Below are 57,671 nucleotides of genomic sequence, written 5' to 3' on the forward strand. Positions count from 1 at the left end.
GATTGCACATTGGAAAGAGATGCTAGATCAGCCTGGTCACAAGATCAGCCGTCCACGTCAGTTATACACTGGTGATGCAGAACGTAGCTTTGTTGCTAAAGACAAACGCGGTTAATAACCCAATTAGTCGTTGAACTTTAGATAAAATACTAAAAGGCACTCATTGAGTGCCTTTTTTATTGGCTAGCATAGCCATACACACCTCGGTGGAGTGAGTTCAGACGCATTTGAAGCAGCCTCAAAATGAGGCTGTAAAATGTCTAGGGTTCTGGGACCAGTCCAATACTGAGCTACATATAACCCTATGAAGTTGGGCTATATTGACAAAACATTGACCGAATTAATCGCATTACTGTATGTAAAAATACTAATGCCAACCAATTTCCCTTAGTTAAATATCACTTATCTTGCTTCCACTCAGCAAATGAGCTACCAAGAGGAGATGTTGGCTTATCCCAATATGCAGGTGTTTTTGAATATTCTAAAACTGGCTTGAGGTGGGTAATAACACCATAAGGTGTTTCTGTTTTTATTGAGCTTTTACTTTGATTACCACCAGAAACAACTTTATGGATTATCTGCATTATTTTCTCTATATCTTTATTCTGCTCGCGTTGCTTCTGATCTTGGAACCACATGCAGGTGCGCGCCAAAGATACTCTTACGCGCTGTGCTCCACCGATGAATGCGCGATCATGCAGCGCTTTCAGTATACCTATAGATCCCATTAGGCCAGTACCATAATCAGTTAAGAAGCCATAAGGGAAAAGGATTGGCTGTTCTGCCGTTCCGTGGTCAAAGGCAGAGCCAGCTGCCGCTTGTCCAATATTCTCCCAGCCAGCACGATAACCCCAAGGGCCAACTTCCCCAAATGCAGAGCTAGTTACAATAATCAAGTTAGGGTTAAGTGATAAAAGTTTTTCTTCCGTTAAGCCAAACTTTTCCTGCAATCGCCCTGGAGCATAACCATTAACAAACACATCCGCTGCAGAAATCAATTGATGTAATTTATCCAACTCACTTGCGTTATTAAGGTTGAGGTAGGCATTACATTTACCAAAACCAGTATCGAGATAGTTTGACATAATTCTCTCGGCGCTTGGATTGGCAATATGTAAAACTTCAGCTCCTTGCTCAGCCAAAAAAGTCGACATCGAAGGGCCGGCAATGATATGGCTTAGATCTAATACTTTGATATCACTAAGTGGACGCTCACTTGGCAAGAAAGGGACTTTTTTACCTTCATTTAGTGCCGAGACTTGAAAAGGAGGTAGTTGCTCCAGTGCTTTCCCCTGAGGATGTGCTCTAAACTCTTCTCGAGTTCTAACTTTGTTACCACTCAACCCCTGAGCATTGAATATTTCTTCCCATTCATCAGCTGTTTTCGTCATATAGGCCGCTTCAATTGCTGCTTTATTTGGTGGGCAATTGAGTACATTCAGGGTCTCATCATGTAAATGGTTTAAGGCTGTAATGGTTTCAAAAAAGCCATCTTTAGTCTTATGAGTTAGTGATTCAAATCGTTTAAATGCATCTAGCTGCAGTGGCTGATCATTAATATGAATAAAGTTAGGACGGTACAGCATCTCCATGGCCCGTTGATGGTCAACAGTAATGGACTGCACCTCTCCTGTTTTATGCTTCCAAATATTAGCGACAAGTAAGCCATTCATCATTAGCAACGATGAAAAACTGTCGGAAACATTATATGGAGATAGCTCATCACTTTCTGGATGATAATTAATGTCTCTCACGCTAATCAAAGGGTCAATTTCAATAGCGGCGTATTGTTTTAAGTCATTAAGTGCTTTTAACATGGTCATTCCTATAGGGGGTATTTATCTTGCAAGCAAGCTTATATAGGACTAGATTTAAGATAAATGTCTTAAAAAGGAGAATAGTTTTGCTTGGTGGCAATAATGGATTTGACCTAAACTCACTGATGATTTTTAAACATGTCGTTGAACTCAGTTCAATGTCAAAAGCGGCTGAAAAACTTGGAATTAACGCTTCAACAGTCACCAGAAAGCTAACCGAGCTAGAAACGTTTTACGGTGTAAAATTACTTATTCGTACAACCAGAACACTGACATTGACTCAGGAAGGTAAGACATTCTATGAGTCATGCCTCAATGTTGAAGATATTTTGCGATGCTCTGAAGGTGAAATAACACATAATCAAACTGAGCCCACGGGAATTCTAAAAATAGTTTCACCAGTCGACTTTGGCAATTTGGTGCTGATGGACCCTTTGTGTGAATTTGGAAAAAAATACCCAAAAGTAGATCTTGAGATAGAGTTTTCTAATCGACAAGTCGATGTGATTGAGGAGGGTGTTGATATATGGCTTTCTGTTGGCGAAACATTGGCTACCCATTTGATTGCTAAGCGCCTTATCAATATAAATAGGGGCTTAATGGCCTCTCCCTCTTACCTTCAAAAGTATGGCACAATTGCTTCAATTAGTGATATAAACCCGCCTCATAAACAGATTAAAAATACCAGTCCCTTTTCGTACCTGTACAGTAATATATTAAGTGATCTACCAGCACAAGTCTCGGTTAATAGTACTTATGCAGTGCTCAAAGCATGTATGGCAGGGCTGGGGTTAGCCTTTATATCTAAGCCATTAGCAGATAAGTACACTAAAGATGGCGAGCTAGTAAGGTTACTTGAAGATAAATTAGACTATTCAGTGACAATACAAGTGCTTTATGCGGAAAGAAACCTTAAGCCACTGAGAACCCAAGTTTTCTTGGATTTTATAGCTAATTACTTTACCAATAAATAGTAATGACTCCCTAAGGAAAAGTAGAGTTACTTATCTACTTGAACCTTAGGAGTAGCATTTGATTGAATCAATAATAGTGTTAGAAATAGTAGTTGAACTCTATGCCTCTTACAGCGTCAGAGTAACCCTGTTCAGCATTCCATTCACTACTGTACTGAATATCGAAATGCTTATTGATTTGATAAGTTAGACGAAGCTCGTTATGAAATATATTAGACTCCCCATTATAATAAGTATCAACGTAGCTATCTTTACCACCGATGCTGCTACGCCATTCAGGGTTATACATGAATGTTAACTTGTCTACTAGCTGAACCTCGGCATAGACCCCAACTTCAGCATAAGCTCCAGGCAAAGTGTAACCTTCAACATAACCCGCTGCTGGAGTCATTTCGCCGGTTTCAGGGTTAGGAACCGCACCTATATAGCCATTCTCTATAGTCAAGCCTAAACCAATATATGGCACAATCTTGATACGATCATTTTGATATAACCAGCTTGCGTTCGCTGAAGCGTCTAATGCTTGCGAATTCACATCATAGTTAGCATCGAAATATGACCCGAGACCAGAGCCTTTATCATTATTAAACATACGAATCCTAACGCTATCAATTGAGTTATCAGCTATACCTTGATCTTTGTCTACCCAACCAAGTGAATCACCCGCAACCCCTTTAATTTCGATAATGCTTTTACTGATACTATCAGCGCTTTCTGAGTTGTATTGTACTTTAACTTTAGCGCCGTAATTATCGAAACCAATACCAGTGGCAAGCGTTGATGATTGTGCTACATCAGCGGCAAATGCTGAAGAAGAAACTAAAGATGCTAAAAGGATTAATCTAGTTGTATTGTTTTTCATTGAATTACTCTCTCATTAAATTTGTCAGTATTGTTAGAACGAGACGAATTGTATTAGAGAGAATAATGGTGATAAACACCTTAGATTAACGAATACTGTTGCACTGGTGCAATAATAAAATGTAGAGCTATTTAGGTAAAAGAGGAAACCTAATTGGCGAAGAAATAATAGAGCCTAAAGAGGTCAGGCTAAACAACCCTATTGACTTGTTTAGCCTTGCATCATAGCGAAACTCAGTTGTTAAAATTAAAATCGATAGTTAATACTAGAAATGAATTGATGTTTATCACTATTTTTTTTCCCATACTCCATCGCTATAGACCAATCATGATTGAAAATATAGTTTGCACCTAAGATACCCATCCACTTATCAGTATTACTCTGATGAACTTTATAATTAATAAAAGCATCCGTACCGGGGATCCCTTGTTCTCCTGTAAGTATAAGATCGCTATCTAGGTATCCAGCACCGACAAAAACAGAAATAGATTGCAAACCTGATAACACAAACTGTTTGCCGAATCTGGGTGATGCATTAAAGATATGGCCTTCCGCATCGGTCTTTTGCATATCGGCATAGGTGTAAGATAGAGGAAGTACAAAAAAGTAATCGTCCCAACCTGCAGCAAAAATAGTACCTAAGGTATAACTTGTTCCTTCTAAATGAGCCACGACGGGTACAGTGAGCGCTTTATCCGAAAGGGCATTACACACCGGCTTGTTAACTAACTTGCTGCAATCTACATTTGATTGCTCAAGAAAGCCATTTCCATCTATGGTGAACTGAATGTCAGCTTCCCCTTTAATTTTGCCTACACTGGCAAAAACATTCATAAACGGAAATAGCCATGCATCCAATTTCAACTGTGGTGAGCGAGTACTGTTGGTATTATCATGGAAACTAACAAAGTCTATTGGATAACGTTGCGAACCATTGAAACCAACTTCGAGCTCATTGATATCCATAGCTTGAAAGGTATCGGTGTAAATTACGCTTATACCGTATGGCCGTGGAAGATCATACCCCTTATTGACAACATTCTGTGCGAAAAAGGGCAATGCTCTGTTCCACTCTTTTGCTATCACTTCTTCATCTTCAACTGGCTTATTTGCAAAAAAAGTTGCACCTAGCCCCGTGTCTGTTAAATCGTGATTGATTGAAGATTGGAATAAACTTGCGCTCCCTAAAATAATCGCACCATCTTTAGAAAGAACATAAAAAGGCAGTTGATTGTTGATACGTGTTTTGCTGGTTGAAGCAACTGTTTCATCGATTTGAAAATGCATTTCAGCACTCATAACCGTTTCAAACGACCCAGAGAGAAACTCGTCGATGTCAGCTCGCGAGTTAAATAGCACCAATGCTTCATAGTTGCTGTATCCTAGTCCTAATCCGAAATTAAAGCGCTGGATATCAACATAGATGATTGACCCGTCCTCATTATCGAATAGTGCGCCAATGCCCGTACCGCCACCAACAATAGATAAGCCATAATTACTCATATTTATCGTTACATAAGCTGTTGCATTGGCTAGTTGATTAGGTAATTCAGGGTATGCTTCGGTCAACTCTTTGATAAGAGCTTTTGAGTTTGTTTGGATCTCATTCCTTACTTTCTCGATATCATTATGCGATATAGAAGTACTACAGGCTTGCAGTAACAAGGCGCAAATAGTAACAATGAGTTTATACTGGGGCATATGATGTACTCTTATTGTTTCTAACCCCCTAAATTGTAACTTAAATAAAGCAATCGTGTACTTTCAATTCAACCTAAATGGCAAACCTTTTTAACTTCAGAGTGCATTCTACTCCTTAAACTAGTACTTACCTTACGGCATAAAAAAGAGTAAGAATTAACTTGATTGCTCTTACCACTGTAATCAAAGTGTTTAATGCATAACCTAGCTAAGACTCCTTCACCTAAAGTATAAAATCGGCAATTAATTTGTATCTATTCATAGATAGCTCAGACGGAGCAATTATGAGTTTTACTCTGTTCTCCACTGCCTACTCAATGATGTCCGAACCTTTTTACTATGTAATCAGCACAGCTTATCGTTCTTGCTCTACACTAAAAAGAAAAGGAGACTTTATGAGCAATCGCATAATCATTCTGTTCATCCCTATTTGTCTATTTTTGGGTTGCGGTTCAACCCATACACTAGGTAAGCGTGTCACTAAAGACAATTACCAGTTAGCGCAGGTGGCTAATTTCGACAATACTGATAGCCAAGTTGAGCCGTATCGTTTTTTTGGCGATGAGCACAACCGCTATTTGGAGTTTTTAGAGTCACAAGCTGAAAAAAATAACATCATCGTTACCCCTTACCTTGAAACAAGCAGCTTTAACATATTAGTGCTTTCTGGCGGCGGCGAAAATGGCGCTTTTGGTACTGGTGTGCTCAATGGGCTTAATGACCAAAAATTATTGCCCGACTTTACCATGGTCACAGGAGTCAGTGCGGGTTCACTAATTGCACCTTTTGCCTTTATAGGCGGGGATTATTATCACAAGTTAAAACAGGTTATGCTTGGCTTAACAGACAAAGACCTTCTCGGTAATGTTAGCCTTTTAAGAGGGGTGTTTGGCAACTCTTATTCAGAAGAAAATCGACTTTATAAAAAGGTACAACAAATATATGACGCCGATTTAATTTCAAAAGTAGCCAAACAGCACCAAAAAGGTAAGAGGCTATTAATTGGCACTACACATTTTGATTCTGGTCGACCAATGATCTGGAACCTTGGCTTTATAGCAAACTCAAATGCACCTAATAAATTAGAGTTAATCCACAGTATTTTGACCGCAAGTGCTTCAATTCCTGTGGTGTTTGAACCTCGATTTATCGAGGTTCAACATGCTGGCGAAACATTTGAAGAGATGCATGTTGATGGTGGACTGACCAATCAACTGTTTTTCAATAGTTATGGATTCGACTTTAACAAGCTTGGCCGTTTACTTGGCAGAACTGAAAACCCTAATATTTACATCATTAGAAATGGCCTATTGAGAAATAAGTTTAAGCAGGTCGAAGACAGTTCGACAGCACTCGCTTCTAGAAGTATTGATAGCATGACAATTATGCAGGCCCGTGGCGATATTTATCGTGAAACCTTCATCAATAAATCGATGGGTGACTTTATCTATCTTTGTTATATCGATGACTTCACTTACGAAGCTGTTAGTGATGATTTTTTTGATCATAAGTATATGGAAGCGCTCTACAACTATGGCTATAGTAAATCCAAAAATGGAAATGCTTGGAGTAAGCATTAAATCATTAGCTTTTACTCATTTTAAATTTAGCAAACAACAAAAAATTGGCAAATAGCTGATTTCGAAAATAGTCTACCCACCGCATTCTCAAGGGCAATAAAGGTTATATTTTATACTGGTGTAAATACAGCCATAGTTCAACCCGTAGCTCGCTTCAGAAACAGCTGTATATGCGTTAGCCATGAGCACTAGAAATGCTCAGCATTAGTATTAAAAAGATTATTGTTAAGGTGCAATAGTGTTTGCATTTTTCAAGTATTTATCGACGTTACAGCTATAAATATAATCAGTGCCGAATCTACTGATTATTTATAGGAACACACTATGCTTAACGCACTCGATAACTTAAAAAAGATGGTTAATATTGATATAGATCCATCTATCACTTACCAAGATATTAATTACCAAGGACCTAAAAAATACAATTTGGTCAATTTTGATATTAGCGATGCTTACTCATCATTAATCATGATGCAAGGATTACTCGTTGCCAACATTTGGAAAATGAAAACAGGTCAAGGACAACATATTGAAATTGACCACGAAAGAGCAATGGAGCAGATGTATCGTCCTTTCTTCATTCATATTAATGGACAGCCGCAAAATATATCAGGCTTAGGTCGCCACACTTCCCTCACCCACAAAACAAAAGATGGTCGCTTCATTGAGACCATGAATACTTTTAATCGCCTACATGAGAAAACACTAGAAGTACTCGACTGTTCGCCGGCAAAAGATAAAGTCGATGCAGCTTATGCCAGTAAAACGGCAACGCAGTGGGAAGAACAACTCAATGCAGAAGGGCTCAGTTGTTGTATACACCGTAGCTTTGAAGAGTTTAAAGCGACCAAGCAGGGCCAATACTTGGAGTCTGTAACTCCTTTTGAAGTTACATCACTAGGCACCGGAACTATCGTGCCATTCAAACCATCTGCACGACCATTAAGTGATATCAAAATTGTTGATCTAAGCCACGTATTAGCTGGACCTTCCATGTCTAATTTATTAGCAGAACAAGGCGCCAATGTTATCCATGTATCCAACCCCGGTGCAGAACGAGTACCGCTAAATGTGTTAGATACCGGACATGGTAAAAGAAACGTCGAACTAAGCCTAAATACTGAGTCAGGCTTAGCTAAATTAAAAGAATTAGTCCAAGACGCTGATATTTTTGTAAATGGTTATGCACCTAATAGACTGGCAGATAAATTCGGCCTTAGCTTTGAAACTTTAACAACACTAAACCCTAATCTGATCATTGTCACTGAAAACATGTACGGTGGCGGGCCATGGGGTAATAGACCTGGTTGGGAGAACCTAGGCCAAGCCGTTACAGGTATGATGATGGAGATAGGTACAGAGGAAAGTCCTTTACCTTTCCCCTATGGAGCTCTCAATGATTACAGCACCGGAATAATGGGCGCAATAGGCGTGCTTAAAGCACTGCATATAAGAGCGACAACAGGCGGTAGCCAACATGTTAGTGTCGCACTGGCACGCACCGCAATGTGGTTTCAACAGCAACCTAAAACCAAGCAAGTTAAAAATCTGGAAGCGTTTAAACAATACTTAGGAGGGATATTGAATGGTGGTCATAAAAGTGAGCACTCGATTGAAACGCCCTCTCCATTTGGAGTTATAACGCATTTAAAACCTGTTCTGGAATATTCTGAAACCAAAGCATATTGGGATAGACCAGCCTCACCTTTGGGAAGTTCACTACCGACTTGGGAAGATTAAGCAATGCAATCCATCTAGCTCTGAATTATGCTACCTACTGTTAACAATCATTAACGAATCGAGACAAAACGTAACGACTCACTATGTTGACAGCAAACCGTATGATTTTCTGGATATTAAAATAATCAAAGCCACGAACTTTAATCGGTCGTGGTTTTTTACATCAGCTTTACCAAGGTAATAATAGGTACTATCTATAATTAAACTCATAGCTCAATCTATCAGCTAATCACTAGACGTTCGTTCTAGTTAAAGCTTTATTATTGCTTTGAAGCAAAAGAGATTCACGATATCAAGAGTTTATCACCATACCAGTTCCCAATACAATGAATGCTACTTAATGACAAGCATCAATTATCCATATGCAGTGACCTCACCCGGTTACTATTTACAACTCAAGAGTAAAAAATGATTAAAAGTCGCTCTCTCAACCTAAGCTACTACACCAATAAAATCGTTGCAGTGACAATGATTACTTTCTTATTCAGTGCATTCTGCATGGTGATAAGTGATATTCATGCACCATTTACCACTCATTCGTACTTAAAAAGGCACGTGGTATCAATTTCATCACAAGTCGCAGGTACAATAGACAGTGTACGAGTAAAAAATGGGGACATTGTAAATAAAGGCACTCCTTTATTTAGTGTCGATAAGACTGAGTTAATCGAAAATAGGGATATAGCTTATGCCAACTTAGTGATTAGTGAACAACACATAGCGAATCTTAAAATCGAAGTTGAAATTGCGAAAGATAAAGTGGCACAGCAAAACGAGATCGTGGCTAATAGTTTTAAACATTATAAAAGATATGAAAAACTAATGCTTAATAACAGTATCGGTCAAGAACAATATGATAATGCTAAATTAGAATATAGGGATGAACTAAAAGAGCTAGAACAAAACAAATTAGATCTAAACTCTAAAGAAATAAAACTCGGAGAAAATGGGGAAAATGGCGGTCTAATGTTAGCAATTTCTATTTTGAATCGTTCCGATAACAAGATAAAAAAATCAATAACTTTTTCCCCAATATCAGGACGCGTGACAAATCTAAAATTGGATATAGGCCAGACAATTGATAAAGGTACAGCACAAATAGCTATTGCATCAAACAGCCCAGAAGAACTGATCGCTAACTTCAATGAAAAGTCTTTGGGGATTTTAAGTCGTGCCCGCGTGCTCGTAGTATTTGATGCTATGCCAGGTCAAGTATTCCATGGCGTGGTTGATTCTGTTGATTCAGCAGTATCAAGTGCAACCCAAAAAACAGATGATGCAGGTAAAGAAGCTTACATTGAAAAAGATGATCGTTGGATAAGAAAAAGTCAGCAAATTCGCAGCACTATCATTTTTGAGCAACAGTTTGATAACTTAGTGTCAGGCTCTAAGGCAACTGTAATGGTCATACCTGAAGGGACGCTATTTTGGAAATACTTCTCAACAAGTGTGATGCAGCTAATGGCAATGTTCCGTTATATCTACTAACAAAAGTGACTAAGATGAATGACACACTAATGAATAAAGTCATAATGAACAGAGCTATAACTCGAGTGAGCATATTCTATACTTTGTCAATTGTACTGGGAGAGTGTCTACAGCTCTCTCAAGTTGTATTATGTGTATTACTCGCTCCAGCTATTATTAGTGGTTCTAGCTTTAATTTTAGGGTGATCTTTAAATTTATTACTAGATTACTTGTATTTTTACTGCTGGGGCTGCTCGTAGGTGAGATCTTTATTTCAAATCAATTCTTTATGCTAATGCTAAGCACTATCTCATTGTTCGGTTTAATTTCTATCGTTAAAAAACCATCAGCTTTAATAACTTATAGCACCCCGATATTTCTGTATTGCTATGCCATAATAAATTTGACTCACGGTATAACAGTTGAATCTTCAGTAATGGTTGTATTACAAGCCATCTTTTATATGGTTCCCTTAGGTTGGCTTTGCTTTAAGTTGTTTCCATCGTATAACGAAGCAAGAATACCCGTCATAGAGACAACTGAAGAAAACATATCCGTAGCACACGCAATAGGGATCGTATCACTTATCTCAATAGGTTTACTCATGTTCATAACTATTGACATAATCGATGCCATTTTTTGCCTTTCTGTTGTGATAAATGCATCATTAAGAAGCGGATTGAAGCAAGGTAGAGCGGTCGTAAAAAGCATCATTCCAGTTCAAATATCAGGTTGCATTATTGCATTAGCATTCCATTGGTTGCTTCTAGGGCATCAAAACAGAGTTCTACTATTTGTGGTGTTGCTTTTTACCTTTATCTTCACTATTTATTATTTCTCTTTTAACACAGAGCTTAGACATAAAGAGATCCCTAATTTTGAAGTGAGCTTACTGAATGCAGTCCTAATTCCATTAACTCTCTATACTGGTTCAAACGGGTTTATGTTAGAACCATTCATTCGCCGTTGTGTAGATATGACTTCTGTGTGGTTTATTCTAACACTGCTACTTACCTGTTTAGCATACTGCCTCGCAAAAAGGCATCATCAAGTAATGTCATTAAACTTATAAACCTATCAAGGGTTTCAATATCTAGAAAGGCCAAATTCTCTATTATTTCATAATGAATCTTTAACCTCTCGATTGATTAGATTTGTATCATGGCCGAATAGCCTAGTTTACTAATCATTTTTTCATAAAATCCAAGTGTAGATGCTACTGTGGCCGTTAATGGCTAACGATTGCCTCTGGAGAGTACACTATTAAACCCACATTAGTTTTCGTATGGAAAACTCAAATGATAGTAGCTTGAATATGCTTTACCCCTAAGTGATAAAACGCAAGAGTAAGTTAGCTTATTGCTCTAATAACCAAAAGTCAGCGAGTGCGCAATGACTCCGTGACACATACAATGTAAGAACACTATCGCTTAAAATTTGAATATTAAAAACAACATTCATGTACTAATTTTCGGGTTTTTATCTACACCTTTTGTTAGAATCGCCTGTTATTTTATGGCTACGTTATTCGTTGCCATACTTTGTTTACCATTAAGCATCACGCAAAGTATTCAAGTTTTACTATTTAAAGGCAGGCTATGACCGTTCTTCTAATGACCCCTCCCATGACTCAGCTTAATACGCCTTATCCGGCAACGGCGTATTTAACGGGTTTTTTACGCTCCCAAGGCTATGAGGCGGTGCAGCGAGATCCTGCTATTGAGCTTTTCTTAGAGATGATGACAGCCCCCGCGCTGGAGATTATTCGTCAGCACGTAGAAGAGAACTTTGAGCACTTTGAAGACGACGAACTGCCTGATGCGATATTTAATTTTTTAGCCGAGTTTGACCGCTACCACCTTACTGTTGAGAGTGCGATTCGGTTTTTGCAGGGAAAAGATCCAAGCCTTGCGATGCGAATTAACTCGCGCCGTTTTCTACCCGAAGGCCCAGCATTCGATACCATTACACAAATGGAAGCGGTATCTGGTGATGTATTGCAAGCAGCCTTTGGTAACTTAGGGGTACAAGATAAAGCTAAATATCTAGCCACCTTATTTATTAACGATCTGTCCAGTGTTATCACTCAAGGCGTTGATCCCTATTTTGAAGTGAGCCGCTACGGCGAGCAATTAGCGGCGGCAAACCCAAGTTTCGATAACCTCTACGAGACCTTAATGGGTGAGCCGAGCTTTAGCTCTGAAATATTGGAACAATTAGTTGAGCATTATTTGGAAGAAACTCAACCTAGCGTAGTGGCGCTTACAGTGCCCTTCCCCGGCAATATGTTGGGTGCGCTGCGTATTGCGCAAACCTGTAAAGCCATCAATCCCGATATTCCTATTGTGGTTGGCGGTGGTTTTATTAATACCGAGCTACGCGCCCTTAAAGATCCCCGCGTGTTCGAGTTTATTGATTTTATCTGTCTCGATGACGGTGAACGCCCTTTCATAACCTTGCTGGAGTATTTTCAAGGCCAGCGCGAAGTGGACGATCTTGTACGCACCTATTTCCTCGCCGAAGATGAAAACGGTGAGGCTTATGTCCATTTCAATGAAAATGACCAGCTGCAAGATATCCCACAAACAGAGGTTGGCGCGCCGATATATGATGGCTTGCCATTAGACGATTACCTGTCTTTATGCGAAATGCTTAACCCGATGCACCGTATATGGAGTGATGGTCGTTGGAATAAGCTCACCATTGCCCATGGTTGTTACTGGCGTAAATGTAGTTTCTGCGATGTTAGCCTCGATTATATCGACCGTTTTGACTCAGCGAGTGCGGATGTTCTAGTCGATAGAATTGAGCTGCTTATTGAAGAGACTGGCGAGACAGGTTTCCACTTTGTTGATGAGGCGCTGCCGCCAAAGTTATTATTTACTTTTGCTAAACGACTCATCGAACGTGGCGTAGTAATCAGTTGGTGGGGCAATATCCGTTTTGAACGCACCTTTAGCGAAGCACGTTGCCAATTGTTAGCTGATTCGGGCTGTATTGCGGTCAGTGGAGGTCTAGAAGTCGCATCAGATAGGCTATTAAAGCTGATGAAAAAAGGCGTTAGCGTTGAACGCGTCGCTCAGGTGACGAAAGCCTTCAGCGATGCTGGTATTTTAGTGCACGCCTACCTGATGTATGGCTTCCCCACTCAAACAGAGCAAGAAACCGTTGACTCGCTAGAAATGGTTAGACAGATGATGCAGCAAGGCTGCTTTCAATCCGCCTACTGGCACCGCTTTGTCGCGACCATACATAGCCCAATTGGTTTAAACCCTGAAAGTTTTGGTATTACCCTAGCTGAGAGACCAGAGATTTTATTTGCTGAAAATGATGTCGATTTTACCGACCCAACCGGAACTAATCACGAGATGCTTGGCGAAGGCCTAAGAAAAGCTATCTATAATTATATGCACGGTATTGGTTTTGATCAGCCAATGAGCTTCTGGTTTAATCAAGATGTAAAACCGACCAGCATGAGAAAAGACTTTGTTTCAAGAGCGGTAAGTAACCTCATCACCAGTAATGATGGCTGAGCAGTCGTTACATAAACCAAAACACTAACCATCATCAGGGCCACCTTCTTTATATACATCAGAACGTGGCCTAATTTGATTTCCCCAAAAGCACTTTTTGATATCACTGACTACTAATGTAGCGGCTTATCTTTGTTTTTCACGTCCACTTAGTCTTAGGTACTTTTTATCACGCGCTTATCAACAAGCCCTATTCTTATAACTTGACAATAACAGTCTCTTTTAGTGAATTTTGAGTGCTAGCTTGTTGTTATGAAATGAAATATTAGAAATAATATCAACTCTATGTTTAAGGGAAACCAAATACCTTGGTATCTGTTGGACACAATGACACTTTTTCTAAACGGAATTTCTACAATGAAAAAAGCACTACTGCTCTTAGTCGCAATATCTTCACTAACAGCTTGTACTGACGGTACAACTGGCAAAGCTTGCCTAGGAAAAAACAATGATTCGTTAGTTGAAGGCATGCAAGATCAATGTAAAGCAGGTGATGCGGTTGCAACAAAACACCCAGCCTATTTCTGTGACTTCAATTATGCCATTGCATATAACGACTATAACTCAGCAATGTGTATCTACAACGGCGAGCAAAAAGCAGAACGAACAGCGGATTAACTATATTAGGTGTTTAGTCATTAGATTAAGCACCTCTAATTTCAATCCGTATAAGACTTAACTTCTTCACTTCTCTAAGCTTTCACATCATCTAGTTCATCACTTTTATCGAGCATTCTTTTTTTGCTAAGTTTTGCTGCCACTGTTGCCCACTTAAAAATCATATTGGTGTCATTCTTCAAAAGTTTCCTTGAGCTCCTGTATCGATTGTTAAAAACCGCAACAAATAAACTTTTTCGCTACATTAGTTACAAAAACAACCAACTCAAACTTCACGAGTAAACATAACCACCTGTATTTAAAGCAATATTCACATTGGCACATATAATGCTTTGTAAGGGGTAATGAAACAACTTAAATGGGTTTAAAGACATGGAAGCACTTAATAACAACAAAATTATCCTACCAATTATGCTTGCCGCGCTACTTTCTGCATGTGGTGCAGAAGAAGAGGTAAAGGAAGAAGAAAAATATGCCGTTCCAGTAGAAACTGCAACCGTTATTCAAGGCGATGTATCCTCTTTTTATAGCACTACCGCGACACTTGAAGCACCAGAAGAAGCAAAAGTCGTTACCCGTGTTGCCGGTCTTATCCAATCTATTAGTGTAGAGGAAGGCGATCGCGTCACTAAGGGTCAATTACTTGCGGTAATCGATTCGAAAAGACAGAAATTTGATTTAGACCGTTCACAGGCGGAAGTTGAAATTATTGAGCAAGAACTTAACCGTCTCAAAAAAATCAGCAATAAAGAGTTCTTCAGTGCAGACTCGATGGCTAAACTCGAATACAACCTGCAAGCAGCCATGGCTAAACGCGACTTGGCAGCTTTGTACGTACAAGAAAGCATGATCCGCTCACCGATTGACGGCGTAGTCGCGACCCGCTTTGTTAAGTCTGGCAACATGGCAAAAGAGTTTGATGAGCTATTTTATATCGTTAATCAAGATGAGCTATACGGCATTGTACATCTGCCTGAGCAACAATTGCAGCACCTTCGTTTAGGCCAAGATGCACAGATATTTGCCAACAAACACACTAAAGACACCACTCACGCTACCGTTCTTCGCATTAGCCCTATTGTTGATGCTCAAAGCGGCACCTTTAAAGTGACGCTGTCAGTACCCAATCGAAAAGCCACGCTTAAAGCCGGTATGTTCACTCGTGTAGAACTGCGTTATGACACCCACAATGACGTGATTACCGTTCCTTATAACGCGCTAGTTAATCAAGACAATGAGTTTGCACTGTACGTCATCGATGGTAGCAACGCCAACCGTCGTACTGTGACTTTGGGCTACCGTGAGGCTGATACTGTTGAAGTGGTTGCAGGTATAGAGCCTGGCGAACAAATCGTTATCCGTGGTCATCAAAATCTTAAAGATCAGTCACTGGTTGAAGTGATTGGTTCTTTAGATATTGCATCAGCTAAATAGACTCGGAGCGCGCTATGTCGATAATAAAAACCTCGGTAAACCGTCCTGTCACAGTGTGGATGTTTATGTTTGCCGTGATTCTCTTTGGTATGGTTGGTTTCTCACGTCTCGCGGTGAAACTACTGCCTGATTTAAGTTATCCAACCATTACTATTCGTACTCAATATGTGGGTGCCGCGCCAGTTGAAGTGGAGCAGTTAGTCTCAAAACCCATCGAAGAAGCGGCGGGGATTGTCAAAGGCTTACGTAAAATAAACTCTATCTCTCGTTCAGGGATGTCTGATGTGGTACTCGAATTTGAGTGGGGCACAGACATGGATATGGCAAGTCTCGATGTCAGAGAAAAACTCGATACCATCGAACTGCCACTGGATGTAAAAAAACCGCTATTACTGCGCTTTAATCCAAACCTTGACCCCATAGTTCGCCTCGCGCTTTCAGTTCCAAACGTTGATGGTGATGTGGCTAAATCTGCGAGCGATAGCGAGCTCAAGCAGATGCGTACCTATGCGGAAGAGGAGCTTAAAAGACAGCTTGAATCATTATCAGGTGTCGCCGCAGTACGGCTATCTGGCGGGTTACAGCAAGAGGTCCATATTCAACTTAATCAGCAAAAGCTAACACAGCTTAACTTAAGTGCTGATCTCATTCGTAGCCGTATTGCAGAAGAGAACATTAACCTCTCCGCCGGTAAAGTTATTCAAGGCGATAAAGAGTATTTAGTTAGAACTCTAAACCAATTCAACTCGCTTGATGAATTAGGTCAGATTGTTATTTATCGCGATGCGCAGACCTTAGTCAGACTCTTTGAAGTCGCTGAGATAGTTGATGCCCATAAAGAGCGCAACGATATTACTCGTATTGGTGATAGAGAATCAATTGAGCTCGCCATTTACAAAGAGGGTGACGCCAATACAGTAGCCGTAGCACGCAAAGTCACAGATGAGATAAATAAACTAAACAAAAATAGCCCTAAAGCTGAGCTGCAGGTCATTTACGACCAATCTGAATTTATCGAAAGCGCAGTGAATGAAGTCACCTCGGCAGCGCTTATCGGTAGCTTGCTGTCTATGTTAGTTATCTACCTATTTTTACGAGATATTATACCTACACTGATTATTTCAATTTCTATTCCTTTCTCCGTCATTGCCACCTTTAACATGATGTATTTTGCTGATATCAGCTTAAATATTATGTCGCTTGGCGGAATTGCACTCGCAGTCGGCTTGCTGGTTGATAATGCCATTGTGGTACTGGAAAATATCGACCGCTGTAAGTCACTGGGCATGAATAAACTTGATGCGGCTGTAACGGGTACGAAAGAGGTATCAGGTGCAATTTTCGCATCGACACTCACTACCCTTGCGGTATTTGTGCCTTTAGTATTTGTTGATGGTGTTGCCGGTGCGCTTTTCTCTGACCAAGCTCTGACCGTCACCTTTGCGCTATTGGCATCACTGTTTGTTGCGCTGACCACCATTCCAATGCTTGCATCACGTGAGGGTTTTAAAGCGCTACCGCCGCTTATGGCCAAAACTGAGAAACAAAAGCCACAAACCAAGCTTGATAAGCTTAAGCATTACAGCGCTACCGTGTTCTCGTTCCCATTTGTATTGCTATTTAACTATCTGCCAAGCGCACTGTTAACACTAGCACTGATTATTGGCCGCAGCCTTTCTTGGCTTGTAGGGCTGGTTATGCGTCCATTAAGTAGTGCCTTTAATTGGGTCTATGGTGTGCTTGAAAGTGGTTATCATCGCTTATTGGCTGGCGCGCTTAAATTCAGGGTGTTGACCTTATCCATTGCTATTGCCATTACTGCTGGCGCGGCCCTATTGGTACCAAGACTCGGTATGGAGCTTATACCGCCGATGAATCAGGGCGAGTTCTATGTCGAAGTGTTGCTTCCACCAGGGACTGAAGTATCAGAAACCGATAAAGTACTGCGCACACTGGCACTGTCTATTAAAGACCGAGCAGATGTTAAGCATGCTTATAGTCAAGCCGGAAGCGGCGGACTGATGACATCAGACACCTCTCGAGGCGGCGAGAACTGGGGACGTCTGCAAGTCGTATTGGCAGATCACGACGCGTTTGAAGCTGTCACTCAGAAACTTCGCACCACAGCAATGCGGATCCCGGAGCTTGAAGCTAAAATTCAGCACCCTGAGCTATTTAGCTTTAAAACTCCATTGGAGATAGAGCTGGTTGGTTACGATTTGGCGCAGCTTAAATCCACTGCAGATAATCTAGTGGACGCACTATCTGATTCTGACCGATTTGCAGACATCAACACCAGCCTAAGAGATGGACAGCCTGAACTGAGTATTCGATTTGACCATCAACGCCTCGCGGCTTTAGGCATGGACGCACCATCTGTGGCAAACCGGATTGCACAACGAATTGGCGGCACGATTGCCAGTCAATATACGGTTCGTGACCGTAAGATTGATATTCTAGTGCGCAGCGAACTTGATGAGCGTAACCAAATTAGTGATATCGATTCGATGATCATTAATCCAAACAGTAGTCACCCTATTTCACTCAGTGCTGTCGCAGATGTCAGCCTTAAACTTGGCCCATCGGCGATTAATAGAATTAGTCAGCAGCGAGTCGCGATTGTCTCTGCTAACTTAGCCTATGGTGACTTGAATGACGCAGTATTGACCGCCCGTGAAATTCTCGCTAACCAAACGCTGCCGACTTCTATTCAGGCCCGTTTTGGTGGCCAAAATGAAGAGATGGAGCATTCATTCCAGTCATTACAAATAGCCTTAGTGCTGGCTGTATTTTTGGTTTACCTCGTCATGGCTAGCCAGTTTGAGTCTTTGTTACACCCGCTACTCATTCTTATCGCGGTACCAATGGCGGTAGGTGGCAGTATTTTAGGACTTTACATTACCCAAACACATTTAAGTGTGGTGGTATTTATTGGACTGATTATGCTAGCGGGTATTGTGGTTAACAATGCAATTGTACTCGTCGATAGGATTAATCAGCTACGTCAATCGGGGCAAGATAAGCTAACCGCGATCACCAACGCCGCCGAGTCACGCCTGCGCCCTATCATCATGACCACGATGACAACTGCTTTGGGCCTGTCTCCTATGGCACTGGGATTAGGTGATGGCAGTGAAGTGCGTGCTCCGATGGCCATAACTGTTATTTTTGGCCTATCGCTATCGACACTGCTTACGCTAGTGGTGATCCCTGTGCTCTACGCGCTGTTTGACCGCAAAGATTATGCAAATAATGAAGTAGAGCAAGAAAGTGCTAATGAGCCCGCTATCGAAGGGGGTCAAGCATGAATATCACCCGCCTAGCTATCGCACGGCCAGTCACCACGGCGATGTTCTTTGTCGCTATATTACTGTTCGGTCTCGCTTCTAGTCGCTTGTTGCCGTTAGAGATGTTTCCTGGCATCGATATTCCGCAAGTGATTGTAGAAGTGCCTTATAAAGGCTCAACTCCTTCAGAGGTTGAGCGCGATATAACCAGTGTATTAGAGGAAACATTGGCCACTATGGGTGGCATTGAAGAGCTGCGTTCAAGCTCTTCGCAAAATGGCGCCGAGATAGAGCTCAGAATGAAGTGGGGAGAAAATGTAGCTACTAAAAGCCTAGAAGCACGCGAAAAAGTAGACTCTGTACGTCATCTGCTTCCCAAAGATGTTGAAAGGGTGTTTATCAGACAGTTCAGCACCGCCGATATGCCGGTTCTCAATTTACGAATATCGAGTGATAGAGAGTTATCAGGCGCTTTTGACTTACTTGATAAGCAGCTCAAAAGACCACTTGAACGCGTTGAAGGTGTATCACAAGTTACCCTTTACGGTGTTGAGCAAAAACAGATAGAGATCCGCATTAATGCAGACAAACTGGCGGCCAGTAATATCTCGATTAGAGAGCTGACACGCCGTATGCAACAAGAAAACTTTGTCATTAGTGCCGGTGTGTTAAAGACAGATTCCCGAGTCTATCAAGTCTCGCCTAAAGGTGAATTTAGGAATCTCGATGAAATAAACTCGCTAGTACTGACCCCAGGAATTACCCTCGGTGATATAGCAACAGTGAGTTTCTCGTTACCTGAGCGTTTAGATGGTCGCCACCTAGACCAAAACTATGCAGTAGGACTCGATGTATTTAAAGAGTCCGGCGCAAACCTAGTTGATGTCTCTGCGCGGGTGTTGAAAGTGATTGAAAACGCCAAGCAAGATCCCCAGTTCCAAGGCGTTAAGCTGTTTGTGATGGAAGACCAAGCGTATGGAGTTACCTCATCACTGCGCGACTTGCTAACCGCGGGTTTGATTGGTGCCCTGCTCTCTTTTGTGGTGCTGTATCTGTTCTTGCGTAACCTTAAGATGACCTTGGTGATCGTGTCATCAGTGCCGATTGCGATCTGTATGACGCTGGCTGCGATGTATCTACTCGGTTACAGCTTGAACATCCTTTCTATGATGGGGTTATTACTCGCTGTAGGAATGCTGATTGATAACGCTGTGGTCGTCACCGAAAGTGTACTGCAAGAAAAGCAGCTGCAAAAATCAGATCCTACCGCCAAGAAAACTAAAGCTAGTGATAACAGTTCGATACTAAACGGTGTTGATAAAGTGTCGTTAGCGGTACTAGCAGGTACCTTAACCACCGCTATCGTATTCTTACCCAATATTTTTGGGGTGAAGGTTGAGCTCACTATTTTCCTTGAGCATGTCGCAATTGCTATCTGTATTTCACTGGCAGCATCACTATTAGTGGCCAAGACGCTATTACCACTGATGCTCAGTAAAATGGAGTTTAACCTGCCGGAAAAAGTGCACGAAAGTAAGTTACAACAGCGTTATCTTAATAGTCTTAACTGGATACTATCGAGACCAAAAACCTCCGGTGTTATCGCATTAATTTTGCTTGGCTCTACCGCATTGCCCCTATCAATGGTGAAACAAGATCAATCTGATGGCGAAGGCAACAACCGCCTTTACATCAATTACCAGGTTGAGGGGCGCCATAGCCTAGATGTCACCGAGAAGATGATCGATAAAATGGAGGATTATCTGTACGCCAACCAAGACAAATTCTACATCGACTCGGTTTATAGCTACTTTTCTGCAGACAGAGGTCAATCGACCTTACTGCTAAAAGAAGATATAGAGATTGATATGAAAGCCTTGAAAAAGATGATCCGAGAAGGTTTTCCAAAATTTGCTATCGCAAAACCGCAGTTTGGTTGGGGTGGAGAAAACAACGGCATTCGCATCTCGTTGACTGGCCGTTCTACCTCCGAGCTCATTCATATCAGCGAACAAGTGATCCCATTGCTTAGTGCTGTTAAAGGGCTAACCGATGTCCGTTCAGAGCTTAGCGGCGCTCAACAAGAGGTGGTGATCAGAATTGACCGTGAAATGGCGGCAAGACTGGATCTTAAATTGAATGAAGTGGCATCAAGCATCTCTATGGCACTTAGAGGCTCTCAACTGCGCTCATTCCGTCATGATCCAAATGGAGAACTTCGGATAGAGATGGCCTACGAGCAGCAGTGGCGCTTGTCACTGGAAAAACTGAAACAACTGCCGATCATCCGTATCGATAATCGTGTTTATACGCTAGACAGTCTGGCTAATATCAAGATCCAGCCTCGATTTGACACGATTCGCCATTACGACAGACAAACCGCGTTATCGATTGGCGCCAATCTCGATGACCTCACCACCGAAGAAGCGCAAGAGAAGATCACCCAGGTCATGGAGACGATTAACTTTCCTGCAGGCTACGGCTATTCGTTACGCGGAGGATTCCAAAAACAAGATGAAGATGAGGCAGTCATGGCAACTAACATGATTCTAGCTATCGCAATGATCTATATTGTGATGGCAGCATTATTTGAGTCACTGCTGCTACCAACTGCAATTATCACCTCAATCCTATTTTCGATTACCGGGGTATTTTGGGCACTGCTATTTACCGGCACCCCAATGTCGATAATGGCAATGATAGGGATTTTGATTTTGATGGGGATTGTGGTCAACAACGGCATCGTATTAGTCGACCAAATAAACCAGCTTAATCCTGAGCTCGATAAGCTGTCAGAAACCATCAGTCGAGTGTGTAATACCCGACTACGTCCTGTATTAATGACGGTGGGCACCACAGTATTAGGTTTGGTACCTCTGGCGATGGGTGATACTCAGCTCGGTGGCGGCGGCCCTTCATACTCGCCGATGGCAATTGCCATTATTGGGGGGCTGACATTCTCTACCGTAACCAGTTTATATCTGGTACCACTTTGTTATCAGGCGCTATATAGAATGCGTCATCAATCAGCCATTCGCCTTGGCCAAGCAGATCGATTCTCACGTCGCATGTTGCCTTGGATGAACTAGCGAAATAGTAAACTCAGAACTTAAAAACCGAGTCATAAATTGGCTCGGTTTTTTATATTAATTCAAATATAAAATAGAAAGACATCACTTCTGCTATTACACGCCTCTATTTGTATAGAAGCTTAAGCAAAAACACCTATAAAAGTAACGATGGAGAATCTCATCATTAACAAATTCATGTCTCTGCAATACATACCGCACAGTTGTTCCTACCTCCATTTTTAGCCATATAAAGTGCTTTATCCGCGTACTTAAGCAAATCAGTAGCATTGAGTTTGTCGCCTTTCAATGCAGCCACACCGATACTGACCGTCAGGTTATTCATCTTGCTGTGTTGCCCATCTAGCAAGTTTAAATGCTCAACATTAGCGCGAATTCTCTCAGCAATGTCTAAACCTGCATTTATATCTGTTTCTGGCAACAATATCGCGAACTCTTCACCACCATATCTAGCGGCAATGCCTGCTTTCCTTAGCAGTGAAGTATCGATGGTATAAGCTACTTTCTTTAGAACAATATCACCAGTGTCATGACCATATAAGTCGTTATAATGCTTGAACAGATCGATATCTATCATTAAGAGTGACAAGCTTTGCTGGTTTTCCTTAGCCCTAGCAATGTTTTCGCCAATGTATCTATCAAAAGCATGACGATTATATAGCTGCGTTAGAAAGTCTGTTTCAGCTTGCTTAAATAACTGCTTGTTAGCCAACTCCAGTTCAAGAGTACGCTTATACACTTTAGCTTCTAATTCATGATTAAGTTGCTCAAGCTCCTGCCTAGCCAAATTTTGTTTTGTGGTGTCAATTGAAACAATCATCAAGTGATCAATACCATCTCCACTTTCACTTAACGGTGAAATAGTGGAGTGAAACCAGACTTCATTTCCATCCATGTCGACCACTGCAGCTTCCTGCTCAATGATCTTACCTGAATCACGAGCATTGATAATATTTTTCAACATCTCGTCGCGAAAACATTTCGGATAAAAAGAAAAAGGGTATGGTTTACCGTAATAGCTAGTAACATCAGTAATACCAAGGCTATTGATACCTGCAGCACTCATATACTGCAAATTAAAATCAAGGTCGATAATTTTTGTACAGATTGGCGAGTTAGTGATCCAAGCATGGCTCTGCTCTTTAGAAAACAAAAGTCGCTCTTCTTTGATACTAAATTTAGACAATGACATTAACTTGCGCCCTCTTTAGTGGACTAGCCTGAGGTGTAGTAAATGACGAACCAATTAGGTTCAACGTCAAAACCTCTAGCAGCCAGTCTTTTTTACTAACGAAGTGAGCAAGTAGGTTCGACTCAATCCGTGAGTATGTGATTCCTGATAGCTGTTAAAGTTCTATTTCAAGCCTTTAAAATAAATGATAACCAGCCAACATATTGTAGACGTTGAGCTCAATTCTGCTAGTTTGCTGATTGCCCCCAAAATACCTCTCGCCTTTCACTTATCTCTCCAGTAATAAACACAGCACACATAGCGCACCTTCAGCGGCAATAACAAAGAAACACAAAAAAGCCACACTAAACACACCTAAAATCACCACAATCATTACAAACAACACTCTTAACGACTAATAAAACAGCTAACAAATCAGTTACTTTGAGTGTCACAAATTGATACAAGCAAAGCATGCTATAGATCACAAAACTCACATAAATAGTCCTTATAATCACGCTCGTTAATAGTGAGTTATGCCAAAAATAAACCTATTAACAGTTTAAGAAGCGAGCAATCACTTCTTGGGGTCTAAACAAATATAAGAGAATGGATATGTTAAACAAAAAAGTTTTAGCAGTAGTTATCGCAGCATCACTTGGTCTAACGGCTTGTGGCTCAGACGATGATGACAACAAAGTCAGTGAGGTTCAGGTTGATCTTCGAATTCTTGAAACTTCAGATCTGCACACTAACATTATGGATTTTAACTACTACAGTGGTAAAGAAGATCCAACAATCGGTCTAGCAAGAGCAGCTAGCTTGATCAGCCAGGCCCGCGCAGAAAAAGCAAACTCAGTACTGGTCGACAACGGTGATCTACTTCAAGGCAGCCCAATGGGCGATTACATCGCTAGCGCTGGCCTAAACGATACTCATCCTGCTTATAAAGCGATGAACACCCTAGACTACGCTGTTGGTAATATTGGTAACCATGAATTCAACTACGGCTTAGAATTCCTAGAGAAAGCCATTGCCGGTGCAGATTTCCCCTACATTAACGCTAACGTTATCTGTGCCAACAAAGATGGTTGTTGGAATGAAGTCGAATTTGCGGACAACATGTTCACCCCTTATCTCATTACCGACAAAGTAGTTGTCGACAGTAATGGTAATGAGCACACCATTAAGATCGGTTATATCGGTTTTGTTCCACCACAAATTCTACAGTGGGATAAAGCAAACTTAGATGGTGAAGTTGAGGTGCTTGGTATTACTCAGGCTGCGAGAAAATTCATCCCACAAATGAAAGCTGAAGGCGCTGATGTAATTATCGCCATCCCGCATTCAGGTATTGGCTCTAGCGATAACCCAGGTGATGCTTGGGCAGAAAACGCAACTTATGCTTTGACTCATGTAGAAGACATTGACGCTATCATGTTTGGTCACAGCCACTCTATCTTCCCTGATGCTAAGTACGCTGATTTACCTAACACTGACGTTGAAAAGGGTCTATTGAACGGCGTACCTGCTGTTATGCCTGGTCGCTGGGGTGACAACTTAGGTATTGTTGACCTTAAACTTCGCAAAGAAGACGGTAAATGGAATGTTTACCATGAAGAGTCGCAAACTGAAGCGCGCCCTGTTTACGATACAGCAAACAAAGAAGAGTTGGTTACTGGCGAGCAATCAATCCGCGACGCTGTTGAACTTGAACACCAAGGAACTTTAGAGTTTGTAAACCAGCCTATTGGTGTAGCAACAGCTGACATGTACAGCTTCTTAACTCTGGTTCAAGATGATCCTACGGTACAGATTGTTTCTGATGCACAGATTGCTAAAGTGACTCAGCAAATTCAAGCTGGTACTGATGAAGATCTGAAGAAACTACCAGTATTGTCAGCATCTGCACCTTTTAAAGCCGGTGGGCGTTATGAAGAAGGTGATGCTAGCCAATTTGTTATGGTTGAAGCAGGTGAACTGACATACAGTAACGCTGCTGACCTATACTTGTATCCAAACACTATGGTTGCAGTAAAAGCGACCGGTGCTGAGCTACAAGACTGGCTAGAGTGTAGTGCAAATCAATTTAACCAAATTGATCCAACCAGCACTGCGCCACAGAGCCTAATCAACCGTTCAGGTCATCCAACCTATAATTTCGATGTTATCGATGGTCTAACTTACAAAGTTGATGTCACTCAGCCGTCTAAGTATGACCGCAACTGCGCCGTTGTTAATGCTGATGCAAACCGAATTGTTGACCTAGCTTACACCGATGCCGACGGCAAAGTATTTACTGGTGCTGAACTTAGCGAGAAAGAGTTCGTTGTTGCATCAAATAACTACCGTGCCTTTGGTGGTGCATTTGCGGGAACAGGTCCGGATCATGTAGTACTTGAACTTCCTGATGAGAACCGCGAAGCACTATCTCAGTACATTACTGCAGAGTCACAGCCTGACGGTTCAGGTGGATACAACAGCGCTGTTGATCCTTCAGCAGACTACAACTGGGATTTCAAAACCATCACCACTAACGTAACACTTGATGTTCGCTTTGAAACCCAAGACAGCGAACTTGCTGATAGTTTCATTGAAGCAAATCAACAACGCACAATGGTTAAACTTGCTAAAGATGACAGCACAGTTGCAGGTTTTGCAATCTACAGCATCGACTTAACGACAGAGCCCGCTACAAAGTAATCGCTCGCAACTAAGTTTTAATCCACTAAAAAGGCTCCTAAATGGAGCCTTTTCTATTGCACTATATCGATTAACTAACTGGAAAAAGCCATTGGTAAACCCAACGAGCGCCATAAAAACCGGCGGGTAACCCAGCTACAATACCTAGCATTAAGCCAAAGAATTTAAGTCTTTTCCGATTAAGTCGAGACAACATCTCGATATCGTCATCGAAATCAATCTGATCCTGTTGATGGGTCACTTGATTAGTATCCATATTGGTTTCAACTCCCTGCCTTTAACTCTAGATATCCCTACCGCCGAATTATGGCTGGCAATTACCATTAACGCCAATGATTACTTGCTACAAAATGTTTACCCTAAACCAACAAAACAAAAATGACCTTGCTTACATCCTAGTAAACACAAAAAAGCAGACAAAAAACTGCAGATAACAGCATCTTTACAAAGAATATTTCGATGCTCTCTATCCATTACGTTCGTCTGTATCGAAATGACATTGTTTAGCAAAATTTTTAAGGTGAATATTCTGCTTAGCTAAAGCATTAGCCGCCTCTTTTGCCATTTCATCGGTTTTAAGCTGGGCCTTAGCGCTTCTTAGGGATGCGAAAGAATCAAACATAAAAGTAATCGTTAAAGTCTGGTTTACATTGTTGAAATTCACTTTATGAGTCAACCATTCAAACCCAACAACTTGCCCTTTTAACCGCTCACACACTTCAGTCAATACGATCCGGATAGTATTCTCTATTTTTTTGTCACTTTTTCTCACTACAACCTCAATCAGTTCACTGAATTAACCTTGATTTATAACGATCAATTTAGCGATAAACCCTTTTACCGAATCGGCCTTGTCGAAACTAAACGCTAACCCATAGTGAATACCGTTAACACTCTTTTGTACTCGTTTTGGAAACCGCGTCATTTCAGAATAATGGCAATATTGTTCTTTGGCATGAACCCCCTCAAGTGCTGCCAAATCAGCCTTAAACACTTCATAAGCGGGCCTGATCACTAACTGAGCTTGCTTACCATCAACATACAGATAGAAAGGCTCCTTTAGTTTTGGCAACATATATTCAGTCACTTTTTTGAGAGTGAAGTTAGTGCGACACTCAAGCTCGCTCAATACTGCCATCATCTCTTTTTGTTCAATCGCCACGTTATTTCCTCATTCATTATGGCCGTAAACACGGCATAAGATTTAAACTTGATAATAACGCCTTTAACAAAATCTACCTACGACTATCTGGCTGTTTTAATTTAATATACAAGCTATATAGAGTTGTTTTTGGTCCCATAAAAGAGTAAAAATAACGGTTATAAATCAGACTTGCACCGTTATTTCCTATCAGTTTAAATAGCGGCTTGTGACATTGATAAAAAGGATAAATTTGTGAGTTCTCTTCCCTACTCTCAATCATGTGAAAATAATAAGGCGGCAATTGCTGCAATTTTACAGGACAGTTTTAGCCAATCATCACATGTGCTGGAGGTTGGTAGCGGTTCAGGGCAACACGCTGTGCACTTCGCCAAACTACTCCCCCACCTGACATGGCAGACTAGCGATCAGCTGGAGTATCATTCAGGGATCAACGCCTGGCTAGCGGAATCTCCAAGCGCTAATTTACGTAAACCACTTGAACTAGATGTATTGCAACCATGGCCCATCTATCAACTAGAACAGCCACTTATTGATGCCATATTTACCGCAAATACGCTGCACATCATGTCAAAGGAGATGGTTAGACAGTTTTTTATCGGGGTTGGCAGACATCTAAGTGACAATGGACAATTATGTATCTATGGGCCTTTCAATTACCAAGGACAATACAGTAGTGACAGTAATCGAAATTTTGACAGCTGGCTTGCAAACAGAAACCCGCAAAGTGCCATACGCGATTTTGAATGGATAATGCAGCTTGCAGAAGAGCAAAGTTTAAGTTTAATAGCTGACTTTAGCATGCCAGCTAATAACCGTTTACTACACTTTGAAAAACAATGTTAGTTTGCCTTCAACAACTGCTGCAGCTCAGTTAAAGAACCAACCTCGTAATGCGGGGTGATATTGTCAGGTTTATCTTCACCAAGTCGATTAAGCCAACAAGTATCGATCCCAGCATTTATACCTCCCTGTATATCTGAATGCGGGTTATCGCCAACCATTAAAATGGTATCGCGTTTAGGCTGACCCATCTGTGAAAAAGCATGATCAAAAATACCGACATCAGGTTTGGCGACTCCCACTTGCTCAGATATCACCAATGGAGAAAAACGATCCAATAAGCCCACTCGTTCCAACCTCACGGTTTGCAGTTCAGTGAAGCCATTAGTAATGATCCCCATATTAACTCTGCCCGTTAAAGCATCAATCAACTGCTGGGCACCTGGCAACAATGTGCAGATATCTGCCATCGCAGTCAAAAATTCACTATTAAGTCGCTGAGTAGACACTTTAATTTTATCTGCCCACATTTCAAAACGAGTATTTTGCAGCTGCTTAGCCGTTAGCTTTCCATCTTGATAATCAACCCACAAAGGCTTATTCACCAACTGGTATTGCTGAAAATCCTCAGCGGTGAAATCAACATTAAAACGAGAAAACATCAGCTGCAAACCTTTAAAAGCATCAAAGTGGAACAAGGTTTCATCAGCATCAAACAATATCCAATCGTACTTCACGTATCTATCCTTTATATGGTTTTATTGCTTTCTTAATGCTGCGAATTTTACCTTAATAGACAACTAAAAAGCACCTTGTTGATTAGACAAGGTACTTGTTGAGCTGTATTAGTCACTATTTCATGACTTTTTCGTTACGCTATATTTTAAAACGTCTCACTAAATCTGTCAGTTTGTCGGTTTGTATCTCAAGATCGGTACAGCTTTGCATTAAATTGCCCGCTTCACTTTGAGTTTGCTCACCAATATTATTAACCTCTTGCATCATATCTCGAATAGACTGGGAGACTTGATCTTGCTCTTGTGTAATATTTACAATGCCCTGCATATGCTCACTGTTCTCATCCACGACAACGGTAATTTCTGTCAGTTGAGTATGTACAACTTGAGTATCTTCCATGTACTGATTAACTTGCTCACGTGTTGATCGCATACTGCTTTCAGCTGCAACCGCTTTACTTTGCAAGTCATTAATACTGCTTTGGATACTCTCAGTCGATTCTTGCGTTCGTTTGGCTAATTGGCGCACCTCATCTGCAACGACAGCAAACCCGCGACCGTGCTCACCAGCTCTTGCCGACTCAATCGCTGCGTTCAACGCTAATAAATTAGTTTGTTCAGCAATATTGCGGATCACCACCATTACTTCGCCAATCGATTGGCTGCTCATGCGCAGATCTTCAATGGTATGAACGGCACTATCAAAGTTTACATTCAGCGTTGATAGTCCCTCCATTGAGTTACTCAAGACTGATTGACCTTGCTTTGAAGTGTCGCTTGCCACTTCTGCGGATTGGCGAGCGCTTGATACCTGTTCTTTAATCTCGTGGGCTGTCTCGGCCATCATGTTGATAGTATTAACCGCAGAAGCCACCTCTTGCTGTGACGCCTCTATTTTATTAGAGGCAAGCTGACTAATGTCACTCACGTTGGCAGTTGTCTGTTTTAACTCGGCACTGCTATCCTGTACGTGACTCACTATATTTTGTATTTGGCTGACGAAACTATTAAATGCTTCCGATAACTGACCAATTTCATCATTATTTTTAACAGCAATGGTTTTAGATAAGTCTCCATCACCTTCCGCTATTTCGACTAAGGCTTCCTTCACCTGAGAAAGTGGCTTAAGCAGCATAGAGGTCATAAAATAAACCGCCACTAAAGTGACAATCAAAATGAGCAACACTATCAGAGCTGAAGATTGTACAGATTCCTTCACTGGCGCTTCGGCGTATTCTACCGGGATCATGATGGCCAGTTTCCAATCAAGGCTTAACTGAGTAACCTCCACGTTACTAAACTGCACATAGTAATCCTTACCCCGCCACGTGATTTGTGACTTGCCATAACTGTCGCGTTCCATTTGCTTCGCGAGCTGCATAAAGCCTTTATTGCCATTTTGCCGATCTAATGTATCCAGTTTGATGTTTTCCGTTTCGCGATTCTCAACATCGACAATAGCCAGTTGCTCATCAGGAAAAACCACCATATCGCCATTATTGTCTAACAAAAATGCCTGGCCTTGGCCTTTATAATTGATGGCAGAAACAATGTCTTTTACCGATGTAAGATAGAGATCTACGCCTCCCACTCCGATGAAATCTTGCTCAAAATTGTTAATCGGAAAATTAATAGACACATAAAACTCGTTGTACCTTGGCTCAAAGATAATACGGCTAACATTCCACTCCTTAGTGTCTTTAACTTCGTTCCACCAAGGACGTTCAAGCACGTTGTAGCCAGGTATGACAGACACCCCTTCTTCAGCAAAATACTCACCTGTAAACCCTGAACCAAAGAATATCGAGATGATATCGCTACTTTGTTTCACTTCTCGATCTATAATTTTCACGACTCGTTCAAATTCAGGCGTATCCAATCCTTCGCCGCTGACAGTATGACTATCAAACCAATCAATAAGCCCAACGTTTCTAAAGACCGTGTCGACACCATTTGCGTGTTGCTTAAAGTAACTTTCAATCTCGGTCGCATTCAACTTGATTGATGCCGCCATCGAATCATCTAGTTCACTGCTAGCTGATTGAGCGACGTAACGCACGGTAAAAAATGCGGTTAACAATAGGACCAGAGAGACAACAATTGCTGTTGAAACAACTATTTTTGCTGTTATCGAATTTTTAATACTCATAAGATACCCAATTATTACGATTCCAATTCATTTATTGGTTTATTATTCTGATTTATTTTTAAAAAGTGCCAAATTAACATTAACCACTATCGGCTCGCTTACAAAAATCGTTAGCAAAACAAGATGAAAAATATTAAGGATGATAATATCAAAAAATATAGTAATTAAAAGCCTTTGCCAATTAGTCTAAAAAAAATGTGGCGGTAACACATTGCAAAACGATTAAACTGGTTAAATATTGCATTCCAATGGTTCATATTGCGAGCAAAGATTAGTTTTTAGAACTGCTAGCGTGCCGCTTTCCAGCTCATCCTCCACCAATCGTCGGCAAAAGCAAATAATTCTACTTTTATTTATTTAATTTCAAAAGCTAACGATAAGGGTATACAATATCCACGATATCAAGTATCATCCTCTATTGGTAAAAATTGACAAGGTAACATTCCTGAAAAAGGATCCTAAAATAGTATTGTGAGTTGAACAAAACGATAAAACTTATATTGCGAATTTATTATATAAGCACTAAATACTGCTCCATTCATTAATATAATAAATACCGTCACATTGTAAAATATTTGATCTTTATAAGTGGCAACTTAGCATGCTTAGACTAGTTCTAATTAGCTTACGAACAAGAACAATCAACAAGCTCTTATTTTAAACATGCTATTGAGTCGTTGCCATACATTCTAATATTATGGAACTGAATTGTATGAAAAAGAAATTAATATACGTATTAACCTCCGCTATTATTTTAAGCGCTTGTGCACAAAGTACCCCACCGCAGTCAACACCTGGTTCAGATAAACCGGCATCAAGCTATTCTCTTAATATTGTACAAGCGATACCAGTGCCAACGGCAATGAAGGCTGAGGTGATCCATAATGCTAGAACGTCAACTGTTGTCGATATTGATGTGGCTTTTGTTGGTAAGCAAATACCCTTTACATTTAGTGAAGGAAAAGTTGCCAATACAGATGGATTTGACTGGTATGTGAGTAAACACTTTGCATTAAAAACCGACTACCCAGCAGAGCGTGCAAAGTTCTTCTTAGAGTTACTCGAGTTATCCTACCCCTATTATGTCGAATTCTTTGGCCTAGAACCGGCGAATATTAAAAACCAGCGTATAGCCTCCACCTATGCAACCAGTGTTGGTGAATTGCGTTTAGCCATGTTCGATGATGGCTTTAATCGGGGCGTGCATCACTATGCTGGCGGCGAAGCTATGTACTACAACCAAGTCGGTTATAGTTTCCCAACCGAAAGACCTCAGCACCGCCGCTATATTGCTATCCATGAAACCATGCACTCATATCAAATGGCTGTTGGTAATTACCCGTGGACACCATCATGGCATGGCGAAGGCTTAGGTGATTCGTTAGCTAACCATGTGTTTGATAGTGAAAAGAAACAACTAGCCGTATTCGGCCATGATGTGCCTATTTTCGATGTAGTAAGCCAAGGCATCGATGTTTATTCAAAAGAAAGTCCAACATTAGTCGATATTCATAATCGAGCGAAATTTGACCGTGGCCTTAACGTACTGTTTGTACAATTCATGTATAACAATCCAGAATACTCGCAGTACATGAAAATCTATCACCAAGAGATTGTTAATCGTCAAACGGCGAGTAGAGAAGAGTCTTTAGCTCTACTGCAAGAAATTGTTCCAGATTGGAATGGGCTTGAGCATAACTTTAAACTATGGGCTGAGAACATTGTTCAAACTCATGAGGTAGCCACCCGCGGTCAATGGGAAATGGACGGCAATATGTTCTACAAGCGCAAATCCAGCTATGAATATGGACCGCAGCGCCTGGGCTTTAACATGACGCCAGCCCAAGCGCCTAGTTTCACTCCCTTCCAAATTGATTTTCCACAAGCTGCTGCAAGTACATTAACCCTACCCGCAAAGCGTGGTGTTGCTGAGCCAACGCTTGCCTTTGTTATTGACTTCGACAAGACGCAGATAGACCAAGGCAGTATAGGGATGGCACTAGGTGCGCAATCAACCGCTGAAAACACCAAAGCTAAATTAACAAGCTTTTCTGGATGGAAAGGTGCTAATACCGATACAGACCCGCAATTACGAGTCGAAATAGCAACTGGCAACACCTTGGTAATTAATGGTCAATCACTTGGAGCAGATATTAAAGAGATAGCCTTGCCTGCAGACATAGTAAAAAGCATAAATAGCCAAGATAAGCCGCAGCTTGGCGTTTCAATTCAAATTCAGAAAGAGCAAATTGTCTATACCTTAAAAGCTCAAGGTGCAAATACTTTTATTGCAGAACAGCCAATCTCAGACGCAATTTACACAACGTTAATTAATAATCCATTTGGTTTAATCTCAACGGACAACCAACATGGCATTACCCCTTTTATCGATGATGGTCGCGATTTAAACCCCGACAAAGTTGACTACACAGTATCGGCACCAACAAATGCTTGGGCGTTTAAAGGTGATTCTCTGTCGCTTAGATTTGCTAGAGCGATATGGAAAGCAGGTGATAAAGCCCCTAAATCATGGAGAGATGGATTTAACGCACTCAATAGCGCGGCACTAAATCGTCAATCTGCCGATAAAGAGCTCGGGGCAATGGTAAAGCAGTTGCCAGTACTTGCTAAAGCAGGCGCTGGGTTAAATGATGCACTTGCTGAACTTTCAGGCTTAGAGCTAAAGGTTGACTGGATTGGACAAAGTCTAACATCACTCGAAGAGGTGGTTATTTTAACCAACCGTAGCACAGACACGATAGCGTTAAGCCTAACAGTCACAGGCGGTGATAAGTCCTCAGCAGCACAAACTATCACCATAGAACCTGGCCAGCGACTGGAAATCCCCGTAGAGACAAGTTTGCTTAATCAAGCTAGCACAATCACAGCCAATATCAGCTACTTATGGAATGAGCAACAGATCAGTCAATCTGTTACTCAAAAATCCAAACAGTATCGTGGTTTTGAATTACCGCAGATCGCTGCCCAATATGCCGAGGGTGAACTCACCATATCAGGCCAATTAAATGGTCCATTCGCAGGTGCTACGTCAGGACACGTAATTTTTGACCTGTTTCATGGCAATGAGAGTGAACGTCATGTCGAGGCTTTTACAATGCAGCCATATGAAGAAAAACCCTTGAGCAAGAGTTTCGCTATCGATGCTAAGTTAATAAAGCATGATGCGTGGTTTGAAGTCACAGTGATAGCCGATGTTGACGGTGAGCCTATTACGTTACGAAAGCGTTTACCTTTCGTCGCTAAAAAATAAAGCATTAATCCAAAATATCTGCACATCAGTTAGTATTGGAGCTTAGATAACAAAGCCTATTACCCCAATGTAATAGGCTTTTTTTATACTGATTGGTATTAACGATTAAAAATCAGCGCTGTCAAAATCACAAATAATCTGACTGGCCGAGTCTATTTGTTTAACTAAGCCACGTGCTTGTGGTGTCCAGTAGGCGATATAAAACCCCGCTGTTTTTAATTTGTTTTGATAAAAATTGACATCTTCTGCGCCAGAATCGATAGCTACTAACGCTTTGTTAGCCACTCTTGCCCACATCCAAGTTAAAGCAGTAATACCCAAAAGCTGCATATAAGCAAATGAAGCAGCACCAATAGTATCAGGCTTTTGAGCAGCTTCAGTCGCTATCAAACCCGTTGCCTTTTCAAGATCATTTGCCGCACCGATTAAAGCGGAAACAAAAGGTTTCATCGCTTCATTGGCATGATTCATTTGGATAAAGGTTTTGACTTCCTCAGACCACAGCTTTAACGCAGCACCTTTGTCAGCCATTACTTTCCGGCCAACTAAATCCAATGCCTGCACACCATTAGTGCCTTCATAAATCATCGAAATTCGGATGTCTCTAACAAATTGCTCCATGCCCCACTCATGAATATAACCGTGCCCACCAAATACTTGCTGTGCATCAACACAGGCCTTAAAACCTTGGTCAGTTACGAACCCTTTTACAATTGGCGTAAATAACGCTGCAAGTTGAGCCGCCCTCTTCTGTTGCAGTGGGTCGTTATGCCGCTCTGCTTCATCAAGCCAAAGCGCTTGCTGTCCCATTAGCGCTCTAGCACCTTCATTAAAAGATTTTTGTGACAACAACATACGGCGAACGTCGCCATGGACCAAAATAGGATCGGCAGCTAACTCGGCATTTTTAGCACCACTTAACGCTCGACCTTGAATACGGTCCTTAGCGTAAGCCAAAGCATTTTGATAAGCGATATCAGACACACCTAGCCCTTGAATTCCCACTCCCAATCTCGCTTGGTTCATCATGGTAAACATTGCCCGAAGACCTTGATGCGGTGCACCAACAAGCTCACCAATCGCGCCATCAAAATTCATTACGCAAGTCGAGTTACCGTGGATCCCCATTTTATGTTCTAAACTTGCAGCACAAAGGCTGTTGAGTTCACCTAAACTTCCATCTTCATTCACCATCACTTTAGGCACAGCAAACAGAGAGATCCCTTTTACACCTTTTGGAGCATCAGGTAGCCTTGCTAATACTAAATGTATGATGTTGTCAGTTAAGTCATGGTCTCCCGATGAGATAAATATCTTTTCGCCAGTAATAGCAAACGTGTCCTGACCGGCAGGAATGGCTTTGGTACGCAACAGCGCAAGATCGGTGCCCGCATGAGATTCGGTAAGGTTCATGGTTCCGGTCCACTCCCCACTCACCAACTTTTCTAGGTACTTTTGTTTCAATTTATCGCTACCATGCACATGAATAGCAGCGTAAGCACCATGAGTCAGACCTGGATACATAGCAAAAGCCATGTTTGTCGCCGTTTTCATCTCGGTGGCAAAGATCCCAACAACTTCTGGCAATCCTTGACCGCCAAATTCAGGATCACAAGTTAATGTCGCCCAGCCGTTATCAACATACTGTTGATAGGCATCAATAAATCCTTTAGGCGTAATCACTTTCCCATCAATTAACTTACACCCTTCAACATCGCCAGAGCCATTCAATGGCAGCATAATATCAGTGGTAAAGTCCGCAACTCCTTGCAATACCGCATCGATAAGTTCAGGGTCGAACTCATTAAATCCAGCTAAATTATCTTGGTTATAAATATCGAGCAGTTCATTAAGTACAAACTGATAATCACGTAACGGAGCTTGATAAATTGGCATGCGTCATCCCTTTAATTGTTTTATTTGTGGTCAGTGCTCTGACCACCTTAACCAAATTTGGGCAAAAACTCAGCATTATTTTGGCTTTGTTTATCCTTCAGAACAGCGTTACCGCAAAATCATTCTAAATAGCCCTTATTTAACCCTCCAAAACGGGGTAAGCTAAATCTAACTATCGCGTTTACACTCAGAGAGGACATCTCCCAATGGGTTCGGTCACCACTAAAAAGCACACCAATGGTCTTGAATATGTTGAAATAAACACAGCTCAATGTAAGGCTAGAATTTTTCTACAGGGTGCGCAAATTGACTACTTTGAACCAGTAGGAAAAGAACCTCTGTTATGGGTTTCAAGTGCCGATGATTATCAAGTTGGAAGTGGTATTCGCGGCGGAGTACCAGTATGTTGGCCATGGTTTGGTATGAGCCCTAATCCAGGGTTTCCTCAGCACGGATTTGCTCGAACCAGTATATGGACACTCGACTCAGTAAAAATGCTAGATGATGCTGTCGAAGTAAAGTTTACCCTACCTATTTCTGACTCTGATAGGCAATACTGGCCCCACGATACCAGTGTTGAGTTGCTATTTCGCCTTAGCGAAACCTTGTCAGTGAGTCTAACAAATACTAACCATGGTGATTACGAAGTCAGCTTGACCCAAGCGCTGCATAGCTATTTCCCTGTTGAAGATATCCATCAATTAACGGCAACTGGATTTTCAGGTTCAAAGTACATCGAATTTGGCAAAGGTCCTTTTAATCAACCTCAAGATGACGTTGATTTTAACCGTGAAACAGACAGAGTTTATACCAACCTTAGTCCTGTACAACTACTTCATACCACTAAAGGGATTATAGAGGTCAGCCGCGAGAATAGTCATAGCGCGGTATTATGGAACCCTTGGATAGATAAATCACAACGATTATCGCGTTTTAATGATGATGATTACTTGTCTATGGTCTGCCTTGAAGCTGCGAATGTGCTTGAAGACCAAGTGACACTTGCGCCAAGAGGAAGCCATACATTAACAACGCATATTCGCTGGAAGTAATAAATACGAGTAGCGACATCGAAAGCAATTAGGCTCATCGATGTCGATATCATTAGGGGCGATTGATAATTATTGGCTGAAGACTTCCCTTCTCTGCCATCACAACCATCTGTCCACCCGCACCGAAAAAGCGATACCAGCCGTACCAAAGTATATACATCCGAGATGTAATATCGCGGCTATCGCATTTAATATACCAGCTATCATTAGCGTATCTATCACCCTTAAATTGTGTCAGTCCACCTACAATTAGCTAAAACGCAAGATCTATTATACCAATTGCATTAAAAGTTTGACCATTCAGCGGGAATTCAAAACGCTGTAGGCAAGTATTGGGGCTTGAGCTAATAGTTATTCTCGGCTCTGGCATCCTGCTTCGCTCTACCTTCTAAATCCATTTAGTCGTATATCCAAATCCCATAGCGAAGCATACAGCGTTTTGCCAATTTGTTTAACCTCAGCCGCACTACGTGAGCCCCTCAGTCTTTCCACTTCTGCTTTGCATTGGCTTAAAAGGGAATAACCATTTCTTTACCAATGCGCTTTGAATTGAAAAGGCTGAGGGGCTCTGAACTGGTCAAATACTTAATGCAATTGGTATTACGTCTGCTAGCACAAGCCCAAGACTCTATATCGCTACCTTTGAAGACGCTAAATTCAGGTTATCTATCAAGCCATAACGCAGCTAACAAGTCAGAATAGTTCTAAAGACAACGGCTGTCATTTCAATAAATAGCCGCTTAAGTCATTGATAAACTGTTCAGAGCTTTAGATAAGGTGCTAGAATCTGCCCTATAAACCAAAGACACATACCATTTAACAATTCAAATTAAATCAACGTAAGAGAGTGCTATAAGTGCAGGCCGCTACAAAAAAATTTAGCTATAAAGCTCGACGCTTGTTACTGATTTTCTTTGGTATGATGTTGTGCGTACTTATCATCTCGGCGCTTTACATTAGCTTCAATTACCAACGGTTAACGCTTTCGTTGGCAAATCATTTTTTGCAACCCTATCAAATAGAGCTTAAACAACTCAGTGTTAAACCACTTTCCTTGACTCATTTGCTGGTGCCACAAGTATCATTAACTGTTAATGACAGCGACGTTAAAATAACTGAACTAGAGATAACCCTTTTACCAGAAGCAAAGCTATTAGATTTGGGTATTGATGATCTGCAATCCTTGTCGGCCAAAAATGTTGACGTGCAACTAAGCCCTAATATATTGCGCCAATCAACGGCTAATAGTGATACGTCAAACCCGACAATAGCACTCGATTTTGCAGCATTACCTGAGATTGAAATAGATCAAACCCGGTTCACACTAAAAGGAATTGCAGCCGAAAGGCTAACCATGTCATTGGCGAATCTAACACTTGATAAAAGTGGCCGTTTTAACAGCCAAATTGCTCATAACAATGCTTCAGTATTTAGTTTAGATGCGCAACTTTCGTCAAACCTCTGGCAAGCTAAAACCCAAATAAATTTTGACGAATTACAAGCTTTAACGGCAAATATCTACACAGCAGAGTCTCAGCTGTTCCCAATAAATAGCGATATAGTGACTGAAAATGACAAACACACCAGCAGTTTGCTAGGTCCTTTATATCAACTTCAAGAGATGTTGCACTCACAGCAGATTAACCTCAGTGGACGTTTAGATTCAACCATGAGTCTGGCCTTAAAATCAGGACAATTACAATCTACACATCAGTTGAACCAATTTAGTGTTGAGCTAAAAAGCCTTGCAGATCTCACTTTAGCACCTTCTACTTTGCCAATTAGAGCATCTCTGGTAAATAACCAACCAAAACCGCTCAACTTACAAGCAACAAATAGTGATTCAACTCAATCGTTGGTTTTTGCTTTAAACGGACACATTGCGGATCTGCAGCTAACCGTTCAACCTTTTGAGTTAGTTGCCGCGCCTTCTAAGCAGCAACTAACAGATATATTGCACCGTCTTAATGATGCGCCTTTCGAAAAGGCATTGAGCAATCTTTATAATGTAATGTCGATTGAAGATAAGCAAGCAAACGTCATCGCGCCACAGCTGCGCATCGCGGTTAACACGCCAATAAACTATAAACTGCAAGACAAATCTATATCGACCAAACTCATGTCGATTAATTTATTGCAGAGCAAACTTGCTGTAAATGTGGATATATCAGAGTTCAGTTACTCTGTTAGCCCTCAAAATATCCAACAAAAAAATGATTTTAAAGTCGCCTTTAATTGGCAAGTGCAGGCAAACCACCAGCAAAATATTCTGCTTAATTCCCTATGGCCAACATTAACGACACTGCCCTATGACATCGCTATAGATAATGCCGCAATTGAACTTCAGGGGATATTTACCGCTGCAGTTACCGATGGAAAACCAAGCTACAGTGTCAATATTGCTCCTCAAGCATTGCAATTGACTCAGGGAGTCACTCTGTCTAACAATGCTTACAACATAAATGCTGTAATGCCTCGAGTTAACGCCAGCATAAAGAAAACTGAACTAGAACTAGTGACTGCAGCCGAGTACCATTTAGAACAGGGAAAAACGACACTAATCATTCCTGAAATTCGCTACAAGCTTGAGGATGGTCTTCTGACCCAGCAATATAGTGATTCGCAGAAAACTCATTATCAATTAGAAGTAGCCTCAGCCCTCGTGGCGCTACAAAATCCTACGACATTGACAATGTCGTCTTCTAAATCACCAACCTTTACCACCCAATTATTGCATCAAACACTGTCAAATGGGCTCAATTGGTCACTAGTTCAAGTCGAACTAGATAAGTCTACAGTAGTGCTCTCAGGTAAAAAGAAACGCAAGATAGATAAAAAACTGTTGCACTTAGAGCAAGTAAATTTGACGCAAGCTATACAGCTTAAATCGGCAGAACTCTACACTCAGGAGGATTGGTGGATTAATGATATAAACCTTTCCAGCCAGCATTCTTATTCACCTCGACATAGTCAGTTTAATCGCTTTAACCTCAAAGGAGATTGGCAATTTAACAGTGAATTTGAACCTATTATCGCTTTTTTAAGTCAGACGGAGTCACTCCCAGAATCGATTATTCTTAATGGCAATACTGCTCTTGATGTGCAATATCAGCTTAAACGCGATAACGATACGCAATTCTTACTAACATTTGAGCCAAATGTTACCAATATAGAAGGTAGCTTTGCCAACTTACCCTTTGAAGGCGGCGCTATAAATACTCAGTGTCACTATCAATGGCAGCAGACACGGAATAAAAATAGCAGTAGTAACTTTAAGTGCGACAATATAGAACTGGTTTTGCAGGCGTTTAATCCAGGTGTGTTAATCACTGACATTGCAGCAGAAGCCACATTATCATTTAGTACTGACTCAAGTTTATCATCGCCTCATATAACCACTGATGAAGCCAATAATTTAGCCTTACCAGCTGAAATTTTCGGCGTTAAACAAGCCTCTGTGAGGCTGACTGCCAAAGGCGATCTACTTGACGGGCAATTATTGATCCCACAGTTTAAATTAAGTTTGAAAAAGCCCTCTTCTGCGTACTTCGTCCTGCAGCACATTAACTTGGAAAAGCTACTGGAAATCCAACCACAAGTAGGTATCTACGCGGATGGGATCTTTGATGGCGTTTTACCCATTACGATTGAAAATGGGAAAGCAGAGGTTAAAGGCGGGCAATTAGCAGCGAGATCGCCAGGAGGGGTGATTGCCGTCTCAGGTAACCCTGCTGTAGATCAAATGCGCTTGAGCCAGCCTTACTTGGAATTCGCCTTTTCGGCGTTGGAGCATTTAGAATATTCACAACTTTCAAGTAGTTTTGATATGGACACTCTCGGTGATGCCATACTTAAGGTCAATGTAAAAGGTCGAAGCAAAGGCATCGAACGTCCAATTCATCTAAACTATTCTCAAGAGGAGAACATGCTGCAACTTCTAAGAAGCCTACAAATTGGTGACAACTTACAAAACCAAATTGAAAACTCTATACAACAGTAATAAATTGATTGGCGAAATAGCTAAACCTGTTTACTCTAGGCTTCTATATACACTGCCATTATCACAAAGTAAGGATAAGTCATTGAAGATATTTAATATCCCGAAAAAAACTCTGAGCATGCTCATTGCACTATATGCCCTAATGGGTTGTAGCCCTACGGTCAAAATAGAGCCACCGGATAAGCCTATCGTGATAAACCTCAATGTAAAAATTGAGCATGAAATCAAGATTAAAGTAGACAAAGAACTCGACGAACTTCTCGCCGATGATGAGTTATTTTAACCCAAGGATAAGAAGGAGCGATTAATGAAATCAAAAATACTAGTTCTGTTTGCTGGGCTGCTACTTAGCTTCAATGCCTTGGCTATTTCTCTACAAGATGCTAAAGCACAAGGGTTAGTCGGAGAGCAAACTAATGGATATCTTGGTCTGGTTAAATCCTCAGCAGAGGCAAAGACGCTGGTCAGTTCGGTTAACGCTAAGCGTAAATCTCACTATCAGAAAATAGCCAAGAAAAACAATATTTCACTGAATGATGTCGCCAAATTAGCTGCAGAGAAAGCGATTAAGGGCACCAAAAAAGGCCAATACATTCAAACAGCCAGTGGTAAGTGGGTCAAGAAGTAACGTTATGACTTCGGTTATCATATAACCGTCATTAAAAAGCCCGTTACATACGGGCTTTTTAATGCATTTTTTGGGTGACTACTCGTCAGCACCGCTGTGAGCTGGCGCACTCACTAAGGGTTTCGTTTCGCCCTTAGCTTCATAGCTACCAATGCTTATGGCTTCTTTATCTCGACCGTCTTCGCTTTTAAGCCAAGTAATAAACAGCTCATACCAAATAGCGAGAACCACAGCACCTAGAAATAAGCCGATTATCCCTGCGGTGATCATACCGCCGATAGCACCAATCAAAATAACAGGCATAGGCACATCAACACCGCGTCCCATTAACATTGGCTTTAAGAAGCTGTCAGAGACCCCGGCAATTAATACCCAAACGGTAAATATTGTCGCTGGCGTAGAGTCATGCGTTGAGAAAACATAAAATATCAATGGTAAGACGACCAATAACGGTGGCAGTTGCGCAATGCCCAAAATGAACACAATAAAGGTAAATAAACCGGCAGCAGGAATACTAAAGGTAAATAGTGCAGAACCTATTAATATAGCTTGGATAAACGCTACACCGACAACACCTAGTAATACACTTCGAATTGTCGCTGCTGTTAACGTTGCCCACTCTTCACCATGCTTGCCAACGACTTTAACAGCCACAGTGCCCACTGCGGCAGCAGATTTCTCAGCATGTGCCATAAAGCCACCAGCTATTGCTAACGAAACGATGAACATCACTAATGTACCTACACCGCTGCCTAAAACCCCAGCCATTGTGCCTACCGCTGATTTAATTTGTGGTAAAAAGTGCATGACTGCTTTTTCAAGATTGGTTGAAAAAAGTGCCCAGGCATCAAACAGCTTATCGCCGACCAAAGGGATATCTGCAATCTTTTGCGTTGGCCCCGGGATTCTAATCTCACCTGATTGCAAAACCGCAATAGTGTGGCTAACGCCCTCAAATATTGAGCTAGATACTAATATAAACGGCGTAATGAGCAGAATAATACTGCCCAATGCCAAAATAGTCGCCGCGAGTCCCCGCCGTCCTTTCAACGTCCGCTCGAGTTTTTGAGTCAAGGGCATCAGTGCCACCGCAATAATCGCTCCCCATAAAACGGGAATAACGAAAGGCTTAATAATGTCATAAGTCCAAACGATTAAAATAAACAACAAACCAATACGAATGGCTGACTCCATCATATTGGTTATAAAAAGCTTGCTTTGACTGTGCTGCATTGGATTTTCCATATTAACGGTCCTGTTCTGAGACTTTTTGAGCCAGTCCAGCGCTCACCAAACTTGCAACCACAATTGCCATATAAAACACACCTGCAATTGCTTCTAAATATACAACAACCTGCGCAAAAGGCGTATTAGGGCTAATATCGCCATAGCCCAAAGTCGTTAGTGTTACAAAACTAAAATAAGCCATCTGTGAAAAGTTTTGGCCCCAAGCCCCTTGGTCTATTCCGCCAAATGCGCTTGGAGAAAAAGCTAAGATCAACAAATAGACTAAAGCCCACTGTAATCCAAGTAATAGAAATAGCGCTATCGAACCCACCACCTTGTTACTATCGACTGAGCCAGAAAACAAAATTTGCCTGCAAATAGAGCTAAATGTGCCCCAAAAAAAAGCAAACATTAGCAGTAACATCATTAAGTTGAGGTGGGGAATGAACACTAATTTTTTAAGTACAACCAAAGCAATCCAAATGACGATCAATATCTGCATAAAGCGCTTCCAGCTCTTATCAACCCCTAAACTCACCACACAGACTAAAAAGGTCACCGCAATGATCCCCTCAAGGATAGACTCCACCATCCCCGCTGCCACACTTTTAATTAGCGAAGCGCTCAGCAGCATGATCACCAGCGCAGCGGTCATATAGTAAAAATTGTTATCTTTACTTATCTTTCGTTCAATCAATCGATACGGTCCTTAAATGCATTGGTTCTAGGTATTCGCTTACCTTTAAACATCGCACAAATTTCTTATAGGTCAATGTTTAATCTGACATAAATGCGGAGTTAAATTTAACGCACCTACAGCTAGCCACGGAAATAATTAACAGAATACTTTTACAAGCCTCAACTTTGTGAAAACAGCACAAAGACAATTTTGTCAAAGCTCTCAAGGCAATGAGGCTAATTCTAAGTCATTGTGTTCAATAAAAATAAAGGCCTAAGGTGAAAACCTTAGGCCTTTATTTTTTCTAACTTTAAACAAGTTCGTCATTAATTTTTATCTTCTACAACAGACTCCAGCTGGCTTTGCAGCTTGAGTCTCATTTTGCTCAAATCACTATAAAACAACAGACTTTCTGCAATATCCAACACTCTGGGTGTACCTGATTCATGCAAGGCTTGATAGTAGAACTCCTCAGCCGATGCTGGGTTACCAAAGGACTCTGCCAATTTAGCCCTCAAAATAAACGTCATAATTGTATTGTGTGTATGAGGGATTTGATTCAGGTATTGCACCGCTTCGATGGGCAGATCTTTAGATAATGCATATAGAGCCATCGCTTCGTAGACTTTAAAAGATTCGGGTGAATCCGTAAGCAACGGTAAAACCTTCTCAAAATCACTGTTAAGCGCATTAATACTATCAATTGATAAGTTTGACTTTCCTAAATACGCTATTGCCATGTTGTAGGTATAATTCATAGATAACAGGTAATGGCTTGTAGGGTCCATTTCTAACGCTTTCGCCAATAAATCAATCGCATCAAACTGCTTATCATAACTATGTAAAGTACCAATCACCTCAAGTGACAAGGCTAATGCCTTTGGATCAGATGGCATTTCGCGTAAAACCAGATCTATTTCAGATTTGGCAATATCAATATTAAAAGCATCGAGCACATCATCTATCATCAACTTTATGCTGTGTTTTAAATGCTCTTCACTGATAGGGTACTTTCTATCTAGATGTTGGTAATTAGATATTTTGTTAAAGTATTCAATATTCACATAATCGATACCGTTTTCCCGAGTGACAATAAAAGACAACTTTTTGGCTGCTATCGAATGATCTTTTGGATTAAAGGAAACTCGATAATTAACATTATATTTAAGATATTCAATAACCTTAAAAATAATTCCATTCTGTAAAGAAGCGTTATCAAGCGAATTATCAATCGATGCCTCAATAAATCTAGGCTCTAAAGCGCCATAAACAACCGTTTCTACTGATGGCTGTTTGGCAATATCTGCACGATTGAAAAACACCACCACAACAACCATAGCAATCAAAGCTCCGACCATCGCCAGTAAGCTAGTAAAGCGTAAACTCTTTGCTGGTTTTACAGCAGTATCGGGGTTTTCATCTTCATTAATTTGCTTGGGGGGAACTTTTTCCTTAGCCGTAACGTTGCTCTTTTGCTCAGTATTGACCTCTAATATCTTAGGCGTAGCGCTTTGGATTGTTGGCGCAGGCTTATCTTCATTGATCACCTCGACGTCAGTATCAAGCTTATAGCCACGCTTAGGAACCGTGATTATATACCCTTGTAAATGTTGATTATTAGTCTTAAGTATTTTTCGAAGCTCGAAAATGGCTTGGGTAATGACTTGATCGGTAAGGATAGAGCCTTTCCATACATGGTCGATGATTTCATCACGACTCAGTGTTGTTCTAGGGTTGTCACAAAGAAAAAGTAGCAGGTTGGACAAACGATTGTCGATTAGGATCTCTTGCTCATCGAGAACAAGCCTATTTTCATGGGGTACAAAAAACCAATTATCTATCCTATAACTTTGCTTTTGCATCTAATGCCCTAACATCCTGTCTCTTTAGGATTATACTAGGCCGTTTTGAGCAAAAATCAACAACCTAACTAAGCCCCAGGAATATTGTTCATTCAAACTTTTCTTAGGGCAAAGCCTGCATGCTCACTATTAAACGTTACCGATTAACCAATACCTTTGATGAAAACCACTTCATTGCCTTTATCAACCACATCAACTTTGCCAGCTTCTATCAGTTTAGTTTCAACCACAATAGACTCTTTTCCCTCAACTTTAGGCTGCCCAGTTGCAGCATCAATGACTATAGCAGCGCCTACAACGGCACTAAAAGCAGCCCAAGGGTTCGCATGATAGCTAGGCGCAACGACTACAGCATGACGATGATTATTAACGACAACGGTATTGTTATTGCCACAGTACCTGCTGCCATTAACCCAGCGACATCCAGCAAAACTTGATGAACTAAAGACAATAAGTAAAACACTGCAAATAAAAATTGATTTTTTCATAATGGTTCCAAAATAAAATAGGTGCAGTATTCAGAAATTTAAGTATGAATACTGCGAATACCTTGATGGCGATTAAAGGCTATACTCAGTGACCTTGGCAATATACTCACTAAAACCATGATAGTATTTATCGCCTTTTAGCAGCGTTGTTGAAAAATATGTAGGATGATTAGTATCTAGATGTTTTTCAACATTATCAGTCAAGTCTTTCAATCCATTAATGCTGTATATGTAATAGGACTTAGTTTCATACAAGCCTAATTCAACAGCCTCTTTATCAGTAATTCTTTTTATAGTTGTATACTCGGACATATACTCAGTCTCTTCAGTAATATCGTCAAAAGAGTCAGATACTGTAGCGACATAAATATTATCGTTTATTTCAACCTGTTCAAGTTGGTTCATCTCTTTATTGAAAATCTTTATATCACCTTTATCATTATCAATACTTGCAGCATTAGCAGACAAAGAAGTTATAGCAACTAATAGTAATGCAGCACTTTTTAATGTAAAAGTGCGTGAGTTGATTTTTCTCATAATGTTTCCTGTTAAAGTAAGTGACTAACCAGTTGTTAGCTTGGCGACAATTCTACGCGGCTAACGTTTTAATACATCAAAGAAGCATAATGAAAAAATAAAAAAAACCAACTTTATATATCAAGCTATTGATATGTAACAGATAAAACCAAGTATACCTCAAGTAAGTTCAAGATATACAAAGCAAGATCCAACTCACAAAAACAGCATAAAACCGAGTCAATATATCTTTTATGAAACCGTTATTTTTTACTGATTTCTTTATTCTTCAATGCCATTAATCTAGCGCCAAGTTATGAGTTCTGACAATGAACAGAATCATTATAAACACCTTTATATAAGCGAGAACATAATGTCTAAGAAAGCTACCCTCATCGCCGCAACATCAATGGTAACTATTGTTGTAGTTGTATTTGGTTTTAACTCATTCAAGCAAAATATGATTAAAACTAAACTTACAGCATATAAGCCAGCTCCAGCAGCGGTAACGTCTACTATTGTTAATAACAGCAACTGGAAAGAAACAATTAGTGCAGTTGGCCATATATCAGCTGATCAACAAGTTAATATTACGCCGCAACTATCAGGACAGGTTCGCAGTATATCATTTAAGTCTGGTGATATTGTGGAACAGGGTAGCATGCTCGTTCAATTAGATGACCGATTACTCCAAGCTAATAAAAAAACTAGCGTGGCTAATTTAAAACTTTCACAAATTGAATATCAACGCCAATTAAAGCTATTGAAAACACACAGCACATCACAAGATTCTGTTGATACGGCTGCAGCAACATTAGCAACCAGTCAAGCTGACGTTGAATATATTAAAACTCAAATTGACTTTATGCAGGTAAAAGCACCTTTTTCAGGAAAAGTGGGCATAAGAAAGGTTAACAAGGGGGACTTTATCCAACCAGGTACCACTGTTGTTGAATTACAGAACCTGAGTGAGCAGTACATTGACTTCTCTATCCCAGAGATACAGTTAGCCAATGTCGCTTTAGCGCAAACAGTGACTTTTACAACTGATACTTACAAAGGACAAAGTTTTATTGCCCACATTACAGCAATTCAACCCTCTGTTGATAGCCAGTCGCATAACCTGGATATTCGCGCCAAGGTGGACCAAAGCTCTACAACAAACAAAGCCTCATTTATTTCAGGTATGTATGTAGAAGCGAAGATTGATACTGCTAACAAGTTAGCCCTTATTCCTGTGCCTAATATTGCGGTTAATTATTCGCTATATGGAGATTCTGTTTACGTTCTAAAAGCAGATTCTAAAGTCGCCAGTAAGGATAACAGCAAGTTATTTCTATATAACGTAGAACGTCGCGCAGTAACGACCGGTGAAGAAAGAGACGGTCTAGTCGGTGTTACGTCAGGACTTAAAGCCGGTGATCAGATAATCACCTCGAATACTCAGAGCTTAAAAGATGGCGCACAGGTATTGGTAAACAACACTCGTCCATTTACCCACACAGCATCAGTTACAACCAACAAAGGTGAGAAATAATCCAATGAATTTTACCGACTTATTTATTAAACGCCCAGTACTTGCAACTGTGCTAAGTCTCATGCTGTTGGTGTTAGGCCTTAAAGCTTTTGGCATGATGCAAGTGCGTCAATACCCAGAGCTAGAAACGGGTGTGATTACCATCACCACACAATACCCTGGTGCCAGTGCATCAAGTGTACAAGGTTATGTAACTCAACCACTGCAGGCGCAAATCGCTCAGACTGCCGGTATCGACTATATGACATCAGACAGTAGCTTAGGTAAGTCACTGATTACTGTCTATCTAAAGTTAGATTACCCGTCAGACAAAGCTCTGACAGAAATTTTGTCACTCGTGCAACAGGTTAAATACCGTTTACCAGCTGGTGTATTAGATCCGAGTATTTTGAAATCAACATCGCAATCGCCGATCTTATACCTGTCATTTTCGAGTGACACCTTAGCAACGGAGCAGATCTCTGATTATATTAGCCGTGTGGTTAAGCCAACGATATCTACAGTTAGCGGTGTGTCTAAAACTGACATTTTAGGCCAGCGTGACTTTGCAATGCGCATATGGTTAAACCCAACTAAAATGGCAGCATTTGGGATCACAGCATCTGATGTGCAAAATGCTATCAAAGGCAACAATGCAGTAAGTGCTGCAGGTAAAGTAAAAGACCAATATATTGAAGTTGATATTAATGCTCACACTGATGCAGCATCCGTTGCCGAGTTTAAAAATATCACCCTTAAAGCAAGCGATGGTCACCTCATCCATATGCAAGATGTCGCGACAGTTGAACTCGGTGCTAATACTTATGACTCTGTGGTTAACTTCAACGAAAAACCCGCTGTACTGACTGCAATAAGCAATACATCAAACTCTAACCCGCTCAACGTGGCTGCTGATGTTTACACGGTTTTGCCAAGTATTATCGATAGCTTACCTGCGGGAATGGAAGCAAATGTTGTTTATGACTCAACCAAATATATTCAAACTTCAATCGATGAAGTGGCTAAGACACTGATAGAAGCTGCACTTATTGTTGTTATTGTTATTTTTGCCTTCTTAGGTTCTATGCGCGCAATGATGATCCCATTAGTGACCATTCCACTGTCTCTAATTGGCTCTATGTTTTTCATGCTTGCAATGGGTTTCAGCATTAACATTTTGACCCTGTTAGCAATGGTGCTTGCTATTTCACTGGTCGTCGATGATGCGATTGTAGTGGTTGAAAACACCTTCCGCCACTTAGAAGATGGAACCGATCCGGTAAAAGCTGCCATTATCAGTGCCCGCGAAATAGCAGGCCCGGTATTTGCGATGACCATTACTTTGGCTGCAGTTTATGCCCCTATTGGTTTTATGGGCGGTCTAACAGGTAAATTATTTACCGAGTTTGCGTTTACCTTAGTAGGTGCCGTACTTATTTCTGGTTTCCTAGCACTGACACTGACACCTATGATGTGTTCAAAAGTACTGTCACAAAAGACGCTTGAAGGTAAGCTCGTTAAGAAAATCGACGGCATTATCGAAATCGTCACTCAGTACTACACCCGTATGCTGAATGTCGTCGTTGATAACAGAAAATTAGTATGGCCTTTCGCTGGCACAATATTAGTTGCGTTGGTATTTATGTTTACTCATACCGCTTCAGAACTTGCGCCACAAGAAGATCAGGGTGTAATGATCATGATGGGTAAGGGTCCAACAACAGCGAATACTGATTATCTTAATCACTTTACTCAGCCATTAACCGAAATTGTAAACTCTTATCCAGAGAAAGATATGGATATGATGGTCAACGGTTATCAGAACGACCAAACTTTCTTTGGCCTTGCGGTACTAAAAGATTGGAGTGAGCGAGACGCTTCAGCTAAAGACATCATGAACCGATTCCAAAAGGATGTTAGTACAGTTCCTGGAGTGCAAGTTTACACTTTCTCACCACCAGACTTACCTGGTACTGCGCAAGGTTTGCCGTTCCAAATGATCTTAAAAACACCGACAGGGAGTTATGAAGACCTATACAAGTACGCCGAGAAAATGAAAGATTACGCCATAAAAAGCGGTAAGTTTCTCTATGTACAGAACGACTTAGACTTTAGCAAACCACAGGTAGAAGTCAGTATTAACCGTGATAAAGCCGCCCTAATGAATGTTGACACACAGCAAATTGGTTTAGTGTTATCACGTTACTTAAGTGAAGGCTTCGTCAACTACTTTGCATTAAATGAGCGCAGCTATCAGGTGATTACTCAAGTGCCACAAGATGACCGTCGTATTGCGAAAGATTTGAAGCAGTACTACGTAAAATCTGCAAATGGACAAATGGTAGCGTTAGCCTCGCTGGTTACCATCACTAAGAGCGTTCAACCATCAGCCGTTGATCAATTTCAGCAGCTTAATAGCGCAATGATTGAAGCTAAAATGATGCCCGGCGTGAGTATTGGTGAAGCTTATACAGTGATGGCCGAGGCAGCTGAGCAGATATTGCCAAAGTCATACAGCACTGATGCATCTGGCCAGTTACGTCAGTTCTTAGAAGAAGGTTCGTCATTAGTAGCGACATTCTTTTTAGCGATTATCATTATTTACTTAGTATTGGCAGCACAGTTCGAAAGCTTTAGAGACCCACTAGTTGTGTTAACCAGTGTGCCATTGTCAATTTTTGGCGCCATGTTACCGCTTTACTTTGGTCTTGATACATTGAATATTTATACCGAAGTAGGCTTGGTTACTTTGATAGGATTGATTAGTAAACACGGTATTCTTATTGTTGAGTTTGCTAACCAACTGCAAGCTGAAAACGGTTACAGTAAACGTGAAGCCGCGGTAAAAGCTGCTGCAGTAAGACTTAGACCAGTACTAATGACAACCGCTGCAATGGTTATTGGTGTAGTACCGTTACTAGTCGCCGTAGGTGCAGGTGCACAAAGCCGTTTCGCTATCGGTTTGGTGATTACAGTCGGTATGTCAATTGGTACTTTGTTTACCTTGTTCGTGTTGCCTACGGTTTATACCTTCTTAGCACAGGACCATAGACAAACCTCAGCGGAATCGGCAAGCACTGCACCTAGCGCGGCATAACGCTTAGTGAAGCCTAGGGTCATTCACCTTCATTTTGCTTAATAAAAAAGCCTAGAGTGCTCCTCTAGGCTTTTTGCTACTGAAAAAAGCAGATGAAATCGTTTGCGATAACCGTTACAGCCAAATCATAAATTGATTTTGACCTGTCAACCCTAAGCGATTATGGTGTTGCTCCAATTAGAATAATAATAAATACAGGACGCCTCAGTTTTACTGAGACCGTAAAATACTATGTCCATTTTTACATCCAAATCCATTTTACTATCAGCCTCACTACTTTTGGTTTCACTGCAGTTGAGCCTTGTTTCATCTGTGCAAGCAGCAGGCTCTTTCTATGCAACTCAAGCGCTACAATCTCAACTGCCCCAAGCATTTGCACTGCAGCCAGAAGCACATGACTTTTTAAAAGCTGCACAAACAAAAACCATTAAAGATGGCGATAAACTGGTTGAGCTTATCCTTGCTGATAAAGATTTAACCACCGCACTTTCAAAGTGGCACACGCTCTCTATCGATGAGCAAATCCCCTTTCTGCGTAAAGTGTTTGCATTAGAATATCGTTCAATGGGCATAAAGCCGCCCAAGCTAATCATTGATAACCACAGTTACCCAAATAAAATGGTCTATTTTGACTTTGATCTAACGTATTTATATCCATTAGCGACCAATGATAGCGTTAATTCAGGTGTTGTTTATCTCAACCCTGACAAATTGGCAGCTCAAGACAAATTTGCCAGCTTAGCCTTTCTTATTCATGAAACAAGACACTCTTATCAATTTCAGCTAAGTCAACAACAGCATAGTAATGTTAAAGATAATCAACTCGCTTCAGGTTACATGGCCGCATTTAGCGCCCAAAAATCACTCACGGGTTTTGGGTTTAGTGACTTTCTGACTCTGCTTAATGAATACGAGGCGTTTCAATACGGCAATTACGTGTTAGGTCGATTAACCCAATGGCAGTTCGATCTTATCAGTATGGGCACCTTTGCCAGTCAGTTTAATAGCGCAGGTAAACTCAAAATCGATCTATTACAGCTCGCTAATCACAACCATCGCGCTGAAACGACGACTGAAACGCTGAGCTTACTCGAGAAATATAACCAAGCAGCAAAGCAACAATACCAACTACGCCAAATAGCTAAAGCGCCATGAATAGCCAGCAACCGCTCGGGTTTATGCTTCTTGCTGTTTTATCAGCAGTGTTAATGGCGACTATTGGCGTGTTCGCTCGCTATACAGCCCTGCCGGCTGAACATATCACCTTCTATCGATTGGTCATTGGCGCTGCATGTATGCTGGTGTTTATGCTAATAAGTGGTAAAGCTAAGCAAGTAAGACATAAACCCAGTAAACGCACAGTCATAAACGGAATAATGCTTGCGGGTTTTATGGTGTTCTACGTACAAGCCATCAGTTATATCAATATGGCTAATGCCGTCATGCTTATCTACCTTGCGCCATTAACCACCGCGGCCTTTGCTCACTTTGTTTATAAAGAAAGACTCAATAGCGCAAACTGCGTCCTGATTATACTCGCGCTAATTGGCTTTGGGCTGATGTTGCCGAGTAGCCTCAACAGCCAAAATCAGCAACAAGCTCTAGGCTACTTCTATGCAACGCTAGCAATGCTTAGCTACAGCGGTTTCATGCTCATCAATCGCAAACCGAGCCTATCAACACCCTACCAAAGCACTTTAGTACAACTTAGCGTTGGCGCGGTTTGTCTACTGCCATTTGTATTACAAGTCCCCATTATGCCGTCTGTAGTCCAATGGGGGTGGTTGGTGGCCATTGGAATATTACCTGGTTTTTTAGCCATACTGTTTGCAGTCAAAGCACTGCGAGCATTACCCGCTATATCATTTGGTACCCTCGCTTACTTTGAACCCGTAGCGGTAGTGATTTTCGCTTGGAGTCTATTTGGTGAATCACTTAATGTCATTCAACTTATTGGCGCATCGATGATTATACTAGCAGGCATCACCCAAGGAATTGTGATGCAAAAGTTACAGCAAAATAAATTAATAAAGTCAGAGCAAAACACTCCTGTATAGAAGTTTTTGGACTAGATTTAAACGAGGGTTTTTAAATTTGTCAGCTGCAACCACTGCAAGAATGGGAGGGATATGCGCCAGATCACCGTCGATTGGTTTAGGCTATTTCGCTACTCATTACTGTTCATCGCCTTTAGTCTGATTGTGACATTCTTTATGCTGATCTACTTTTCAGCTAACCTTGAGGAAGCCTGGCATAAAGGGCTAATGCTTACATTTAAAGAGTTAGAAATATCTTTGGAGTTAAGCTTAACACTGTTCATCTATATCAGTTTTCCAGTGCTTCTATTTCGGTTCATGTATTATTTTTCGAAAATGCTCTATCGTGGCAGGCAGGAAGGGGTAGCAATTATTACTTATAAAACCCTATTTAATCCGTTTAACTTTCTGTTATTTCCCAGCTTACTTAACCCTCAAGGACTGCTATATCGACGACGCTGTATTTTGGCACTGCTACTTCTGGTGCTCATCTACTTGGTGATAATCTTAATCACTTAACCTGCTGCAGAAATTTAACCGCATTATTCAATTCTCGTGTTCTTGCCATTGGTGGCAACGAATTTAAAAATGCTTGGCCGTAGGGACGGTTAACTATTCTATTGTCACATAAGATAAGTACCCCTTTGTCTTTCTCATCGCGAATTAAGCGCCCTACTCCCTGATTGAGTGAGATAACCGCCTGTGGCAGTGAGATCTCAGTAAATGGATCTTTTCCCTCTCTGGCGATACTCTCGCTACGTGCGCGATAAAGATTATCCTCAGGTGAAACAAACGGCAGCTTATCTATGATTACGCAGCTAAGCAGCTTTCCTCGCACGTCTACCCCCTCCCAAAATGCCCCAGTCCCTAGCAGTACTGCATTGCCCAATTGGCGGTATTTTTTCAGTAAGCTTTGCTTGTTAGCTTGACCTTGGACTAACAACGGATATGAAACTCGACGCTGCAGAGCAACTGCGACTTGGTTCAACATTCGATGGCTAGTGAATAGAATAAAAGTTCGTCCCTGAGCCGCTTCAACCGCTTGCACACAAACATCAACAAACTGCGGTAATATCGCACTGTGATTACTGACGCTAGCCAAATGGCGTGGCACACAAAACAGGGCATTGTTGGCATAGTCAAAAGGGCTTTGTAGCAATAGCTGTTTGCAGTTACCTATTCCCAGCTGTTTAGTGAACAGACTCAGATCTTGATTTATCTGCAGCGTAGCCGAAGTGAAAATCCACGCTACTTTTTCGTCAAATAGCTTTTTACACTCTTTAGCGACATCAATTGGCGCAATCCTTAACATCAAGTAACGATGTCCATAGTCAATACTATAGGCAGCTTGATTGTTCTCACACAGAAAAAACAGTTCAAGTTTAGCCGTTTGAGTGTCTAACTTTTCGAGTGCATCATCTAAATTATCGCTGCGACCTACATGCCCCTGTAATACGCTTTTCAGCGTGGTTAACTCTTTTAGCAAAGACCAAGATAGTGCTGATAGCGCTTTGTTACTCAACATTCTTCGCCAATCAGTATCACCCGTGTCGAAAAGTGCTTGCTGCCAATCGTTGAGCAAGGTTAAGCACCGGGCGCTTAGCAGTTCTATCTGCTTGGCGTCGCGAAGTTCTGTGCGATATATATCAGCAAATTGTTGCAGTAAATCCGCAATCACTCTGGTTGAGCATTGCTGACCAAAGTAGGTCACAGCAATATCTGGCAGCAGATGAGCCTCATCAAAAATGACCACATCCGGATCGGGCAACAACTCCGCAAAGCCTGTCTCTTTAATGATTTTATCAGCCAGAAATAAGTGGTGATTCACCACGATAATCTGAGCGTCCATGGCTCGATTACGCGCTTTTCTAGTAAAACAAATATCGTAGTGTTCACAGCGTTGGCCTATGCAGGTTTCCTTAGCACTACTTATTAAAGGCAGCGCCTGCGAGCTTTCTGATACCGCAGTTAGACCACCAAGATCGCCATCGGTTGTTTGACCCGCCCACTGATTAATCCTCAATAGATCGTCAAGAATTTGCGTGTCCATTGAACTGGCGCCCGACAGCTCTTTTTCCATTAAATGTTGACAGAGGTAGTTATTGCGACCTTTCAATAAAGCCACTTTAGGTGACAATCCTAGCATTAACAGTAATGCGGGTAGGTCTTTGTAGAACAGCTGCTCTTGCAGGTTCTTACTGCCGGTACTGACAATAATTTGCTTATGACTAAGTAGCGCAGGAATAAGATAAGCAAAGGTTTTACCCACGCCAGTGCCCGCCTCAACTACAAGGTTTTGACTAGTGGATATCGAGTGACTAACCGCTTCTGCCATTTGCTGCTGTACTAAACGCAGACTAAAGCCTTTAATTGCTTTAGCCAATGCACCATCAGCTGAAAATGCGTCTAAAACCTGCTGTGTTAATCTCTCGTTCAAAAGCAACCGTTCTTAGCGGACATATTGGCCAACATCTTCGTCATTAAAAGGGATACCGCTTGAGTGTAACGTATGCTGCTTTAGGCTTATAGCGCTTCATACTCGAATAACACCAAAAAAAGCCGCAACCTGCTAGCCGCCAATTGTTCTATTTTAGAAACAATGTGCATACTCGTCTTGCCTAAAGTGAATGAGTGACATTTAGATGAACATTACTCATCTGCCGAAATTAATGGTTGCAATCAGTTATAAAACTGATTAATTTAAATGCATCGGCAACGTAGCGTTATCTCAGTTGCAGATATTATGGCCATCAGGCCCAACTGAATATTTAGAGCAGAGAAACAAGAATATGATACAGCTTCTGAACACTATCCATCATCACCACCATATGCGGTAGCCTTCGGAAGCTCACTGCCGAAGGACTCATTCCTTCTGGCGGTTGATTCAAAATATCAAAAACCCCTGGAAGGAATTCCAGGGGTTTTTTGGTTTTAATTTAACAAATTGTTTTATATACATTTTTGAATCAACTTAAAGGAAGTATCCATGTCAGAGTCAAACAGATTAAGAATTGCTATCCAAAAATCAGGTCGTCTATCAAAAGAGTCTCTGAAATTACTTAAGAGCTGTGGCGTAAAGTTCAATATTAATGAGCAACGCCTTATTGCCCACTCTGACAACATGCCAATCGATCTGCTTCGTGTCCGTGATGATGATATTCCAGGTCTCGTGATGGATGGTGTAGTCGACTTAGGTTTTATTGGCGAGAACGTTTTGGAAGAGGAACAGATTGAACGTCAATCACTAAACAAGCCATCTGAGTGCATCAAACTGCGAGAGCTTGATTTCGGCGCTTGTCGTTTATCACTTGCTGTACCAAACGAATTTAATTACCAAGATGCCAGCTCGCTAGAAGGACTGCGCATTGCAACCTCATACCCAAACATTCTACGTCGTTATATGCAGCAAAAAGGCATTAGCTACAATGACTGTATGTTAAAAGGCTCTGTAGAAGTGGCTCCAAGAGCTGGGCTGTCTGATGCCATTTGCGATTTAGTATCTACCGGCGCCACTCTGGAAGCTAACGGCCTGTATGAAACAGAAGTTATATACCAATCTACCGCTTGCCTTATCCAATCAACCAAGAGCCAACCAGATGACAAACAAGCGCTTATTAACAAAATCCTGTCTCGCATCAACGGCGTAGTACGTGCAAAAGAGAGCAAATACATTTTGCTACACGCACCAACTGAAACGCTAGAGCAAATTGTTGCGTTACTTCCTGGCGCTGAAAACCCAACGGTATTACCACTCAATGATGATACCAACCGCGTTGCAATCCACGCCGTCAGCACCGAAGACCTGTTCTGGGACACTATGGAACAGCTCACCCAGCTAGGTGCAAGTTCAATTCTTGTCATGCCTATTGAAAAAATGATGGGGTAAGTTGATGGACATTCTCAATTGGCAAACGTTAACAGCAACAGCTAAACAAGACGCACTGGCAAGATCGCCGCTCATTGGCGACTCAAGCCTTGAGCAAACTGTTGCTAACATTATCGATGAGGTAGTGACTGATGGCGACGGTGCTTTGCGCAGTTTTGCCAAGCAGTTTGATGGCGTTAATATCGATAACCTTAAGCTGTCAAAAGCGCAAATAGCGCAAGCTTGCCAAGCAGTACCGGCAGAGTTAAAACAAGCGATAGCCCAAGCTCAAGCTAATATAGGTAGCTTTCACCAAGCGCAGGTATCTAGCCCTGTTGATGTTGAAACCCAGAAAGGTATTCGCTGTGAGCTAAGAAGTGAGCCAATTGAGAAAGTCGGCCTCTATATTCCTGGCGGCACCGCGCCGTTAATCTCGACGGTTTTAATGTTGGCATTACCCGCCAAAATCGCTGGTTGCAGCAAACGCATTTTAGTCAGTCCTCCACCAATCAATGATGCTATCGTCTATGCAGCAGATGCATGTGGCATTACTGAGATCTATCAAATTGGCGGTGCACAAGCAATTGCAGCCCTCGCCTTTGGCACCGAGTCGGTACCTCAAGTTGATAAAATATTCGGTCCAGGTAACCGCTTTGTGACTGAAGCTAAACGTGCAGTTAGCCAAGATAGCCGAGCAACGGTTAGTATCGATATGCCAGCAGGGCCTTCT

At 41.3% G+C, this 57,671-nt stretch carries 41 protein-coding genes and 1 pseudogene (1 of these 42 running past the window's edge); 25 read left to right on the forward strand and 17 right to left on the reverse strand.

Features of this window, described 5'->3' with window-relative positions:
* A pseudogene (locus L2730_RS13080) lies at positions 1-115 on the forward strand (type II citrate synthase); the annotation flags it as partial.
* Between the two features lie 283 nt (positions 116-398).
* Here L2730_RS13080 and L2730_RS13085 read toward each other — a convergent pair.
* Positions 399-1,817, reverse strand: a complete 1,419-nt coding sequence (locus tag L2730_RS13085) for a CoA transferase (protein WP_248974997.1) — start codon at positions 1,815-1,817, stop codon at positions 399-401.
* An 86-nt stretch (positions 1,818-1,903) separates the two neighbouring features.
* Here L2730_RS13085 and L2730_RS13090 point away from each other — a divergent pair, with 86 nt between their 5' ends.
* Positions 1,904-2,791 (forward strand): LysR family transcriptional regulator, encoded by an 888-nt coding sequence (locus L2730_RS13090; protein ID WP_248974998.1) that lies wholly within the window; start codon positions 1,904-1,906, stop codon positions 2,789-2,791.
* Between the two features lie 79 nt (positions 2,792-2,870).
* On the opposite strand, the gene L2730_RS13095 is transcribed toward L2730_RS13090, so the two are convergent.
* Both L2730_RS13095 and L2730_RS13100 read right to left on the reverse strand, forming a co-directional pair.
* The gene (locus tag L2730_RS13095) at positions 2,871-3,653 is read right to left on the reverse strand and encodes a hypothetical protein (protein WP_248974999.1); all 783 of its coding nucleotides are present in this window, start codon (positions 3,651-3,653) and stop codon (positions 2,871-2,873) included.
* Positions 3,654-3,899: 246 nt separating this feature from the next.
* The gene (locus tag L2730_RS13100) at positions 3,900-5,354 is read right to left on the reverse strand and encodes a lipid-binding SYLF domain-containing protein (RefSeq protein ID WP_248975000.1); all 1,455 of its coding nucleotides are present in this window, start codon (positions 5,352-5,354) and stop codon (positions 3,900-3,902) included.
* A 395-nt stretch (positions 5,355-5,749) separates the two neighbouring features.
* Here L2730_RS13100 and L2730_RS13105 point away from each other — a divergent pair, with 395 nt between their 5' ends.
* The 3 genes from L2730_RS13105 (at position 5,750) to L2730_RS13115 (ending at position 10,162) form a co-directional block, all read left to right on the forward strand.
* Positions 5,750-6,934 (forward strand): patatin-like phospholipase family protein, encoded by a 1,185-nt coding sequence (locus L2730_RS13105; RefSeq protein WP_248975001.1) that lies wholly within the window; start codon positions 5,750-5,752, stop codon positions 6,932-6,934.
* 324 nt (positions 6,935-7,258) lie between these two features.
* Positions 7,259-8,674: a CoA transferase gene (locus L2730_RS13110; RefSeq protein WP_248975002.1), complete on the forward strand. Its 1,416-nt coding sequence runs from the start codon at positions 7,259-7,261 to the stop codon at positions 8,672-8,674.
* Between the two features lie 408 nt (positions 8,675-9,082).
* On the forward strand, positions 9,083-10,162 hold the full coding sequence (locus L2730_RS13115; protein WP_248975003.1) for an HlyD family secretion protein: 1,080 nt from the start codon (positions 9,083-9,085) through the stop codon (positions 10,160-10,162).
* Positions 10,163-10,601: 439 nt separating this feature from the next.
* Here L2730_RS13115 and L2730_RS13120 read toward each other — a convergent pair whose 3' ends face one another.
* Entirely contained in the window at positions 10,602-10,766 is a 165-nt protein-coding gene (locus L2730_RS13120; RefSeq protein ID WP_248975004.1) for a hypothetical protein, read from the reverse strand.
* Between the two features lie 55 nt (positions 10,767-10,821).
* On the opposite strand from L2730_RS13120, the gene L2730_RS13125 reads away from it, so the two are divergent.
* The 6 genes from L2730_RS13125 (at position 10,822) to L2730_RS13150 (ending at position 22,103) form a co-directional block, all read left to right on the forward strand.
* The gene (locus tag L2730_RS13125) at positions 10,822-11,214 is read left to right on the forward strand and encodes a hypothetical protein (RefSeq protein ID WP_248975005.1); all 393 of its coding nucleotides are present in this window, start codon (positions 10,822-10,824) and stop codon (positions 11,212-11,214) included.
* A gap of 526 nt (positions 11,215-11,740) precedes the next feature.
* Positions 11,741-13,675 (forward strand): B12-binding domain-containing radical SAM protein, encoded by a 1,935-nt coding sequence (locus tag L2730_RS13130; protein ID WP_248975006.1) that lies wholly within the window; start codon positions 11,741-11,743, stop codon positions 13,673-13,675.
* A 357-nt stretch (positions 13,676-14,032) separates the two neighbouring features.
* Positions 14,033-14,293 carry a hypothetical protein gene (locus L2730_RS13135; RefSeq protein ID WP_220740259.1) on the forward strand — a complete coding sequence of 87 codons (261 nt, stop codon included), beginning with the start codon at positions 14,033-14,035 and terminating at the stop codon, positions 14,291-14,293.
* A gap of 372 nt (positions 14,294-14,665) precedes the next feature.
* Positions 14,666-15,727, forward strand: coding sequence for an efflux RND transporter periplasmic adaptor subunit (locus L2730_RS13140; protein ID WP_248975007.1), 1,062 nt, complete (start codon positions 14,666-14,668; stop codon positions 15,725-15,727).
* 14 nt (positions 15,728-15,741) lie between these two features.
* A complete protein-coding gene (locus L2730_RS13145) occupies positions 15,742-19,035 on the forward strand; it encodes an efflux RND transporter permease subunit (RefSeq protein WP_248975008.1) in 3,294 nt (1,097 codons plus the stop codon).
* On the forward strand, positions 19,032-22,103 hold the full coding sequence (locus tag L2730_RS13150) for an efflux RND transporter permease subunit (RefSeq protein ID WP_248975009.1): 3,072 nt from the start codon (positions 19,032-19,034) through the stop codon (positions 22,101-22,103). The genes L2730_RS13145 and L2730_RS13150 overlap by 4 nt, the downstream gene beginning before the upstream one ends.
* 175 nt (positions 22,104-22,278) lie before the next feature.
* Here the strand turns inward: L2730_RS13150 and L2730_RS13155 are convergent, their stop codons facing one another.
* Positions 22,279-23,295 carry a sensor domain-containing diguanylate cyclase gene (locus tag L2730_RS13155; protein WP_248975010.1) on the reverse strand — a complete coding sequence of 339 codons (1,017 nt, stop codon included), beginning with the start codon at positions 23,293-23,295 and terminating at the stop codon, positions 22,279-22,281.
* Between the two features lie 594 nt (positions 23,296-23,889).
* Between L2730_RS13155 and L2730_RS13160 the strand changes: the two genes are divergently transcribed.
* Positions 23,890-25,977, forward strand: a complete 2,088-nt coding sequence (locus L2730_RS13160; protein WP_248975011.1) for a bifunctional 2',3'-cyclic-nucleotide 2'-phosphodiesterase/3'-nucleotidase — start codon at positions 23,890-23,892, stop codon at positions 25,975-25,977.
* Between the two features lie 70 nt (positions 25,978-26,047).
* Here L2730_RS13160 and L2730_RS13165 read toward each other — a convergent pair whose 3' ends face one another.
* From L2730_RS13165 to L2730_RS13175, 3 genes are all read right to left on the reverse strand, one after another.
* Positions 26,048-26,233 (reverse strand): hypothetical protein, encoded by a 186-nt coding sequence (locus L2730_RS13165; protein ID WP_248975012.1) that lies wholly within the window; start codon positions 26,231-26,233, stop codon positions 26,048-26,050.
* Between the two features lie 210 nt (positions 26,234-26,443).
* Complete coding sequence (locus tag L2730_RS13170; RefSeq protein ID WP_248975013.1) at positions 26,444-26,749, reverse strand: Fis family transcriptional regulator; 306 nt, start codon at positions 26,747-26,749, stop codon at positions 26,444-26,446.
* Between the two features lie 24 nt (positions 26,750-26,773).
* On the reverse strand, positions 26,774-27,139 hold the full coding sequence (locus L2730_RS13175) for a hypothetical protein (protein WP_248975014.1): 366 nt from the start codon (positions 27,137-27,139) through the stop codon (positions 26,774-26,776).
* Positions 27,140-27,373: 234 nt separating this feature from the next.
* On the opposite strand from L2730_RS13175, the gene L2730_RS13180 reads away from it, so the two are divergent.
* Entirely contained in the window at positions 27,374-27,985 is a 612-nt protein-coding gene (locus L2730_RS13180; protein WP_248975015.1) for a DUF938 domain-containing protein, read from the forward strand.
* Here the strand turns inward: L2730_RS13180 and yjjG are convergent.
* Together yjjG and L2730_RS13190 are read right to left on the reverse strand one after the other, a co-directional pair.
* A complete protein-coding gene (gene yjjG / locus L2730_RS13185) occupies positions 27,982-28,659 on the reverse strand; it encodes a pyrimidine 5'-nucleotidase (protein ID WP_248975016.1) in 678 nt (225 codons plus the stop codon). The two genes, L2730_RS13180 and yjjG, sit on opposite strands and share 4 nt — an antisense overlap.
* A 139-nt stretch (positions 28,660-28,798) precedes the next feature.
* Positions 28,799-30,808, reverse strand: a complete 2,010-nt coding sequence (locus L2730_RS13190) for a methyl-accepting chemotaxis protein (protein ID WP_248975017.1) — start codon at positions 30,806-30,808, stop codon at positions 28,799-28,801.
* A gap of 712 nt (positions 30,809-31,520) precedes the next feature.
* Here L2730_RS13190 and L2730_RS13195 point away from each other — a divergent pair.
* Positions 31,521-34,079, forward strand: a complete 2,559-nt coding sequence (locus L2730_RS13195; protein ID WP_248975018.1) for a hypothetical protein — start codon at positions 31,521-31,523, stop codon at positions 34,077-34,079.
* Between the two features lie 105 nt (positions 34,080-34,184).
* Here the strand turns inward: L2730_RS13195 and L2730_RS13200 are convergent, their stop codons facing one another.
* The gene (locus L2730_RS13200; protein WP_248975019.1) at positions 34,185-35,975 is read right to left on the reverse strand and encodes an acyl-CoA dehydrogenase C-terminal domain-containing protein; all 1,791 of its coding nucleotides are present in this window, start codon (positions 35,973-35,975) and stop codon (positions 34,185-34,187) included.
* A 206-nt stretch (positions 35,976-36,181) separates the two neighbouring features.
* Between L2730_RS13200 and L2730_RS13205 the strand changes: the two genes are divergently transcribed.
* From L2730_RS13205 to L2730_RS13220, 4 genes are all read left to right on the forward strand, one after another.
* Positions 36,182-37,027 (forward strand): D-hexose-6-phosphate mutarotase, encoded by an 846-nt coding sequence (locus L2730_RS13205; protein WP_248975020.1) that lies wholly within the window; start codon positions 36,182-36,184, stop codon positions 37,025-37,027.
* 856 nt (positions 37,028-37,883) lie between these two features.
* Entirely contained in the window at positions 37,884-41,027 is a 3,144-nt protein-coding gene (locus L2730_RS22055; RefSeq protein WP_248975021.1) for an intermembrane phospholipid transport YdbH family protein, read from the forward strand.
* Between the two features lie 118 nt (positions 41,028-41,145).
* On the forward strand, positions 41,146-41,310 hold the full coding sequence (locus L2730_RS13215; protein ID WP_248975109.1) for a YnbE family lipoprotein: 165 nt from the start codon (positions 41,146-41,148) through the stop codon (positions 41,308-41,310).
* Between the two features lie 24 nt (positions 41,311-41,334).
* The gene (locus L2730_RS13220) at positions 41,335-41,655 is read left to right on the forward strand and encodes a YdbL family probable chaperone protein (protein WP_248975022.1); all 321 of its coding nucleotides are present in this window, start codon (positions 41,335-41,337) and stop codon (positions 41,653-41,655) included.
* Between the two features lie 78 nt (positions 41,656-41,733).
* Here the strand turns inward: L2730_RS13220 and L2730_RS13225 are convergent, their stop codons facing one another.
* The 5 genes from L2730_RS13225 to L2730_RS13245 all read right to left on the reverse strand — a co-directional run bounded on the left by L2730_RS13225 (position 41,734) and on the right by L2730_RS13245 (position 46,448).
* Complete coding sequence (locus tag L2730_RS13225) at positions 41,734-42,900, reverse strand: AI-2E family transporter (RefSeq protein WP_248975023.1); 1,167 nt, start codon at positions 42,898-42,900, stop codon at positions 41,734-41,736.
* 1 nt (position 42,901) lies between these two features.
* Positions 42,902-43,579 (reverse strand): potassium channel family protein, encoded by a 678-nt coding sequence (locus L2730_RS13230; protein ID WP_248975024.1) that lies wholly within the window; start codon positions 43,577-43,579, stop codon positions 42,902-42,904.
* A 308-nt stretch (positions 43,580-43,887) separates the two neighbouring features.
* Positions 43,888-45,423, reverse strand: a complete 1,536-nt coding sequence (locus L2730_RS13235) for a winged helix-turn-helix domain-containing protein (RefSeq protein ID WP_248975025.1) — start codon at positions 45,421-45,423, stop codon at positions 43,888-43,890.
* Between the two features lie 143 nt (positions 45,424-45,566).
* Positions 45,567-45,911 carry a hypothetical protein gene (locus L2730_RS13240; protein WP_248975026.1) on the reverse strand — a complete coding sequence of 115 codons (345 nt, stop codon included), beginning with the start codon at positions 45,909-45,911 and terminating at the stop codon, positions 45,567-45,569.
* Positions 45,912-45,983: 72 nt separating this feature from the next.
* Positions 45,984-46,448, reverse strand: coding sequence for a hypothetical protein (locus L2730_RS13245; RefSeq protein ID WP_248975027.1), 465 nt, complete (start codon positions 46,446-46,448; stop codon positions 45,984-45,986).
* Positions 46,449-46,800: 352 nt separating this feature from the next.
* Here L2730_RS13245 and L2730_RS13250 point away from each other — a divergent pair, with 352 nt between their 5' ends.
* From L2730_RS13250 to L2730_RS13270, 5 genes are all read left to right on the forward strand, one after another.
* Positions 46,801-47,964 carry an efflux RND transporter periplasmic adaptor subunit gene (locus L2730_RS13250; protein ID WP_248975028.1) on the forward strand — a complete coding sequence of 388 codons (1,164 nt, stop codon included), beginning with the start codon at positions 46,801-46,803 and terminating at the stop codon, positions 47,962-47,964.
* 4 nt (positions 47,965-47,968) lie between these two features.
* On the forward strand, positions 47,969-51,040 hold the full coding sequence (locus tag L2730_RS13255; protein WP_248975029.1) for an efflux RND transporter permease subunit: 3,072 nt from the start codon (positions 47,969-47,971) through the stop codon (positions 51,038-51,040).
* Between the two features lie 231 nt (positions 51,041-51,271).
* Positions 51,272-52,195, forward strand: coding sequence for a hypothetical protein (locus tag L2730_RS13260; protein ID WP_248975030.1), 924 nt, complete (start codon positions 51,272-51,274; stop codon positions 52,193-52,195).
* The gene (locus L2730_RS13265; protein ID WP_248975031.1) at positions 52,192-53,097 is read left to right on the forward strand and encodes a DMT family transporter; all 906 of its coding nucleotides are present in this window, start codon (positions 52,192-52,194) and stop codon (positions 53,095-53,097) included. The genes L2730_RS13260 and L2730_RS13265 overlap by 4 nt, the downstream gene beginning before the upstream one ends.
* Before the next feature lie 72 nt (positions 53,098-53,169).
* On the forward strand, positions 53,170-53,595 hold the full coding sequence (locus tag L2730_RS13270; protein WP_220739528.1) for a hypothetical protein: 426 nt from the start codon (positions 53,170-53,172) through the stop codon (positions 53,593-53,595).
* Here the strand turns inward: L2730_RS13270 and yoaA are convergent.
* Entirely contained in the window at positions 53,588-55,513 is a 1,926-nt protein-coding gene (yoaA, locus tag L2730_RS13275) for a DNA repair helicase YoaA (RefSeq protein ID WP_248975032.1), read from the reverse strand. The genes L2730_RS13270 and yoaA overlap by 8 nt on opposite strands.
* Before the next feature lie 549 nt (positions 55,514-56,062).
* Here yoaA and hisG point away from each other — a divergent pair.
* Together hisG and hisD are read left to right on the forward strand one after the other, a co-directional pair.
* Complete coding sequence (gene hisG, locus L2730_RS13280) at positions 56,063-56,962, forward strand: ATP phosphoribosyltransferase (RefSeq protein WP_248975033.1); 900 nt, start codon at positions 56,063-56,065, stop codon at positions 56,960-56,962.
* A gap of 4 nt (positions 56,963-56,966) precedes the next feature.
* Positions 56,967-57,671, forward strand: partial view of a histidinol dehydrogenase gene (hisD, locus tag L2730_RS13285; protein ID WP_248975034.1) — the 5' portion only. It continues 612 nt past the right edge of the window; 705 of the gene's 1,317 nt are visible here — the first part of the coding sequence; the start codon lies at positions 56,967-56,969; the stop codon falls past the right edge of the window.

This window comes from Shewanella kaireitica, from assembly GCF_023284045.1.
In the GTDB taxonomy this organism is placed as follows: Bacteria; Pseudomonadota; Gammaproteobacteria; order Enterobacterales; family Shewanellaceae; genus Shewanella; species Shewanella kaireitica.

Excerpts from the sequence above, each read along its gene's own strand:
- L2730_RS13095 (WP_248974999.1), bottom strand. The coding sequence starts at position 3,653 with ATGAAAAACAATACAACTAGATTAATCCTTTTAGCATCTTTAGTTTCT.
- L2730_RS13100 (WP_248975000.1), bottom strand. The coding sequence starts at position 5,354 with ATGCCCCAGTATAAACTCATTGTTACTATTTGCGCCTTGTTACTGCAA.
- L2730_RS13265 (WP_248975031.1), top strand. The coding sequence starts at position 52,192 with ATGAATAGCCAGCAACCGCTCGGGTTTATGCTTCTTGCTGTTTTATCA.
- L2730_RS13140 (WP_248975007.1), top strand. The coding sequence starts at position 14,666 with ATGGAAGCACTTAATAACAACAAAATTATCCTACCAATTATGCTTGCC.
- L2730_RS13270 (WP_220739528.1), top strand. The coding sequence starts at position 53,170 with ATGCGCCAGATCACCGTCGATTGGTTTAGGCTATTTCGCTACTCATTA.
- L2730_RS13145 (WP_248975008.1), top strand. The coding sequence starts at position 15,742 with ATGTCGATAATAAAAACCTCGGTAAACCGTCCTGTCACAGTGTGGATG.
- L2730_RS13135 (WP_220740259.1), top strand. The coding sequence starts at position 14,033 with ATGAAAAAAGCACTACTGCTCTTAGTCGCAATATCTTCACTAACAGCT.
- L2730_RS13160 (WP_248975011.1), top strand. The coding sequence starts at position 23,890 with ATGTTAAACAAAAAAGTTTTAGCAGTAGTTATCGCAGCATCACTTGGT.
- L2730_RS13250 (WP_248975028.1), top strand. The coding sequence starts at position 46,801 with ATGTCTAAGAAAGCTACCCTCATCGCCGCAACATCAATGGTAACTATT.
- L2730_RS13225 (WP_248975023.1), bottom strand. The coding sequence starts at position 42,900 with ATGGAAAATCCAATGCAGCACAGTCAAAGCAAGCTTTTTATAACCAAT.
- L2730_RS13115 (WP_248975003.1), top strand. The coding sequence starts at position 9,083 with ATGATTAAAAGTCGCTCTCTCAACCTAAGCTACTACACCAATAAAATC.
- L2730_RS13260 (WP_248975030.1), top strand. The coding sequence starts at position 51,272 with ATGTCCATTTTTACATCCAAATCCATTTTACTATCAGCCTCACTACTT.
- L2730_RS13150 (WP_248975009.1), top strand. The coding sequence starts at position 19,032 with ATGAATATCACCCGCCTAGCTATCGCACGGCCAGTCACCACGGCGATG.
- L2730_RS13200 (WP_248975019.1), bottom strand. The coding sequence starts at position 35,975 with ATGCCAATTTATCAAGCTCCGTTACGTGATTATCAGTTTGTACTTAAT.
- L2730_RS13105 (WP_248975001.1), top strand. The coding sequence starts at position 5,750 with ATGAGCAATCGCATAATCATTCTGTTCATCCCTATTTGTCTATTTTTG.
- L2730_RS13205 (WP_248975020.1), top strand. The coding sequence starts at position 36,182 with ATGGGTTCGGTCACCACTAAAAAGCACACCAATGGTCTTGAATATGTT.
- L2730_RS13130 (WP_248975006.1), top strand. The coding sequence starts at position 11,741 with ATGACCGTTCTTCTAATGACCCCTCCCATGACTCAGCTTAATACGCCT.
- L2730_RS13255 (WP_248975029.1), top strand. The coding sequence starts at position 47,969 with ATGAATTTTACCGACTTATTTATTAAACGCCCAGTACTTGCAACTGTG.
- L2730_RS13165 (WP_248975012.1), bottom strand. The coding sequence starts at position 26,233 with ATGGATACTAATCAAGTGACCCATCAACAGGATCAGATTGATTTCGAT.
- L2730_RS13215 (WP_248975109.1), top strand. The coding sequence starts at position 41,146 with ATGCTCATTGCACTATATGCCCTAATGGGTTGTAGCCCTACGGTCAAA.
- L2730_RS13085 (WP_248974997.1), bottom strand. The coding sequence starts at position 1,817 with ATGTTAAAAGCACTTAATGACTTAAAACAATACGCCGCTATTGAAATT.
- L2730_RS13190 (WP_248975017.1), bottom strand. The coding sequence starts at position 30,808 with ATGAGTATTAAAAATTCGATAACAGCAAAAATAGTTGTTTCAACAGCA.
- L2730_RS13220 (WP_248975022.1), top strand. The coding sequence starts at position 41,335 with ATGAAATCAAAAATACTAGTTCTGTTTGCTGGGCTGCTACTTAGCTTC.
- L2730_RS13155 (WP_248975010.1), bottom strand. The coding sequence starts at position 23,295 with ATGTCATTGTCTAAATTTAGTATCAAAGAAGAGCGACTTTTGTTTTCT.
- L2730_RS13240 (WP_248975026.1), bottom strand. The coding sequence starts at position 45,911 with ATGAAAAAATCAATTTTTATTTGCAGTGTTTTACTTATTGTCTTTAGT.
- L2730_RS13235 (WP_248975025.1), bottom strand. The coding sequence starts at position 45,423 with ATGCAAAAGCAAAGTTATAGGATAGATAATTGGTTTTTTGTACCCCAT.
- L2730_RS13120 (WP_248975004.1), bottom strand. The coding sequence starts at position 10,766 with ATGTCAATAGTTATGAACATGAGTAAACCTATTGAGATAAGTGATACG.
- L2730_RS13110 (WP_248975002.1), top strand. The coding sequence starts at position 7,259 with ATGCTTAACGCACTCGATAACTTAAAAAAGATGGTTAATATTGATATA.
- L2730_RS13195 (WP_248975018.1), top strand. The coding sequence starts at position 31,521 with ATGAAAAAGAAATTAATATACGTATTAACCTCCGCTATTATTTTAAGC.
- hisG (WP_248975033.1), top strand. The coding sequence starts at position 56,063 with ATGTCAGAGTCAAACAGATTAAGAATTGCTATCCAAAAATCAGGTCGT.
- L2730_RS13245 (WP_248975027.1), bottom strand. The coding sequence starts at position 46,448 with ATGAGAAAAATCAACTCACGCACTTTTACATTAAAAAGTGCTGCATTA.